The following is a 56,692-nucleotide window of genomic DNA, read 5'->3' on the forward strand; positions in this document are numbered from 1 at the left end:
AGTTCGCCGAACACCGTGGTGGCGCCGATCAGCAGCACCCCCAGGCCGATCAGCGTGGAGACGATGCCCTGGGCCGGCTTGTTGACGCTGGCCAGCAGCGTCTCCAGCGTCTTGGCCGCGTCCGCGCCCATCAGGCCGGCCAGCTGGCCGAACAGCTCGCCGCGCGCGGCCTCCTCGCCGAACACCAGGCCGGCCACCGAGATCACGATCAGCAGCAGCGGCGCCATCGAGAACACGCTGTAGTACGACAGGGCAGCGCCCATGCTGGGCGCGTAGTCGTCGGACCACGACTGCACGGCCTGCTTGCACAGGGCCAGCCATTGCTTGAAGGTGGGCAGGACGGGGCGGTCGGGCACCTGGCGGTGCGGGGCAGGGGAGGTGTCTGGCACGGTGCGCATGGGTCGTTCAAGGCTTGGATCGGGTGGTCGGGGCGGCCGCCTTGGCGGCGGGGCCGGCGGCGGCCAGCAGCTGCCGGCAATCGGTGTCTTCCCCGGGACCGGTCTCGATCAAGGGTATCAGGGCGGCCAGCGGGTTGACCAGCGCCAGCGCCAGGGCACCGCCGCCGCGCAGGGCCAGGCCGGCCTTGTCGAGTTCGAAACCGGGCGAGCGGAAGCTGCCGTACACGCGCACCGGCGTGCGCAGCGACAGGATGCCGGCCTTCTTGGGCTTGGGGGCGATGGTCAGGTCGAAGCGTTCGCGGTCCAGGTCGAACGTGCCCTCGCCCTCGATGCGCGTGTCCATGGTGTCGACGACGAACACCTCGGAGCGGCCCTGGCCGTCCTTCACATCGAACGAGACCGCGCCGCAGTTGATCGGGATCGCCTGGTCGCCGCCCATCAGCAGCGAGATGATCTTGCCGCCGTTCAGGCCCGAGACGGCGTCGAGCAGGTTGGACACCTGGCCCTGCGACAGCGCGGCCTGCACCTGGCCGTCGGCCTTGGCGGCGAGGTCGGCGATCGAGTTGCCGCTGGCGCTGAGCCTGGCGCGCGCGCCCATGGCACCGCTGGACGTCGCCAGCCGGGGCGAGGGCGGCACCAGCCGCGCCAGCTTGAGCCGGCGCGCCGTGAGGTCCAGGTCCGCGCGCAGGGTGGGCTGCTGCGCGTCGAGGCGCACCACGGAGCGGATCTCGCCGTCGGCCAGGTCCACGTCGAACGGGTCCAGGCGCAGCACCGCATCCTTGAGGTCCAGCTTCACGCGCAGGTTCTGCAGCGCGATGAAGTCGGGCGCGTCGATGCGGTCCACGCGCAGGTCGGCCTCGGCGTCGATGGCCTTGAAGCGCCCGCCTTCGAACTTGCCCGTGGGCAACAGGCGCTCGCCTTGCACCGTGCCGGTGGGCAGGGCGCGGTCGCCGCTGGTCTGCTTCTCCTTGGCCTGTGCACTGGCGCGCGTCTGCGTCTCGGCCTGCGTGAGCGGGCGCGCGTCGGTGGTGTCCTTGGTCGTCAGCCCCACCAGCGGGCCCAGGTCGGGCAGGTTCAACAGCTTGCTGTGCAGCGTGGTGGTGAGCAGCGGGCGCGGTTCGCGTTGCACATAGGCGGCTTCGCCCGTCACGTCGGTCTTGCCGATGCGGCCCCGGATGTCCTGCATGGCGTAGCGGTTGCCATCCAGCTTCAGGTGGCCCGACAGCTGGTAGGGCGGCGAGGCCGGCAGCGGCAGCAGCAGGAAGGGGTAGAGGTTGGCCAGCGTGCTGCCCGCGATGTTCAGGCGCACGTCGATGCCGCTGATGTGGGCCGCGTCGGCCACGGTGCCTTCCACGTCGAGCCGCGTGCTGCCGGCCACGAGCCGGCCCTGGATCGGGAACGGCACGTCGGAGCCCTGGAAGCTCAGCACGTCGCCGGTCTGGGCCTGGCCGCTGAATTTGGCGTCGTGGTAGGTGCCGGCGAAGCGGTAGCGCGTGGTGTAGCGCGCGTTGTCGGGGCGTGCTTTTGCATCGTCGGCCTTGGCCGCCGCCGCCGGGTCGAAGGTCTCGACATCGACGCCGATGTCCAATGGCGTGGTCCGGTCCACATAGCGCAGCCTGCCCTGGCGGACCGAGAGACTGGAGATGAGCAGCTTGCTCGGCTCCTTGGTCTCCGACGGCTCGCCCAGCACCCAGTTGCGGCGCTCGTCCTTGGCCTTCTCGAAGTTGAGCTCGGCCTGGTCCATCGCCACGCGTGGCACGAACACCTTGCCGTTCCACAGGTCGCGCAGCGAGACCGAGAACTCCAGCGTGCCGATGCGGGCCATGGGCTTGTCGCCCGTCCCGTCGGCCCAGTCGGCGTTGGCGAAGTACACGTCCTTGAGCCGGATCACCGGATTCCAGCCCAGTTCTACAGCCAGGTGGGAGCTGTCGAAGCGGCGCTGCGTCTTCTCGCTGATGGTGCGGTTGAGCGGGCCGCGCAGCCAGTCCCAGTCGAACAGCAAAAGGAACACGACGAGTGCGCCGAGCAGGGCCAACAGGATCTTCGTGCCGCGACCGGGAGAAAAAGCGCGCATGGTCTGCAGCCTATGCCGGTGCCGGTTGCCGTGGCGGCGGCCCGGGCAGCGTCTGCGCGGCGGCGCCGGGCGGGAATGGCTGTCGGACGGCGACTACATGCGGCTAAGCTCGGCGGCCTTCCCGTTCCCGATGGAGACCTTTGCATGTCCGCCCCCAAGGGCACCTGGCTCGGCGTGGCCTGCGGCGTGGCTGCTGGCGCGGCCTGGGGCCTGGTGTTCCTCGCGCCCGAGCTGGCGCCCGAATTCAATCCGCTGCAGCTGTCGGCGGCGCGCTACCTGGCCTATGGCCTGATCGCCGCGGCGCTGCTGCTGCCGCGCTGGCCGGCGCTGCGCCCGCATGTGGGCGCACGGGAATGGCGCGCGCTGTTCTGGCTCAGCCTGCTGGGCAACAGCCTGTACTACGTGCTGCTGGCCAGCGCCGTGCAGATCGGCGGCATGGCCATGACCTCGCTCGTGATCGGCTTCCTGCCCGTGGCCGTGACCTGGGTCGGCAGCCGCGGCGCCGACGCGGTGCCGCTGCGCAGGCTCGCGCCGTCCCTGGTGCTGGGCCTGGCCGGCGTGGCCTGCATCGCCTGGGAGTCGCTCGCGGGTGCCTCGGCGCAGCCGCCAGCGCAGCGCTGGCTGGGGTTCGCCTGCGCGGTCGGCGCGCTCGTCTCGTGGTCCAGCTACGCGGTGGGCAACAGCCGGCAGCTGGCACGGCTGCAGGGCGTGTCGGCGCACGACTGGAGCCTGCTCACGGGCGTGGTCACGGGCGCGCAGGCGCTGGTGCTGGCGGTGCCGGCCTTCATGCTGGCCGACCTCGCACTGCAGCCGGGCAGTGCCTGGTGGCGCTTCGTCGGCGTCTCGGCCGGCGTGGCGCTGCTGGCCTCGGTGCTGGGCAATGCGTTGTGGAACCAGGCCAGCCGCTTGCTGCCGCTCACGCTGGTCGGGCAGATGGTGGTGTTCGAGACGCTGTTCGCGCTGCTCTACGGCTTCCTGTGGGAGGCGCGCTGGCCCACGGCGCTGGAATGGCTTGCCATGGCACTGGTGACCAGCGCCGTGCTGTCGTGCATCTCGGCGCACCGCGCGCCGGCCGCGGTGGACGAGATGCATCCATGAAGAGGGCTGCATGAGCCTGGCCTTGCTGGCCGACGCCGTGCTGGTGCTGCACGTGGCCATCGTGCTGTTCGTGGTGGGCGGGCTGTTGCTCGTGGTCGGCGGCAACCTGGCGGGCTGGCGCTGGGTCAACCACTGGTGGCTGCGGCTGCTGCACCTGGGCGCCATCGCTTTCGTCGTGGGCGAGGCCTGGCTGGGCATCACCTGCCCGCTGACGACCTGGGAGATGGCGCTGCGCCTGGCGGCCGGGCAGCAGGCCTATGCTGGCGGCTTTCTGCAGCACTGGCTGCACCGGCTGCTGTACTGGGACGCGCCGGCCTGGGTCTTCACGCTGGCCTACACGCTGTTCGGCCTGGCCGTGGCGGCGGCCTGGTGGCGCTGGCCGCCGCGCCGTTCAGCCTGAGCAGGCGGGGCGGCCGGCCGGCGCGCCGCGCGTGCGGTTCAGGAACACCAGCTGCTGCCAGGCCACAGGGCTGCCTTGGGCAAAGGCCTGGCGCGCCCAGTGCAGAGCTTCGCAGCGGTCCGCCGTGACGGCCGGACCGTAGACGGCGGGCCCGACCAGCAAGGCCAGCCCCAGCATCTCCTGGGCCTCGACATGGCCGGCGCGCGCGGAGCGGCGCAGCAGCTCCAGCATCTGCGGGTAGGCGCGCTCGGATTGGGCTTCGAGCGCGAGCTGGTAGAGCTGTTCGGGCGTGGCGGCATGGGCCGAACCGAGCAGCAGGGCGGTGGACAGGGCCAGGGCGGAGGGGTGGATGGGCATGGCGGGTGCTGTGGGCAAGGCGTCTCCATGTTCCGGCCAGACCGGCTGCGCGCACCAGCGGGATCTGCCGCAGGGCGTCTCAGGCTGCGGCGAAGCCGGCAGCCTGGGGCTGGCTCGCCGGGTGGGGGCTACAGCTTCTGCCTGTGTCGGTCCGCCAACTTGCTGTGCTCGGATGCCAAGTCGGTCGAACTGCGCCCGCAGACCAGGTTCCGCGCCTGCATGCTTCGGCTCGACATGGACACAGCTTTCAGATGGTCGTGAACAGTGAGTTCGGGCGAACTTGGCCGGGGTTCGGCATCGGGATTAATGGCTGGAAAGCGCCCGTGGACTAAACCGCTCGCGCGGTAGGCGCTCCGCGCGACGCGTGGCCGCTTGATTCCCGCGTTGCTGCCACCGTCGATGTCGAGGCAATCCCGCCTCGCTCATCGACGGAGCTGCAACCATGGACACGATCATTCCGGCGGTCACGCCGCTGCGCCAGCGCATGCTCGAAGACATGCGCATCCGCAAGCTGGATCCACGCACGCAGGTGGCCTACATCCGGGCCGTGCGCAAGCTGGCCGCTTACCTGCACCGCTCGCCGGACACGGCCAGCGTGGAAGACCTGCGCAACTTCCAACTGCACCTGGTGGACTCGGGCACTTCGCCCATGACGCTGAACGCCACGCAGACCGGCCTGCGTTTCTTCTTCGACGTCACGCTGCAGCGCGTGGACCTGATGGCCCGCATGCATCCGGTCAAGCTGCCGCACAAGGTGCCCGTGGTGCTCAGCGTGCAGGAGACCACGCGCCTGATCGCCGCGGCCACCAACGTCAAGCACCAGGCCGCGCTGTCGGTTGCCTATGGCGCGGGCCTGCGCGCCAGCGAGGTCGTCCACCTGAAGGTCACCGACGTGGATGGCGAGCGCATGACGTTGAGGGTGGAGCAAGGCAAGGGCCGCAAGGACCGCTACGCGATGCTCAGCCCGGTGTTGCTGCAGCGTCTGCGCACCTGGTGGCGCGTCGCCAATGCGCAGGGCCGCATGCGGCCCGGTGGCTGGCTGTTCCCGGGCATGGACCCGACCGACCCACTGACGCCGCGCCAGCTCAACCGCGCCATTCATGCGGCCGCTGAAGCGGCCGGTATCGACAAGCGCGTCTCCACACACACGCTGCGCCACGGGTTCGCAACGCACCTGCTGGAGCGCAAGGTGGACATTCGCGTGATCCAGGTGCTGCTGGGCCACAAGCGGCTGGAGACGACGGCGATCTACACCCACGTGGCCACCGATCTGCTGCGCGAGGTGATCGGCCCGCTGGAGCCGCTGCCGCCGTCCTGAGGTGCAGCCATGGGACGGCCAGCCCTGGAGGTGGCCGATGTCTTCCACCAGCATGGCCCGGCCTGGCGTGCCGCCCAGCGCGGCCACCTGAGCCTGGGCCAGCTCAAGGTCATGTCGGCCATCGCACAGTGCCGCAGCGCGGCGCTGGGTGGCCACGTGCTGCGCTGCGAAGGCTGCGGTACCGACCAGGTCTCCTACAACTCCTGCCGCAACCGGCACTGCCCCAAGTGCCAGAGCGCGGCGGCACAGCGCTGGCTCGATGCGCGCCAGGCCGATCTGCTGCCGGTGGAGTATTACCACGTGGTGTTCACGCTGCCGGCGCCCGTGGCGGACATCGCGTACCAGAACAAGGCGGTGCTCTATGGGCTGCTGTTCGACCTGGCCGCCGAGGTGCTGCTGACCATCGCCGCCGATCCGAAGCACCTGGGCGCCAGGATCGGGGCGACACTGGTGCTGCACACCTGGGGCTCTGCGCTGACGCACCATCCGCACGTGCACGGCATCGTGCCCGGCGGTGGGCTGGCCCCCGATGGCAAGACCTGGGTGGCGTGCCGGCCTGGCTTCTTCCTGCCGGTGCGGGTGCTGTCGCGCCTGTTCCGAAGGCGCTTCCTTGAAGAGCTGTGGCGGCTGCACGCGGGCGGCAAGCTGCAGTTCTTCGGCGAGCAGGCCACCCTTGCCGGCGCACCGGCCTTCAAGCGCTGGCTGGCACCGCTGCGCCGGGTCGAGTGGGTGGTCTACGCTAAGCGTCCCTTCGCCGGGCCGCAGTCCGTGCTGGCCTATCTGTCGCGCTACACCCACCGGGTGGCGATCTCCAACAGCCGGCTGCTGGCGATGGACGAGCGCGGCGTGACGTTCCGCTGGAAGGACTACCGCGCCAAGGGCCGCACGCGCCACAAGGCCATGACGCTGGATCCGGCGGAGTTCATGCGCCGCTTCTTGCTACACGTACTGCCTGCAGGCCTGCACCGCATCCGTCACTACGGGTTGCTGGCCAACGGCTGCCGCACGGCCAGCCTGGCGTTGGCGCGCGAGCTGCTCCAGGCTCCGCCAGCGCCCCTCGCGGCGGACAGTGACGCTGCTGCGTCGGCCCCGCCAGCTGCCACCTTCATCTGCCGGCACTGCGGGCAGGCAATGAGCATCTTGCTGGTCTTCATGCGCGGCATGGCCATCCGCGCACCGCCGCCATGACCAGCGACGGCACGCACGGATCGCAACACGCGCTGATCGGCCAGTGGCCTGCACCGGCTGGGCAATCGTGCGCGTGGCAGCTGCGTCACCATCGTGGACCACAGTTGGCCGGCTGCTGCTGGTCCATCCGATCAGGCGGCGCCGTCATGGGCGGCGCCATCCGGCATGCGCGGACCCACAGCCTGGCCGCCAGGACCAGCATCGCGTTGCTCAAATCCCCATAGCCTGCCGCGGCAAACTGCCGCAGCGACGCAATCCGCGGTTTCCTCCCTCGAGGCTTGTGCGACACCTGCCCTCAGGTCGTGGCTCATCCACGACCTGCGGCTTGCCGGGCAGGTATCTCACAACCCTAAACATCTGCCGTCATCCGCCTAATCGACCTGACCGTCAGCAATTCAGGCGCTAGCGGTCATTCATGCAGCCAAGCCCACCGATGACGTCATGCTCAGACCTTGGCGAGGAAGGCCGCTGCATCACCTGCTTCGCACTTCCGGTCTGCGAAGGCCCCGACCAGGTTGCATTCCACGCAGCAGCAAGCAATGTAGTACCAGCCCACGTCATGCGTGCTTTCGTACATGGAGACGCCGAACAAGCGTCCGTGAGCTATTGACGGACGTCTCTACGGTCATTCGAATTTCCCAGCAATCCCCCAGGCCATAAGCAGGATGTAAAGGCAAGCGAAAGCGAGGCAGAAGCATCTGACCATACGACCATTCAATGGCCTGTCCTCTTCACCAGCGGATTTTCCGCTGCCTTGTCGAGGCCGAACGGAGCCCGTGGATGGGATGCCTAGTTGCTGTGTCGATGCGGCTTCGAACGTTTGTTGCACGGGCTTGTCTCCTCTCGGGTGTCATGCGTTTGCGAGATGCAAACCATCGAAGAATCAGTGCGAATCTCAGTAGCTCAGACAAACAGATAGCCCCACGAGCCAGTTGCGCCCTGGCGCGGGCTCGAAGAAACGGCTGTTGCCTTCGTTGACGATGACCGAGCCCGCGTAGCGCTTGTCCAGCAGGTTGTCCGCGCGCACGAAGCCTTCCAGCTGCCAGCCGCCCAGCCGCGCGGCATAGCCCGTGTACAGGCCCAGCACGCCGTAGCCGGCCGCCGCATCGCTGTTGGCGTCGTTCACCATCACACGGCTCAGTGCGCGCCAATCGGCACCGGCGCGCCAGCCCTGCGGCGGCACCCAGCCGGCGCTGGCGTACAGGCTGCTCTTGGCCAGGCCCGGCATGCGCGCGCCAGCGTTGGCACCGTCGCGGTAGCGCGCATCGAGGAAGGTGGCCGCCACCTGCGTGCGCAGGTGCTGCAGATAGCGCTGCTCCCAGGCCAGCTCCAGGCCGTTGCGCCGCGTCTTGCCGGCGTTCTGCGCGGTGGAGCGGCCGTTGACGGTGCTGGTCACGATCTCGTCTTCGGTGCCGGTGCGGAACACCGCGGCCGTCCATTCGCCGAGCGCCGCGCTGCGGTGCTTCAGGCCCGCCTCCACGCTCCTGCTGCGCGCCGGCTGCAGGCCGAAGTTCAGGCCGGGCTGCTGGTCAGGCCGGTAGGACAGCTCGTTGAGCGTGGGCGTCTCGAAGCCCTTGCCGGCCGAGGCGTACACCCGCAGGCTTTCCGTGACGGCGAAGCTGGCGCCGAACACGGGCAGCGTGGCGCCATAGCGTGCCTGCCCGCTGTCGTCCGGGTTGACACCGACGATGTAGCGGTCCTGCGAATCGAAGCGCACGCGGCTGTGGCGCAGGCCTGCGTTCAGCGTCCAGCGCTGGGTCAGGCGCCAGTCGGCCTGCAGGTACTGGTCGAAGTTGCTCACGCGGTTGCGCTCGTCGCGGCGCAGCGCGCCCTGCACGCCCAGGGTGCTGCCGACGAAGTTGGTGTAGCCGCGCCGGTCCTCGCGCAGGCCGTCGTAGGCCAGGCCCGCCACCACGGTCAGCGGCGCGTCGGCCAGCAGCGTGCGCCAGGTCCAGCGCAGGTCGGCGCCGGCGTAGTCGCGGTCCAGGTCGATCACGCCGCCAGGGTGGCGCGGGTTGTTCTGCACCGCGACCGGGATCGACTGGTACTGCGTGGTGCCGCGCTGCCCGCCGTACAGCGTGGCCTGCAGCGCATGGGCTTCGCTCAGGTGGTGCTCGTAGACCAGGCCGGCCTGGGTCTGGTCCATGTTCTTGCGCGTGTTGAAGTTCAGGGCCGCCGGATCGACGCCGCGCGGGTTGGCCTGCCACTGCGCGCGCGACAGACCCAGCGGATCGTCGGCCTTGGGCAACACCACCCGGTTCGCCACCAGCGTGAGCTTGCCGTCCTCGTGCGGGCGCAGCGTGAGCTTGGCATTGGCCAGGGGGCGGCGTGCCTCGCTGTGCTCGCGGTAGCCATCCGTGGCGAAGCGGCTGGCCGACAGCACATAGCCCACGCCACTGTCGTTCAGCCCGGTATTGCCGCTCACCTTGGCGCCGAAGCGCAGCAGCCCGTCGCTGCCCGCCGCCGTGTCCAGCCGCAGCTTCGGCGCACCGCGCCCCTCCTCGGTGAACACCTGCAGCACCCCGCCCGAGGAGTTGCCGTACAGCGCCGAGAACGGCCCGCGCAGCACCTCGATGCGCTCGGCCGAGGCCAGGTCCACGTGCGAGAGCTGGCCCTGGCCGTCGGGCTGGGTGGCGGGGATGCCGTCCACGTACAGGCGCAGGCCGCGGATGCCGAAGGTGGCGCGCGTGCCGAAGCCGCGCATGGAGATCTGCACGTCCTGGGCGTAGTTCTGGCGCTCGCGCGCCTGCAGGCCGGGCACGCTGCCCAGGGCTTCGGAGATGTTGACCTGGGCGCGGCCCTGGCGCAGCTCGTCGCCGTTCACGCTGCTGATCGAGGCCGGAACCTCCTGCGGGTCGGCCTCGGTGCGCGTGGCTGTGACGACGACGGACTGCAGGGGCGCGCCGGGCTGCGCACTGGCAGCGAGCGGCATGGCCCACGCCAGCGCGCAGGCTGGCAGGAAGCGCAATGGCATGTTGGTGGTGAGCAGTGGGGAAGGGAAACGGATGCGCCCGGTCGGGCGCATCCACGCACGCGGTGCTCAGCTCAGGCGGATGGCGGGCCAGCCGGCATCCAGCGCCGCCTGGCGGTACACCGCCAGATCCTTCCTCAGCTCCTCGGTCAGGAAAGCCGGCGTGAGGTTGCCACTGGCGAGCTGTGCATGGTCGGACCAGAAGGTGGTGTTCAGGCTCACGCTCTGGTTGTTCAATCCAGTCACGCTGTACTCGTACTGCGCCTCGGCCGGGCCGGTGTAGCCGCCCTGCAGCAGCAGCTGGAAGAACTCCCGCCACTGCACCATGCCCTGGCCGGCCGCCGTCCACGCCGAACTGACGGCGCCGGTGCCGGCATTGCGCTGCACCAGGCTGTCCTTCAGGCCCACGCTCTTGATGTCCGGCATCGCATAGCGCACATTGGTGCGCCAGGCCGACAGCGGGCTCTCCACCACCATGTGGCCGATGTCGAAGTTCAGCGCCAGTTCGCTGGCATCGAAGCGCTCGAGCATGTAGACCAGATCCCAGACCGAGCGCGCGTTGTTGCCGCCCGAGAAGGTGTGGTAGACCGCCGTCATGCCCAGGCGCCTGTTCAGAGCTGCCAGCGCCACCACGCGCTCGGCGAAAGCGTCCAGCTGTTGCTTGAGCTGTCTGCCGAAAGGCTGGGCTTGGCCGTCCCTGGCCGCCACGTCGTAGCTGAATCCGCCCCACCGGTACAGCGCGATGCCGTTGTCGTTGGCCACACGTAGGATGTCCTCGGCCATGACCGGCACGCCATTGCGGGTGTTGGCCGCTGTCGTCGTGTCCACGATGTTGCAGGTCATGTGGCGGCAGCGGGCGCCGGTGGAGCGGATGCCTTTCAACATCAGCGGCAGGTTCACGGCCGGGTCCACGCGGGTGGGATCGACATGGCCGGTACTGCGCACCGTCAGGTCCACCCAGCGGTAGCCGATCTCCTGCGCCTTCTCGCCGAGCTTGACGCCGACCTCGAAGGGCTTGGTATCGGCTTCGGCCTGCGTGCTGACCCACTGCAGGTGACGCGAGAACATCGTGAAGGCGAGGCCATCGGGCGCCACGTCCGGGCGCGGTCCGACCGTGTCGCCTGGATCGGTACCGGGGTCGGTACCCGGGTCGGTTCCCGGGTCGGGGCTCGGGCCAGGCCTTGCCGGTTCATCGCCACCACCGCAGCCTTGCATCAGCAGCAGTGCCGCCAGCGTGCCGCCCAGCCGGCTCCCATCTGCCAGGAAATTTCTTCTGTCCATCTCGGTCTCCTTGCGCGGTGGCATCAGCTCAGCCGCGCGGCGGGCCAGCCGGCGTCCAATGCGGCCTGGCGGTACACCGCCAGGTCCTTCTTCAGTTCTTCGGTCATGAAGGCCGGTGTGATGTTGCCGCTGGCAAACTGTGCGTGGTCGGACCAGAACGTGGTATTCAGGCTCACGCTCTGGTTGTTCAGGCCGGTCACGTTGTATTCGTACTGGGCCTCGGCCGGGCCGGTGTAGCCGCCCTCGAGCAGCAACTGGAAGAACTCCTTCCACTGCACCATGCCCTGGCCTGCGGCCGCCCAGGAGGAAGCGACCGCGCCGGTGCTTGCATTGCGCTGCACCAGACCGTCCTTCAGGCCAACGCTCTTGATGTACGGCAGCGCATGGCGCACGTTTGAGCGCCAGGCGGACAGGGCGCTCTCGGTCACCATGTGGCCGATGTCGAAGTTCAGCGCCAGATCGGCCGGATCGAAGCGCTCGAGCATGTGCATCAGGTCCCACACGGAGCGGCCGTTGTTGCCGCCCGAGAACGTGTGGTAGAGGGCTGTCGCGCCGTAGCTGCGGTTCAGCGTCGCCAGCGCGGCCACGCGTTCGGCGAAGGCATCGAGCTGCCGCAGCAACTGCTTGCCGAAGGTGTCCTCGGACGTGGTGTACGAGAACCCGCCCCAGCGGTACAGCGCGATGCCGTTGTCGTTGGCGACGCGGAGGATGTCCTCGGCCATGACCGGCACACCGCCGCGCGTGTTGGCGGCCGTCGTCGTGTCCACGATGTTGCAGGTCATGTGCCGGCACTTGGCGCCGGTGGAACGAATGCCGTTCAGCATCAGCGGAAGGTTGACCGCCACATCGACGCGCGAAGGGTCGACGTGCCCGGTGCTGCGCACCGTCAGATCGATCCACTGGTAGCCGATCTCCTGCGCCTTCTCGCCGATCCTCACGCCCACGTCGTAAGGCAGGGACTCGGCCTCGCCCTGCGTGCTGACCCACTGCAGGTGGCGCGAGAACATCGTGAAGGCGATGCCATCGGGCGCGGCGTCGGGCCGCGGCCCCACGGCGGCCGCGGCCTGGTTGGCGGCCTGCGCGAGCAGCAGCCCGGCCAGCGCACCGCCCAGCCGGCGCCCGTCCGTCAGGAAGCTTCTTCTGTTGTCCATGTCTGTCTCCTTGGCCGCCGCCGCGCGTCTTGTGGCACGGTGGCGGCACGGTTGCTCACTGCACGATGATCTTGCCGGTCTGGCGCGGGTACACGCAGTCGTTGAAGAAGTACTCGCCCGGCGTGGTGAAGGTGTGCGTCGCCGACTGGCCGGGGCGCAGCACGCCCGTGTCCAGGCCGCCGTCGTAGAAGGTCGTCGCGCAGTGGTTGCTGGCGTTGGCCGAGGGGTTGGTGAAGGTCACCGTCTGCCCGGCGCGGATGCTCAGAACCCGGGGCGCGAAGGACGCGTCGCCGGTGACGACCTCGGTTGGGGACGGGGCATTGTTGGTCCAGGTGCGGCCCAGCGTCACCACCGTGCCGACGGCGTCGCCCGACACCGCGGCGGTCGTGATCGGTTGGCGCACCGGCGGTGCGGTGGGCGTCGCGGCCTGCGTCGTGATAGCGCCGTTGATCTTGAACGACCAGAGGAAGTCACCCTGCGGCGAGTTGTACGGCAGGCCGTTGCCGCCGGCGAACACCGCGACGTACTGCTCGCCATCGATCTCGTAGGTGATCGGCGTGGTGTGCACACCCGCGCCGGTCTGGAAGCGCCACAGCTCCGCGCCGGTCTTCACGTCCAGCCCCAGCAGGTTGCCATCGGGCTGGCCGATGAACATCACGCCGCCCTTGGTGCTCAGGATACCGTTGCCGTGCGCGAGCGACCAGGGCATGTCGCGCTCCCAGGCGATGCGGTTGGTGCGCGGGTCCATGGCCACGATGCGGCCGTTGCGGACCTCGCCCGCGGGACGGAAGAAGCCGGTGTTCGTGAAGCCGGAGTTGATGTTGCCGGCACCGATGTACAGCAGGCCGGTGTCGCGGTTGAATGAGTAGGCGTTCCAGTCCGCCGCGCCGCCCGTGCCAGGGGCGCTGGTGACCGGCGTGTCCCAGAACGGCGTGTAGACGCAGCCATAGTCGTAGTTGGGCACTGGCCGGTGCGCCAGGTTCTCGGCCTCGGGGTTCACGCACATGATGGAGAACGGATCGCCCTTGGGGATCGGCTGCGTGGGCCAGGTCTTTTGCCGTGCTTCCTGTGGCACCGGCTGCTCTTCCACGCCGATGATGGGCTCGCCTGTGAGGCGGTCCAGCACGAACAGCAGGCCGCCCTTGGAGCCGTAGAACACGGCTTTGCGGAGCTTGCCCGCCACGGTGATGTCGGCCAGCACCGGCGCGTGCACGTTGTCCAGGTCCCAGATGTCGTGGTGGATGGACTGGAAATGCCACTTGCGCTTGCCCGTGGTCGCGTCGATGGCCACGATGGAGTTGGCATACAGGTTGCTGCCGCCGCGGGCCGATCCGTTGGTCGCCGACATCGCACCGCCCTGGCGCGCGTTGCCGAAGGTGTAGTAGACGAGGTTCGCACCGGGGTCCACGGCCGGGTGCATCCAGGGCGAGGCACCGCCCTGCAGGCCGGACTCGCCCTCCCAGGTCTTGGCGTCGTCGCCTTCCTGCGCCACGCCGGCGAACTTCCAGGCAACGTCGCCGGTCTCCGCGTTGAGCGCATAGGCCGAACCCAGTGCACCGTCGGTGGTGCCGAAGTGGATGAAGCCGTTGTAGTAGATGACGGCCGTCTTCAGGCCGCTGACGCCTGCGTCGACGATGGTCTTCTTCCAGACCAGGTTGCCATTGGCCTTGTCGATGGCGTAGACGTTCTTGCCCGCGCCGGTGGCGTAGATGTGCTTGGGGCCGATGGCCACGCCACGCTGCAGTGCGTTGCCGTCGCCGCTCGTGAAGGTCCAGATCTTCGCGCCGGTCTTGCCGTTGACGGCGTGGACGTTGCCCTGCGACGTCTTCACGTAGAGCACACCGTTCTCGGCCACCACGGTGGACTGCTGGCTCTGGTTGGTCGCACCGCCTTCGACGTTGTTCACCCAGGCTCCGCGCACCAGGTTCAGGTTGGCCGGCGTGATGCGGGCGAGCGAGGAATAGCTCTGCTGGCCGTAGTTCCCCCCGACCATGGGCGAGTCGGCGCCCGTCGCCGAGCAGCAGTCGTCCGGCTGGGTCGGCTCGGCCTTCTCCTTGCCCAAGTACTTCTTGGGCTTGGTCCAGCCCGCGAACCAATGGCCAGGCTCGTCGTCCTCGCCCCAGGTGCGCTGGAACAGCCAGTGGTCGGCCTGCTTCTGGATGCCGGCCGGCACCACCTCATCGGCGGTCAGCCGCGTTTCCTTCTTGTCATCGCCGCCGCAGGCGGCCAGCAGCGCCAGCACAGCGGCGCCGGCCACGGACAGTCGCAGCGCGTGGGCTGCCTTTGCTCTGGTGTCGTTCATCTCAGGGTCTCCTCGGTGATCTTTGGTTGGAAAAGGGTGGTGCTCAGGGCGCCAGCGGAACGTTGAACAGCTGGCCGCCCACACGCTCGACCTTGTGCAGGCGCACGTCCTGCACGACTTCGCGCGTGGCCGGGTCGATGGCGAACTTGCCGCGCGGGCTCTCGAAGGACACGGCCTTCATCGCGTCGAGCAGGGCCTGACCGCCTTCGCCCTTGGTCTTCTTGAGGCCTTCGTAGATCAGGTGCATGCCGTCGTAGGCGCCGACGCCATGGAAGTTGGGGCGCGCGCTAGCGTAGGCCTTCGTGTAGTCGGCCACGTACTTCCTGTTGACCGCCGATGGCAGCGCGGCCGAGTAGTGGAAGGACGAGATCACGCCAAGGGCCGCGTCGCCCATGTCGTTGAGCAGGTCGTCGTCGACGACGTCGCCGGTCGCCAGCACGCGGATGCCGGCCTGCGCCAGGCCACGCTCGGTGAATTGCTTCATGAAGCCCGCGCCCATGCCAGAGGGAACGAACACAAACACCACTTCGGGCTTGGCATCGCGCACGCGCTGCAGGAAGGGGGCGAAGTCCGGGTTGGCCATGGGCACGCGCAGGCTTTCCACGATCTCGCCGCCGCCAGCCTTGTAGGTCTCCACGAAGGTTTTCTCGGCGTCCAGCCCCGGGCCGTAGTCGGCCACCAGCGTGACCACGCGCTTGACGCCGTTCTTCAGCGCCCATTGCGCAGCCGGCGCCGTGACCTGCGGCAGTGTGAAGCCGCTGCGCACGATGAAGGGCGAGCGCTCGGTGATCGCGGCCGTGGCTGCGTTCATGACCACCATGGGCGTCTTGCTCTGCGTGGCGATGGGCGCCGTGGCGAAGGCCAGCGGAGTGAGTCCGAAGCCGGCCAGCACGCTGACCTTGTCCTTGAGCACCAGCTCCTGCGCGAGCCGGCGCGTGGTGTCGGCCACGCCGCCGTCGTCTTTCAGGATGACCTCGACCTTGCGCCCCGCCACGCTGTCGCCGTGTAGCGACTGGTAGAGCTTGACGTTGTTCTCGACCTGGCGTCCGGTCGAGGCGAAAGGACCGGTCATCGGCACCACCAGGCCGATCTTGATGCTCTCCTGCGCCTGGATCGCGGCGGCGCTGGCCAGCGCGACGGCGGCCAGCAGGAATCGACGTTTGTGCATGTTCATCTCCTTCGTAGAAATCGGGAATCTCGGTGTGTGCGGTCTCAGTCGCGCGCCACGGACAGCCAGCGCTCCAGCTGCTGCGGCTCGGCCAGCAGCGACGCGCTGCGCGCATGCAGCACCACTGCGCCGCGGTCCAGCACGACGGCGTGGTCGGTGATCGGCAGGATGGTCCGGGGGTTCTGCTCGACGATCAGGGCCGACATGCCCTCTTCGCGCACGACGCGGGCGATGGCGCGCAGCAGTTCCTCGACGATGATTGGCGCCAGGCCTTCCAGCGGCTCGTCGAGCAGCAGCACGCGAGGGTTCAACACAAGCGCGCGGGCCACGGCCAGCATCTGCTGCTCGCCGCCGGACAGCTGGTTGCCCAGGTTGCCGCGGCGCTCGGCCAGCCGCGGGAACATGGCGTAGGCGCGTGCCACCGTCCAAGGTCCGGGGCGCGCCACGGCCGTCAGGTTCTCGTGCACGGTCAGCGACTTGAAGGTGTTGCGTTCCTGCGGCACCCAGCCGATGCCGGCGCGCGCGCGCTGGTGCGGTGCCAGCGCCGTGATGTCAGTGCCGTCCAGGAAAATGCTGCCGGCGTGGCGGCGGGTCACGCCGATCAGCGAGTTCATCAGCGTGGTCTTGCCGGTTCCGTTGCGGCCCAGCAGTGCCAGCGAGCGGCCCTGCTTGAGTTCCAGGTCGATGCCCTGGATCACCACGGCCTGGCCATAGCCGGCCTTCAGCCCTTGCAGGCGCAGCAGCTCATCCATGCCCTTCTCCCAGATAGACGGCCTTCACGCGCGGATCGCACGAGATGTCGGCCACGCTGCCTTCGGCGAACAAGGCGCCGTTGACGAGCACGGACACCGTGCGCGCGAAGTCGAAGACGAGGTCCATGTCGTGCTCGATCAGCAGCACCGACACATCGGCGGGCAGGGCCTTGAGCGTCTCGAAGATCTCCTGGCGCTCGCCCTCGGGCACGCCGGCGACGGGCTCGTCGAGCAGCAGCACGCGCGGCTTGCAGGCGATCGCCATGGCGATCTCCAGCAGACGGCGCTTGCCGTAGGGCAGCAGTGCGACCGGCTGGTCCATCACGTCGTCGAGCTTGAACTCGTACAGCAGACGGGCGCATTCCTGCGCCACCGCGCTGCGGGCACCCAGCGGACGCCACCATTGGGCACTGCCGCCCTGCTGTGCCGATGCTGTAAGCGCCAGAGACTTCAGCGGGGTCAGCGTGTTGAACAGCTGGTTGATCTGGAAGGTGCGCACGATGCCCTGGCGCACCCGCCGGAACGGGGCGAGGTCCGTGATGTCGCACCCGTCCAGAACGATGCGGCCCGCGGTCGGTTCCAGCACGCCGGTGAGCAGGTTGACCAGCGTGGTCTTGCCGGCCCCGTTGGGGCCGATCAGCGCATGGCGCGCGCCACGCGCGACGCGCAGCGAGACGTCGTTGGTCGGCACGATGCCGCCGAAGCGCTTGACCAGGCCATGGGTCAGCAGCACGGTGTCGTCCACCATCGGCTTCTCGGGCGTAGCGGCGGCGCTCATGCCCGTCCTCTCCGGAACCAGGTCCACGGTCGCACCAGACGGTCACGCCCGACCAGCATCAGCACGACCAGGAACAGGCCGAGCCAGAAGGTCCAGTACTGCGGCGTCCAGGTCGAGAACAGGTGGTGCAGTCCCTTGAAGGCGATGGCGCCGAAGATGCCGCCATACAGGTAGCCGGCGCCGCCGATCACCACCATCAGCATCAGGTCCGCGCTAGTGTGGAAGGCCAGCACATCCAGCGAGGCGAAGGCCGTGGTCTGCGCCTGCAACGCACCGGCTGCGCCGGCCATGGCGGCGGCCACCGTGTAGACGGCGACGATGCGGGCATTGACCGACAGGCCGATGGACGAAGCGCGTAGCGCGTTGTCGCGAAGCGCCTGCAGCGACATGCCGTAGTCCGATTGCACGAGCCGGCGTGAGAGCAGCAGCGATGCGAACAGCACCACCAGCGTGTAGGCGTAGCCGGTACGGCCGACGAAGTCGAATTCGAAGCGGCCCAGCAGCGGCGCCACCGTTCCCACCTGCAGGCCGTCGGCGCCGCCGGTCAGGCCGGCGAAGCGGTTGGCCAGCTCGTACAGCACCGAGCACACGCCGATCGTGACCATGAGCCGCGTCAGATCGGTTCCGCGCAAAACCAGGAAGCTGGTGGCCAGCCCCAGCAGCGCTGCCATCGCCGTGGCCGCGGCCAGGCCCAGCAGCGGGTCGGGGAACACATGCATGCCCAGCAGCGCGGCACCGTAGGCACCCAGCCCGAAGAAGGCCGCATGACCCAGCGACACCACGCCGGCATAACCCAGCACCAGGTCCAGAGAGACGGCGAACAGCGCCGTGATGGCAATCTGGTTGAGCAGCGCCACGTGCGCGTCGGGCGCCCACCAGGAGGCGGCGAGCGCCGCGAGCAGCGCGATCTCCCACCACTTCCAACGGGCATCGGCGCGCAGGCTGGCGGCCACGCGGGTGGCCAAGTTCACGTCGGCGCTCATCGTGCACCCGCCCGCGAGAACAGGCCGTTCGGACGCACCACGAGGATGGCGATCATCAGGCTGTAGACGATGAAGGAGCCGAATGCCGGCACGTAGTACTTGCCCATGACGTCGGCAAGGCCGAGCAGCAGGGCGGCCAGCAGCGGGCCGGTGATGGTGGCGGTGCCGCCGACCGACACCACGATCAGGAAATAGACCATGAACTTCAGTGGAAAACTGGGATCCAGGCCCAGCACGTCGGCGCCGAGCGCACCGCCCAGGCCGGCCAGGCCGGAGCCCACGGAGAAGGTGAGCAGGAAGATGGCGTTGACGTTGAGGCCCATGCCGCTGGCCACGCGGGCGTCATCGACGGAAGCGCGCAGGCGGCTGCCGAAGCGGGTGCGCGCCAGCGTGAACTGCAGCGCCAGCGTCAGCACTGCACACAGCAAGATGATGAACAGCCGGTACTTGCCGATGCCGACGCCGGCCAGGTCGTAGCGCCCCTGCAGCCAGCCGGGCAGCTGCACGATCTGCTGCTGCGAGCCGACGAAGTAGTCGATGCCGGCCATGGCCATGAAGACCAGGCCGATGGAGAACAACACCTGGTCCAGGTGGGGCCTGCCGTACATCGGGCGGTACAACACCCGCTCGAGCACGGCGCCGAGCGCCGCGGTTGCGAGGAACGCCGCCGGCAGGCACCACAGGAACGGCACGCCCGCGCGCCCCATGAGCAGCACCGCCACATAGCCGCCGGCCATGGCGAAGGCGCCGTGCGCGAGGTTGACGAAATTCATCAGACCCAACGTGACGGCCAGCCCCACGGCAAGCACGAACAGCAGCATGCCGTAGGCAATGCCATCGAAAACGAGCGTCAGCATGCCGCTTCACGCGGTGCAGACCCACTCTTCATCCCCCCCATCGCGCCTCCCTGTTAAGTGAACGGCGGAATTTTTCCGGGCGGGGTGCGCTGCGTCGCCTAACCAGGGTTAACTTCCGGGCTGCGGGTATTCCCCAGAGTACGGTGGCCGGCGGTGCTAACCAAGGTTAGTAGCGCAGGGTCGGATGCGGAATCAAGACTCGGCCAGCTGCTCGATGGCGGCGACCAGTCCTGAACAACGAATCCAAAGGGGAAACACCATGGCCCATCGGCCGAAAATCTATGTGCGTGCGCTGGCAACGTTGCTGGGCTCAGGCCTGCTCCTGGCGGCCTGCGGCGGCAGCGGCAGCGAGGACGCGCAGCCCGAAACGCCGACGCCCTCGGACCCGCGCACGCCGCTGGCCGTGACCAAGGCCGGCGACGACGGCAGCGAAGGCACGCTGCGCTGGGCCATCCAGCGCAGCAATGCGAATCCCGGCACCTACCGCATAGTGCTGACGCCACCGGCCGGCGGGCTGGAGATCAAGCCCACGACCGAGCTGCCGGTCCTGGTCGGCCCGGCGCGCATCGAAGGTCCCTGGACCGGCGAAGGCACGCCGACGGTGGCGCTCGATGGTTCGGCGCTGTACGACACCGGCATCCTGAACGAGGCCGGCAATCCGGTCGCCTGCCCGGGCCAGACCTCGGGCTTCGGCGCCAACGTGCGCTCGTTGCGCAACCCGGGCCTGGCCGTGGTCGATACGGGCAACGTGGAGATCACCGGCTTCGAGGTCCGCAACTTCTGTTCCGGCATCATGCTGTTGCGCAGCAAGGCCAACCATGTGCACCACATGAAGCTGGTCAACAACCGCGGCGCGGCCGGCGTGCTCGTGACGGGCGACGCGGGCGATACGGCCGGCAGCGCCACCAGCGGCCTGAGCGTGGACAACATCGTCGAATACAACGTCTTCCTCAACAACAGCGACTCCATGGACGTGGCGCGGGGCAGCGAGAACACGCTGATCCAGTTCAACAAGTTCGTCATCGATGCGCAGGGCATCGTGCCCTCGCAGGCCATCGAGATCCTGAGTTCGAGCAACAACAAGGTGTTCGACAACGAGGCCTCGGGCTTCGCCGAGGCCTTGCAGATCGGCGGCAACAACCACGAGATCGCGCGCAACACGCTGTACGGCAATTCGATCGCCTTCACCATGAGCGGCAGCGGCAACAAGGTCTACGACAATGTGGTGCACAGCAACCGGCTCGGCATCTCTACGCGGGGCGGTGCCATCACGCTGAGCCGCAACCTGGTGTGGGACCAGGGCAAGGACATCTCGCTGTGCAATGCCGGTGGCATCTGCAGCACCAACGCCAACTGGTTGAACGCGCGTCTGGGCATCAGTCTGAACGGCTCCACAGGCCATGTCGCGAACGACCTGGTCGCGAACTGCACGGACGGCTACGCCGACTGCGACACGCGCCAGAACTACCCGGTGCTGACAGCCTCGACCTGGCAGCCCTCCGGCTTCACGGTCAATGGCACGCTGGCCTCGCGGCCCAGCACGGCCTTCGTGATCGAGTTCTTTGCCAGCCACAAGCCCGGCGTGGTCGACGGCTGGGGCGAGGGTGAGGTCTACCTCGGCAAGCTGGAGGTCAGCACCGATGCCAACGGCACGCTGACGTTCAGCTTCCCCACCGGAACAAGCGACCCTCTGAAGGATGGCACCAAGTCGGTCTACTTCACCGCCACTGCGACGAGGGTCAGCAACGGCCAGACATCGGAGTTCAGCCAGGCGATCCTGGTGGCCGCGCCCTGAAGCCAGCCGTACGCGCCTGCAAGCGCGTACATGCACCCTCGAAGCATGAAGAAGGCGCCAGACAATTCCAAGGTCGGCGCCTGTTCAACCATTGCTGACCCCGAATAGGAGACACATCGTGAAAGAGTTCCCCGCCAAGCGGCGCACCGCTTTGTTCAATCTGTCGGCGATGGCAGTCGCCCTGGTCGCATCTTCTTTCAGCGCTCCAGGGCAAGCCCAGGACGCCGCCAAATGGCCGACACGCACGGTGCGGCTGATCACGCCGTATCCCACCGGAGGTGCGCCGGACACCATCGCCCGCGTGCTGGCCGAGAAGCTCTCGCGTAAGTGGGGGCAGTCGGTCATCGTGGAGAACCGGCCTGGCGGCAACGGCTTCATCGCCATCGACGCGTTCAAGCGCGGCGCCAAGGATGGGCATGACCTGATCCAGCTGGACAGCGTGCACGTCGCCGCCTACCCCTACCTGTTCAAGAAGCTGCCGTACGACCCGGCGAAAGACTTCGATGTGCAGGCCACGCTGTGGAAGGCCTACATGATGTTCGTCGTTCCCAGCACCAGCAAGTACAAGACCGTGGGCGATGTGGTCGCCGATGCGAAGGCGAACCCCGGCAAGATCGACTACGGCTCCTGGTCCATCGGCAACCCGGTGCACCTGGGCATGGAGGAGTTCCAGCACCTCACCGGCACGTCGATGCAGCATGTGGTCTACAAGGAGACCTCGCAGCTCTACACGGCCGTGGCCACGGGCGAACTGCCGGTCACCCAGGGCACAGCAGGCACGACCAGCCCGATGTACAAGGCGGGCAAGGTGCGGTATCTGGCGGTGAGCGCGCCGCAGCGCCTGTCGGCCTATCCCGACGTGCCCACCGTGGCCGAGGCCGGTGGCCCGAAGGACTACGAAGTCAGCGGCTGGAACGTGATCGCTGCGCCTAAGGGGCTGCCAGCGGCAGTCAGCGAAAAGATCCGCCAGGACATCGCGGAGGCTGTGGCCAGCAAGGACGTGCAGGACCGCTACGCGCTGCTGGGGTATGTGGAGCTGTCGCTAGACCGCGCGCAGACCGAGACCTTCATCCAGGCAGAAACGAAGCGGCATGAAGCCATCATCAAGCGCGCGAAGATCGAACTGGAGTAGCGCGGCCGGCCTGCGCTGCGAGAGCCCCGGCGCGTCAGCCGGGGCCGCGGCTAGCGCAACAGCAGCATCTTGCGCCCGATCGACACGGCCTCCACCCGGTTTCGTACGCCAAGCTTGGCAAACAGCCGGTTCACGTACTGTTTAGTCGTTCCGATGGTGAGCTCCAGTTCTTCCGCAATTTCCTGGTTGCGGTAGCCCCGGTCGAGAAGAGACAGGACTTCGACGTCCCGTTTCGTCAAGGGGTCCAGCAGCGCCGGCGGTAGGCCTGCGTTCGAATCGGAGCCAGCGGGCCGCGCAGCGCTGCCCGTCGGCAGCATCGCGACCACTTCCGCGGGGATGCCGCTCAATGTGGCCATCGTCGCGGACAACGGCTCGCCCTCTTCCAGCAATGCCCTTCGCGCGCCGTTGAACGATGCCAGGACCAGGGCCCGTTCAAGGGCACGACGCTCTGACGATCTGTTGCCAATCAGCTGCCAGCAGCGTGCTTGCAACACCTCGATCAAGATGCGCGTGCCGTCGAAACCGAACTTGCGCGCGGTGTCGTCCAGTCGACCAAGGAAGTGAAGAGCGTCCTGTGGCTTGTGCTGCAGCAGCATCACTTTCGCGCGCAGCAGGCAGATGCCGCTGCCGGCCCGCCCGACGGCGAAGCCCGGGTAGCTCAGCGCCTGCAACGCTGGCAGAACCTGTCCAGCGGCGACGTGCAGCTCTGCCGCAAGCAACTCGATGACGCCGGCTCGCCGGGGGCTATGGGCCACGAGCAGCCGTTCGCGGGAGCGTGCGAGTGCACCCCACGCCAGCTCGCGCTCTCCCTGCGCCCATTGGATTTTTGCCAGCACCCTGTGCGCGTGCAGTTCGTAGTAGACAACGCCACGCGCACGGCACAGCGCCAAGCCCGACTCCGCGGCCTCACGCGCGGCCTTCAGTTCGTGCAGTTCGTGCAGAACCAGGGCATGCACCACGTGTGCAGGGCCTGAAAGCGCGTCGGGCAGGCCGCGGGGACCACAGTGCTGCTGCACGGCATCCTCGCAGAGCACCCGTGCTTCACGGAGCTGGCCCTGCTCCACAAGCAGCGGGACCAGATGGAACAAAACATCGATGGCTTTGGTCGGGCGACCCATCGGGCCGTATCCGAGTTGCAGTGCGGAACGCCAGGCGGGAATGGCCTCGGTGGGTCGACCGGTCATGACCAGCGCTTGTCCTAGGAAACTGCCTGCGAGGATGCGCAACGAGACGCTTTCGGGCGCGAGATGCGCCAGCGCAGTCTGCGCAGCATCGCAAGCAGCGCGCGCATCGCCCCAGTTCAGCTCGTAGTAGGCACGGAAGACGTCCAGCACCGCTCCGTGATCGCCGTCGGCAGGGCGACGCTTCTGCTTCATCGCCAGCTCTGCGTACTGGTGGGCCTCTTCGTTGCGGCCAACCAGGCACAGGAGCCAGGCCTTACAGCCGGCCAGGTCGACATTCTCCAGAACGACGTGATCCGGAAGGGTGTCGAGCCGCGCCAGGAAAGCGTGAACGTCCCCAGATTGCAACGCATGGTCCAGCGTCCCGCTCAGCAGGCGCACGCATGCGTCGATGTCACTGGCGGCAAGCGCATGGTCCAGTGCGCAGATCGGGTTCCCTTGCTGTTCATGCCAGGCGGCGGCTCGCGCATGAAATTGCTTTGCAGACGAGATGGGAATGGCTGTGCTGAGCGCGTCACGGAGGACCCGAGGCACCCGATAGCTGCCGGGCGCCCGGCCATCTGCTGCTTCGAGAAGGTGATGCTGTAGCAGCAGGTCGATGAGCGCGCTGACGCAGCTGTCGCCTGTCACCGTTGCGCACAGGGATTCGTTGACCTGGCCCAGAAGTCCGCAGGCTTGCAGAAACGTCATCAGGCGTGGCGGCAGACTGCGCAGGATCTCCACTTCGACGAACTCGACCACGTAGGGGTGCCGTCCAGAGATTGCCGTTGCGCCCTCCTTTGATCCTGGGAACTCACCGGGATCGCCGCGATGGCGTGCGGACGAAATGGCAAGCTGCAGCATCGCTGGCCAGCCATCGGTGCTGTCCTGGAGGGCCTGCGCCTCGTCTTCACCGATCGACATTCCGGACGCGCTGCATAGCCTCTGCGCCTCGGCCGCATCGAAACGGAGGTCGCGCAGACCGATTTCCGACAGCCAGCCTTTGGCGCGCCAGCTGGCCAACGGCAAGCACGGGCGCTGGCGGGTGATCAACACAAGACGCACCGTCTCGGGAAGATGTGGGACCGCGAACTGCAGAGCACGCGCGATGGCGCGGCCATCGACGAACTGAAAGTCGTCGAGGACGATGATGACCGGCGTGTTCCATTCGCGCAGGTCCTCCAGAAGGTAGCTCAGGAGGTCCAATGGGTCGGCGTCCTGGCCACGCGCAAGCATGCCGGTGACGTCCGCAGACACGCCGGGGTGATGGCGCCTCAGAGCCGCAAGAATGTGGTGAAGCAACCGCGGACCGTTTCGATCCTTGGCATCCAGCGATACCCAGGCGACCAGGGGTGTGGCTTCTCCGTGGGAGCTCCAGTCTGCGACCAGTGTGGTCTTGCCGAAGCCGGCGGGTGCCGAGATCACCGTCACGGGACGCTCGGTGCACGCATCCATCAAACCGTGCAAACGGGCGCGTGGCTGTGCGCGCATGCCTGCCGAAGGGATCGTCGTTTTCAGTTTCTCGAGGCGGCTCATGTCTTCCTCCTTTGGTCCCCTACCTTTGGGGGCTCGACCGTTCTTGGTTCGGCGCATTCGCCTTCCATAATGCGGCTTCGGCAGCGCTGCCCCACAGGAACTGTTCTCGCCGAATCAGCTCGCGGAACTTCTCAGGCGTTCCGCCTTCAACACGCAGACCGAGGTTGCCAAAAGCGGCTCTCACCTTCTCGTCACCCAAGGCTTCGTTCAGGGCCGCATTGATCTTGTCGATGTCGGCTCGGGGAGTGCCTGCTGGAGCCAGCAACCCGGACCAGAACTGGACCTGAAGACCAGGGAGGCCCGCTTGTGCTGCGGTCGGCACGTCGGGCGGGTAACCCGGCGCTCTCGGGCCCAGGATGGCAAGGATTCGCACGGCTCCGGACTGGAGGTACGCTGCTGGCACTGCGCTGAGCTGGTCGAAGAGCACATGTATGCGGCCCGCCGCCAGGTCCGGCAACAGCTTGGTCACGCTGTTGTACGGTACATGCGCCAGGTCCACCCCTGTGGCGGCCATGAACATTTGCCCGGTCAGATGAACAACGCTGCCATCCCCAACCGAACCGAAGTTGAATGTGCCCGGCTGGGCCCGTGCCACTGCAATGAGTTCGTCGAGCGTCTCGACGCCCATCCTCGCCGATACCAAGACAGCTGCCGGAGCACTGGCAATGAGGCCGACCGGCTCAAACGAGGCAGCGGAATAGGGAACGGCCCCGCGCGCGGCAGGCAGCACAGCCAGAGTGGAAACTGTTCCCATCCCCACGACTTTGCCGTCTGCAGGAGACCGAGCCAGCGCAGCCATCCCGATGGCGCCTGCCGCGCCGGCCTTGTTCAGAACGACCACGGGCCGTTGCAGCTCTTCCGACATCGCGCTGGCCATCGTTCGGCCAACGATATCGATAGAACCCCCAGGTCCATAGGGCACGACCAACGTAAGCGGATCTGAAGCGCGAAATCCTAGGAGCTGTCCTGCTGGAGAGCCCCAAGCGAAAAGTGCGGCAACAACGAGGAGTGTTCGAACAATGCGGCTCCGAACGACCGCGCCTCTGCCGGACTTGTTGTCTCCATGGTCCGTCATGTCACGAAGTGTCATGGAACCGAAACGTTGGGCCAAGAGACCGCTGTGGCTAGCAGGTATGCCCGATTGATATATCGCGCGCCGTGAAATACGAGTTCAAGAAGGTTGTGCAGATTCTTTTCTATGGGCGAGGAGACATGCTGGAGCGCGGGCGCAGCTATCTGGCCTCAATCGGACCCCTGCAAGCGGGGTCTGTCTCTCTGAGGGGTTTATGCACACACGTGTCTTGAACTGAAATACGGTGCCTTGCCGAAGGCGGTGCATCGGCAGCCTGGCCGTAAACGACCGCTATGGGCAGGAACAGTCATTCAAGGCTCTGCGGCGGACGACTGCAGTTGTTTAGGGTTGTGAGATACCTGCCCGGCAAGCCGCAGGTCGTGGATGAGCCACGACCTGAGGGCAGGTGTCGCACAAGCCTCGAGGGAGGAAACCGCGGATTGCGTCGCTGCGGCAGTTTGCCGCGGCAGGCTATGGGGATTTGAGCAACGCGATGCTGGTCCTGGCGGCCAGGCTGTGGGTCCGCGCATGCCGGATGGCGCCGCCCATGACGGCGCCGCCTGATCGGATGGACCAGCAGCAGCCGGCCAACTGTGGTCCACGATGGTGACGCAGCTGCCACGCGCACGATTGCCCAGCCGGTGCAGGCCACTGGCCGATCAGCGCGTGTTGCGATCCGTGCGTGCCGTCGCTGGTCATGGCGGCGGTGCGCGGATGGCCATGCCGCGCATGAAGACCAGCAAGATGCTCATTGCCTGCCCGCAGTGCCGGCAGATGAAGGTGGCAGCTGGCGGGGCCGACGCAGCAGCGTCACTGTCCGCCGCGAGGGGCGCTGGCGGAGCCTGGAGCAGCTCGCGCGCCAACGCCAGGCTGGCCGTGCGGCAGCCGTTGGCCAGCAACCCGTAGTGACGGATGCGGTGCAGGCCTGCAGGCAGTACGTGTAGCAAGAAGCGGCGCATGAACTCCGCCGGATCCAGCGTCATGGCCTTGTGGCGCGTGCGGCCCTTGGCGCGGTAGTCCTTCCAGCGGAACGTCACGCCGCGCTCGTCCATCGCCAGCAGCCGGCTGTTGGAGATCGCCACCCGGTGGGTGTAGCGCGACAGATAGGCCAGCACGGACTGCGGCCCGGCGAAGGGACGCTTAGCGTAGACCACCCACTCGACCCGGCGCAGCGGTGCCAGCCAGCGCTTGAAGGCCGGTGCGCCGGCAAGGGTGGCCTGCTCGCCGAAGAACTGCAGCTTGCCGCCCGCGTGCAGCCGCCACAGCTCTTCAAGGAAGCGCCTTCGGAACAGGCGCGACAGCACCCGCACCGGCAGGAAGAAGCCAGGCCGGCACGCCACCCAGGTCTTGCCATCGGGGGCCAGCCCACCGCCGGGCACGATGCCGTGCACGTGCGGATGGTGCGTCAGCGCAGAGCCCCAGGTGTGCAGCACCAGTGTCGCCCCGATCCTGGCGCCCAGGTGCTTCGGATCGGCGGCGATGGTCAGCAGCACCTCGGCGGCCAGGTCGAACAGCAGCCCATAGAGCACCGCCTTGTTCTGGTACGCGATGTCCGCCACGGGCGCCGGCAGCGTGAACACCACGTGGTAATACTCCACCGGCAGCAGATCGGCCTGGCGCGCATCGAGCCAGCGCTGTGCCGCCGCGCTCTGGCACTTGGGGCAGTGCCGGTTGCGGCAGGAGTTGTAGGAGACCTGGTCGGTACCGCAGCCTTCGCAGCGCAGCACGTGGCCACCCAGCGCCGCGCTGCGGCACTGTGCGATGGCCGACATGACCTTGAGCTGGCCCAGGCTCAGGTGGCCGCGCTGGGCGGCACGCCAGGCCGGGCCATGCTGGTGGAAGACATCGGCCACCTCCAGGGCTGGCCGTCCCATGGCTGCACCTCAGGACGGCGGCAGCGGCTCCAGCGGGCCGATCACCTCGCGCAGCAGATCGGTGGCCACGTGGGTGTAGATCGCCGTCGTCTCCAGCCGCTTGTGGCCCAGCAGCACCTGGATCACGCGAATGTCCACCTTGCGCTCCAGCAGGTGCGTTGCGAACCCGTGGCGCAGCGTGTGTGTGGAGACGCGCTTGTCGATACCGGCCGCTTCAGCGGCCGCATGAATGGCGCGGTTGAGCTGGCGCGGCGTCAGTGGGTCGGTCGGGTCCATGCCCGGGAACAGCCAGCCACCGGGCCGCATGCGGCCCTGCGCATTGGCGACGCGCCACCAGGTGCGCAGACGCTGCAGCAACACCGGGCTGAGCATCGCGTAGCGGTCCTTGCGGCCCTTGCCTTGCTCCACCCTCAACGTCATGCGCTCGCCATCCACGTCGGTGACCTTCAGGTGGACGACCTCGCTGGCGCGCAGGCCCGCGCCATAGGCAACCGACAGCGCGGCCTGGTGCTTGACGTTGGTGGCCGCGGCGATCAGGCGCGTGGTCTCCTGCACGCTGAGCACCACGGGCACCTTGTGCGGCAGCTTGACCGGATGCATGCGGGCCATCAGGTCCACGCGCTGCAGCGTGACGTCGAAGAAGAAACGCAGGCCGGTCTGCGTGGCGTTCAGCGTCATGGGCGAAGTGCCCGAGTCCACCAGGTGCAGTTGGAAGTTGCGCAGGTCTTCCACGCTGGCCGTGTCCGGCGAGCGGTGCAGGTAAGCGGCCAGCTTGCGCACGGCCCGGATGTAGGCCACCTGCGTGCGTGGATCCAGCTTGCGGATGCGCATGTCTTCGAGCATGCGCTGGCGCAGCGGCGTGACCGCCGGAATGATCGTGTCCATGGTTGCAGCTCCGTCGATGAGCGAGGCGGGATTGCCTCGACATCGACGGTGGCAGCAACGCGGGAATCAAGCGGCCACGCGTCGCGCGGAGCGCCTACCGCGCGAGCGGTTTAGTCCGATGGCCGATTGCCGGTACCGAGGATCCCACGCAACTGCTCGCTGGACGGAGCACGCCCAGACAGGTCGGTGTCCGTCGGTGTCCATAAGCGCCGAACTGCGCGTTCACGTCGCCGAAACCACTGTGCACATCCACCGGAATCCGCAGTACCGGCATCAGGCAACTGCCCGCAATGCCGGACAAGCGCTCCCGCTTACACCCCGGCGTGGAGTCGGCCGACAAGCGCAAGACGGCGATCACGCGCCTGCAATACGACCCGAACCACCGCACGACCGTCTACGGCGGCATCGGCTACAGCGGTGCAGCGAGCAACCAGAATGTTCCCACCGCGGTGAAGGGAGCGGACACAGGCCGCTGGCGCGGCGTGGTCCGCCGCGCCTACACGCCCAACAGGCGGGAACCCTCGGCGAAGGCTTGCTCCACCGTGCAAACCGTGCGCATCGGCACGCCGAAGGCCTTCTCGGCGAGCATCGACTGGGCCAGCAGCGCCGCCCGCCTGACGGCATCCGGTTCCACGCTGATCACTGCCTTGCACAGCGCCGCCAGCGCCTGCTTGTTGTGCTTGAGCCAGATGCCGCGTTGCTTGCGGTCTTCATGGGATTCCTCGGCTCTCGCATGTGCGAGCACCACCACGAACGGCCGTCCGTGCGCGATCAGTGCCTGCAGCTCCGCTGCCCACCGTGCCGCGTAGCCAGGGGGTGTCTCGGCGCTCGCCAGAACCAGCGGGAAGCGGGAGACGTCGTGGATGCTGAAGTCGGTCGTTTTCAAGGTCACAGCGTTGTCCATTCGAATGAAGGTGCGCCTCAAGCCCGTGGCGTGAGACGCAGGGAGATCAACCCGCACAGCAGTGCGAGCCCCGAGGCGGCCAGGAACGCCGCATGGCTGCCCGCCAGCAGTGCGGCCTGCGGTCCAGCGGACTCCGGCTGGGCCTGCACGACGGAATGCAGCAGGGTGGCGAGCGCCGCCACGCCCAGGGCCCCGCCCAGTTGCCGCGCCGTGTTGGCCAGGCCCGAGGCCATGCCGGCATCGTGGACCGGGACGCCGGCGCTCACCGCGTGCGTGGCTGCCAGGATCACCATGCCGAGGCCGGCACCCGTGGCCAGCGTGGGGCCGAGCACGTCCACCCAGAACGCCGGCTGCGGTGGCATCTGTGCCAGCCATGCCAGACCTGCCGCGGCCACCAACGCACCCCACAGCGGCAGCCGCCGGGATGCACCAGCACCGATGGAGCGCGTGAACAGCAGGCGCACTGCCGCCAATGCGACGCCCATGGGCAGCATCGCCAGGCCGGTCTCGCGGGGGCTGTAGCCGGCGCCCTGCTGCAGGGTGCTGGAGATCAGGTAGATCGACGCCGCCAGCAACCCGCCCAGGCACAGCATCAGCAGGTTGCCGGCGGCCAGGCCGGGTACCTGGAAGATGGCCAGCCGCACCAGCGGCTGTTCGCTGCGGCGTTCCGCGCGCAAGAACAGCAGGAAGGCGCCAAGTGCCAGCACCAGGGCGCCCAGCACCGCAGGCGAGCCCCAGCCCTGGGTCGTGGACTGCGTGATGCCGTAGACCAGCGCCGCGCTGCCCAGCGTGGACAGCAGCGCACCGGGCAGGTCCAGCGCCGGGCGCGTGGCCTGGGCGCGCGGCGGCAGCAGGCTGCAGGCGACGCCTGCGCTCAGCAACAGGCCGATCGGCACGTTCACGAACATCACCCAGCGCCAGCCCGCGCCTTCGGTCAGCATGCCGCCGATCACCACGCCCAGCGCGAAACCGGCCGAGTTCAGCGCGGCCCACCAGGACAGCGCGCTGGCGCGCGCCTGCTTGTCGTGGTGCGTGGCGGCCATGACCAGTGTCATGGAGGAGGTGGCCAGGACGGCGGCACCCAGGCCCTGCGCCGCACGGGCGGCCAGCAGCAGGCCGGCATCGCGGGCCAGGCCGCCTGCCAGGCTGGCGATGGTGAACAGGACCAGCCCGGCCTGCAGCACCGGCCGCCGGCCGTAGAGATCGCCCGCCCGGGCCGCCAGCAGCATGCAGCCGCCGAAGCTCAGCAGGTAGGCGTCGATGACCCACTGCTGGGCCTCGGGCGACAAGTGCAGGTCGCGCTGCATGGCGGGCAGGGCCACGTTCACGATGGATCCGTCCATGACGACCATGAACGAGGCGAGGCAGGCGATGGCAACGACCAGCCAGGGTGGCAGGTTTGCGCGCAGCAGGGGCGCGGGTGGGGACAGTGCGGCGGTACGCATGGGGACTCCAGTGGTTCGGAGTGGCCAGTGTGGTGCCCCGGGCACGTAAGCTGATAACGTTGTTTGGACATTCAACAATGAAATCCAGCCATGTCCGCCGTGCCACCCGATGTCGCCTCTGCCGCCCCTGCCGTGTCGCCCAACATGGCGCTGCTCGAGATCAGCGAGCGGGCCGACGGCCCGCCGCTGGTCGCGGTCCGGGGCAGCGCGCAGACCGGCAGCGAGTTCGAGCTGGGCACACGCGAGACTGGCTGGCACCAGCATCTGCGCGGCCAGGTCTTCTGCATCGAGAACGGCCTGGTGCATGTGCGCACGCCGCAGGGGTCCTGGTTGCTGCCGCCGCACCGGGCGGGCTGGGTGCCGCCCGGCGTACCGCACATGGCCAGCATCAGCGGGGTGATGAGCGGCTGGAATGTGCTCGTGGCGCCTTCGGCCGCGCGTTCGCTGCCGAAGGCGCCTTGCGTGGTGGGGGTCAGCGAGCTGATGCGCTGCCTGGTGCGCCGCGCGGTGCAATGGGGCGGCCAGGACAGGCTGTCGCCGGCGCAGCGGCGCCTGGGTGCCGTGCTGCTGGACGAGCTGCGCACGGCGCCGCACGAGCCCTTGCACTTGCCCATGCCGCAGGACCGGCGCCTGGTCCGCATCGCCCACGCCGTGCTGCAGGCGCCGGGCGACGCGCGCACGCTCGACGAATGGGGCGCCTGGGCAGGGCTGTCGCCGCGCAGCCTGTCGCGGCTGTGCCAGGCCGAACTGGGCATGGGCTTCGCACAGTGGCGCCAGCAGGCGGGCCTGGTCCATGCGCTGGAAGCCCTGGCCCGGGGCGAGCCGGTCGCGCAGGTCTCCGATGCGCTGGGCTATGCCACGCCGAGCAACTTCATCGCCATGTTCCGGCGGGCCTTCGGGGAATCGCCGGGGCGCTACTTCGCCAGGCGCGGCTCGCCAGCCTGATGCACGCCTCGCCTCAGGAGGCCTGTGGGCACTGCGTTCGGCATTGCGCCGTGTCGGCGGTCGCGTGCCGTCCTCTCAGCGCCCTTCCGCGGCCACCCGCCACACGGCGTTGCCCACGTCATCGGCCACGAGCAACCCCCCGCGCTGGTCCAACGCCACCCCCACGGGCCGCCCCAGCGCCTTGCCGTCCTCGCTCAGGAAGCCGGTCAGCACGTCGCGCGGCAGCCCCTGCGGCTTGCCATCCACGAAGGACACGAACACCACCTTGTAGCCGCTGGGCGGCTTGCGGTTCCACGAGCCGTGGTTGCCGATGAAGGCGCCGGTGCCGAACTTGCCGCCCAGCGCCTGGCTGTCGCCGATCGCCAGCCCCAGCGGCGCCACGTGCGCGCCCAGCGCGTAGTCGGGCACGCGGGCCTTGGCCACCATGTCGGGCCGCGGCGGCTGCACGCGGTCGTCCACGTGCTGGCCGAAGTAGCTCCAGGGCCAGCCGTAGAAGGCGCCGTCCTCGACCGCTGTCAGGTAGTCGGGCACGAGGTCGTTGCCGAGTTCGTCGCGCTCGTTGACCACGGTCCACAGCCTGCCGCCGTGCCAGGCCAGGCCGTTCGGGTTGCGCAGGCCCGAGGCGTAGACGCGGTGCTGGCCGGTCTGCGCGTCGACTTCCCAGATGGCGGCCCGGCCTTGCTCGTTCTCCAGGCCGTTCTCGCCGATGTTGCTGTTGGAGCCCACCGTCACGTACAGCTTGCTGCCGTCGGCACTGGCGATCAGGTTCTTGGTCCAGTGGTGGTTGATCTTCGACGGCAGATCCACGAGCTTGGTCGGCTGCGCCGTGATCTGCGTCTGGCCGCTCTGGTAGGGCACGCTCACCACCGCATCCGCATTGGCGATGAACAGCGTCTGGCCCACCAGCACCATGCCGAACGGTGAGGTCAGGCCCTGCAGCAGCACGCTGCGCACCTCGGCCACGCCGTCGCCGTCGGCATCGCGCAGCAGCGTGATGCGGTCGGCGCTCGGCACGGCGGCGCCGGCACGCTTCATGAACAGGCCCTGCACCCAGCCGCGGATGGATGGCTTCTTGCCTTCGCCAGCGTTGGCCGGCTTGTTGCTCTCGGCCACCAGCACGTCGCCGTTGGGCAAGGTGGTGATCCAGCGTGGATGGTCCAGGCCGCGCGCGAAGGCGGTGACCGACATGCCCGGTGCCGGCTTGGGCATGGCGTCGGCGGGCCAGCCCTGCACGGGCGCGACCTTCACGGTGGGGAACAGGCTGGTGCTGGGCGCGGGCAGCTGCGGCGCCGAGCCGGCCACGCCGGTCTCCGGCAGCCGCGAGGTCTCGCCACAACCGGCGAGCAAGGCCAGGGCGGTGATCGCACAGAAGGCGGGAAGGCGAGGGCGCGGATGCGGGGCGGGCATGGGGGAGATCCTGTCGAGAAGAGTGGCACTCCCGCCAGCTTGACACCGGCGGGCCCGCAACGGCTGCCGGTGTGCAGGCCCGCGCCATGTAGTCCGCGACGCGGACTGGCGGTTCAGCCCAGCAGGCGGCGGATGGTGTTGAGCAGCAGCTGCGGCTCGAACGGCTTGGCCACGTGCGCGTCGAAGCCGGCGTCCAGCGCCATGGCGCGGTCGTCGGGCCGGCCGAAAGCGGTCAGCGCGATGGCCGGCAGCCGCGTCAGCCCATCGTCCTGCTCCTGCGCGCGCCAATGGCGGATCAGCGCGTAGCCGTCCTTGCCGGGCAGGCCGATGTCGCTGAGCAGCAGGTCGGGCCGCTGGGCCTGCAGCGCCGCCAGGCCCATGTCGTGGTCGCCCGCGATGCGCACCTGGGCACCGCGGTCCTCCAGGATGTGGCCCAGCATCTCGGCCGCGTCGCGGTCGTCCTCCACCACCAGCACCTGGCGGCCGCTCAGGCCGGCCAGTGCGGCATCGTCCAGCACGCCGGGCTGGGTGTCGGGCGTGGGACTGCCATCGGCCCCGCCGGGCTGCAACGGCAGCCACACGCGCGCCGTGGTGCCGGCGTCCAGGCCCGGGCTGCTCAGTTCCACGCCGCCCCCGTGCAGCTCGGCCAGGTGCTTGACGATGGACAGGCCCAGCCCCAGGCCGCCGCTGGCACGCTTGCCGGGTGCCTCGCTCTGCGTGAACTTCTCGAACACGCGGTCGAGGAAGGCCGGGGCGATGCCCTTGCCGTGGTCCGTCACCGTGAGTTCCAGCAGTCCCGCATCGCTGGTCAGCCCCACGCGCACGGTGCCGCCCGGGTGGGAGAACTTGATCGCGTTGTTGAAGATGTTCCAGAAGATCTGCTGGAAGCGCGCGGGGTCCAGCAGCATCGGGCCGGTCGGCCGCAGGTCCAGCTCCAGGCGCAGTTCGCGGCTGCTCAGCTGCTGGTGCATCGCATCGATGGAGGACCGCACCAGCGCGACCGGATCGGCCGTTTCGCGCTGCAGCGTGAGCTTGCCGGAGTTGATGCGCGACACGTCCAGGATGTCCGAGATGATGCGTGCCTGGGTCTGCGCGTTGCGGCGGATGGCGTCCAGGCCCTTGGCGATGTCCGGCGCCTGCGGCTTGCGCAGCAGCACGTGCACGTTCATGAGGATGGCATTGAGCGGGTTGCGCAGCTCGTGCGAGAGCACGGCGACGAAATCGTCCTTGGTGCGGCTGTGGCGCTCGGCATTGGCGCGCGCGGCCTGCTCGCGTTCCAGCAGCAGCTGCTTGTAGCGCTGCTCGCTCACGCGCAGCTGCTCCTCGGCGATGCGCGCGCGGATCAACGCCTGCAGCGTGGCCACCAGGATGGGGGGCTCGACCGGGTGCTCCAGGTAGGCGTCGGCGCCGGAGTTCAGGCCGGCCACCTTGTCCGAACTCTCGATGTAGGTGGCCGACAGGTGCAGCACGGGCAATACCACGGTCTCGGGCAGTTCGCGCAGCATGCGGCAGACCGTGAAGCCGTCCATGTCGGGCAGATGCACGTCCAGCACCACGGCCGAGATGCCGCCGGCGCGGGCGCGGTCCAGCCCTTCGGCACCGGTCACGGCCTCCAGCGTCTGGAAGCCGGCCGCATGCAGGATGCGGCAGGTGGAATAGCGGGTGGCGGGGCTGTCGTCCACCACCAGCACGGTGTGCTGCGAGCGGTCGATGGTGGTGCTGACCTTGTGCATGCCGCGGCTCCTTCAGGAAGAGGTGGCGTCACCCACGGGCGCACCGCGCAGAGGGATGCGCACATGGAAGGTGGAGCCCTGGTCCGGCACGCTGTGCATGCCCACGCTGCCGCCCAGCAGCTCGGCCAGCCGCTTGGACAGCGACAAGCCGAGGCCGGTGCCGCGCAGGCTCTTCTGGATCGGCGAGTCGATCTGCGAGAAGTCCTGGAAGATCGCGCCGTGGTATTCGCTCGCAATGCCGATGCCGGTGTCGGCCACGGCGAAGCGCACCCAGTCCTCCCCGTCCTCGGACACGCGCAGCGCCGACACGCGCACCTCGCCGCGCTGCGTGAACTTGAGCGCGTTGCTGATGTAGTTGCGCAGGATCTGCGCGAGCTTGCGGTCGTCGCTGAAGACCTGGGGCACGTCGATCGGGTCCTCGAAGATCAGCGACACCTGCGGGTTGGTCAGCACCGGCTTGAACATGCCGCGCAGTGCCGCGAACAGGTCCACCATGTCGAACCAGCCCGGCGACACGTCGATGCGGCCGGCCTCCACCTTGGCCAGGTCCAGCAGGTCGTTGACGATCTCGGAGAACTCCAGCGCGTTCTGGTGGATGAACTGCACCTGGCGTTCCTGCTCGGCCGTGAGCGGGCCGTCCAGCCGGTCCAGCAGCAGCCGCGTCATGCTCTGGATGGCACCCAGCGGCGTGCGGAACTCGTGGCTCATGTAGGCCAGGAAGCGGCTCTTGAGTTCGTTCGCGTGGCGCAGCTCGGCGGCCTGGGTGTCCAGCTCGGCGTACAGCGCCAGCACGCCGCGGTTGGTCTCTTCGAGTTCCTCGGACAGCTGCGCCACCTGCGCCTGCGCGGCGGCCAGCTGCTCGGCCAGTGCGGGCTCATCCATGGATGCTCCTTTGCAGCACGAAGACGGTGGCGTCGTCGCGGCCGCGCAGGTTGCCGCGCACCAGCCAGGCGGCCAGCAGGGCGGGGTCGCGTGCCACCAGGGGCGCCAGCGGCTCGGCCTGCCAGCGGCTCTGCAGCCCGTCGCTGTGCAGCACGGCCACCGCATGCGGCGGCCACGCGGTCTGCACCGGCTCGAAGCGGCGCACCTGCACACCCAGCGTGCCGTGCTGCGGTGCCAGGCTCTTGCTGTGCGTGCCCGAGACCAGCCGCGTGGCGATGTTGCCGGCCCCGGCCAGCCGCAGGCTGGCCGGCTCCAGCAGGGCCAGCGAGCCGGCGGCACCGCGCGTGATGCGCAGCGCCGCATGCATGCGGTCCAGCTGTTCTGCCAACGGCGCGAACGGCGCCCGCGTGAATTGCGCCACCGCGGCCTGCGAAGCCGCGGCCGCCTGCGGGCCATGCCCCAGCCCGTCGGCCACCAGCACGGCCGCACGGGCGCCGTCCAGTGCCAGCGCCCAGGCATCGCCACAGGCCTGCTCGCCCGGCGCGCAAAGCATCACCGCACCCCAGCGGAAGGCCGCGGGCGGGCGCCTGTGCCCCTCGGGCCGCACGCGCGCCAGCACCACCGTGCCCACGCCCGACTCCGAATGCAGGTCGAAGTCGCTGGCCAGCCGGCGCACGGCGCCCAGGCCTGTGCCCGGCGTGCCGCCGGTGGAATAGCCATCGACCAGCGCACGCGCCGGGTCGGCAATGCCGGGGCCGTCGTCCAGGGCCAGCACCTCGACCTCGGGCTGGCCGTGCTGGCGCTGGGCGATCAGCAGCCGGCCGGCGCGCGTGTGGCGCACCAGGTTGCTGCCCAGCTCGGTGACGACCAGCGCGAGCCGGCCTGCCGTGGTGGCATCGAGCGCGAGCCGCTCCGCGAGCGCCGCGGCATGCCGGCGCGCCTCGCCGACCCGGCTGGCGTCGCCCATGGGGAACAGCACATGCGGCGTGCCGGGCAGGATCACTTCCATCGCGTCACGCTCACGCAGGTGCCCTCGCCGACCGTGGACTGGATGTCGAAATCGTGCACCAGCCGCCGGCTGCCTGACAGGCCCAGGCCCATGCCCTTGCCCGAGGTCCAGCCGTCGGTCAGCGCCTGGGCGATGTCGGGGATGCCGGGGCCCTGGTCGCGAAAACGCAGGCGCAGGCCGCGCCGCACGCCTTGCTCGACCACGTCCCAGGCCATCTCGCCGCCGCCGCCGTAGGTCACGGTGTTGCGCGAGAGTTCACTCGCGGCCGTGATCATCTTGGTCTGGTCGACCAGCGAGAAGCCCAACTGCTGCGTCAGCTTGCGCACCAGCTGGCGGCTGGCCACGATGTCGGGTTCGCTGCGCAGCGGCAGCTGTCCGCTGGGCTCAGTCGCGCTCAAGGGATTCTCCGCGCTGGCCCTGCGCGAGCAGCTGCATGCCGCGCTTCACGTTGAGTGCCGTCTTCACGCCTTCCAGCGACAGGCCCAGCTCGACCAGCGTGATGGCCACGGCCGGCTGCATGCCGACGACCACCGTGGTGGCGTCCAGCACGCGCGCAATTCCCGAGATCGAGGCCAGCATGCGGCCGACGAAGGAGTCGACGATCTCCAGGGCGGAGATGTCGATCAGCACACCGTTGGCGCCGGTGGCCTCGATGCGGCTCGCCAGGTCGTCCTGCAGCTGCACGGCCGTCTGGTCCTCCATGTCGACCTGGATGGTGACGAGCAGCGCGCTGCCCATCTGCAGGATCGGGATGCGGTACATGGCGAGGGCCGCTCAGGCGGTGCGCGCGACGGTCCAGCCGCCACGCTTGAGCGCCAGCGCCAAGGCCGCTGCCAGGCTGGCCTTGGTGGTCACGCCCTGCAGGTCCACGCCCAGGTGCACGATGGTCTGGGCGATCTGCGGCCGCACGCCGCTGATGATGCAGTCCGCACCCATCAGGCGGATGGCCGTCACCGTCTTGATCAGGTGCTGCGCGACCAGCGTGTCCACGGTCGGCACGCCGGTGATGTCGATGATGGCCAGCTCCGATTCGGTCTCGACGATCTTTTGCAGCAGGGCCTCCATGACCATCTGCGTGCGGCTGGAATCCAGCGTGCCGATCATGGGCACGGCCAGCACACCCTCCCAGAGCTTGATGACGGGCGTGGACAGCTCCAGCAGCTCCTGCTGCTGGCGCGCGATGAGCTCCTCGCGTGTGCGCTGGAATGCCGTGGCCGTCCACTGCGCCATCGCGTCGAGCTTGGTGGTCACGCTGACCACGGCCTGCAGCAATGTCTGGCTGTCCTGGCCCAGGCGCTGTTGCAGAGCGGCAAAGATCGGCAGCTTGAGCGCCAGCAGGAAGGCGCTGGTGTCGCCCGCGCTCTGGCCCTGGGCCGCGCGCGAGGCCGACAGGGCTTCGAGCAGCCGGCGCGCGTCGGACCAGCCATCGGACCGCAGGTCGTCGGGCGCATCGCTCTGCAGGGCGTGCGCCAGCGCGTCGAACAGTTCTTCCGCCTCCTCGCGGGTGGCGGCACTGGCGCGGTTGCCGTGCGTGGCGGTGGTCCACGTCTTGAGCAGGGCGGCGCGCTCGTCCTTCAGCAGCGCGATCAGGGTGTGGTCATGGGAAGCCATGGAATCCTCGGGGGTGCTTGTCGGTCCGGCTGGGCACGGTGCGGCGCCGCCGGTGTTTTTTTCGCACATAAATTCTAGAAGTCGCAGGCGGCGTTCGGCGGTGGCGCGCGCAAGTCGCGGCGTTGTCCTGCAAACAGGCTGCGCGCCCACCCTCAACGCCGGCTGCGGCGGGCCTGCAGCATCGGTGCGCTTCGCGGGCCCACGCGCAGCGCCGAGCACAACGACACAAGAGGTAGCGTCCATGGATGCACGACAGGAGGAGGCCCCGGAGCCGGTCGCCGCGGCGCCCGCCCCAGAGGGCGGGCACGCGCTGCCCGACGCCGCGGTGGACATGCGCAGCGCCGCACTGGCCGTGATCGCCGTGCTGGCCTGCGTGTTCGCGCTGCGCTGGGCGGCGCAGGTGTTCATCCCGCTGATGATGAGCCTGCTGCTCACCTACGCGCTGTCTCCGGCGGTGGAGCGGCTCGCGCGCTGGCATGTCTCGCGCTGGATCGGTGCGGCGCTGGTGCTGCTGGCGCTGCAAGGCGCCATCGCCTTCACGGGCTACCGGCTGGCGGGCAGCGCCGGCGCGCTGCTCGACGCGCTGCCCGTGGCGGCGCAGAAGCTGCGCCTGCACGTCCAGGCCAGCCAGCGGCCCGGCGACGTGAGCGCGCTGAGCACGGTGCAGAAGGCCGCGGCCCACCTGGAACAGGCGGCCGAGGGCGCGGCCGAGCCGCCGCGCCGCGGCGTCCAGCGCGTGACCATCGAGCGGCCGCGCTTCAATGTGCGCGACTATCTCTGGACCGGCACCATGGGGATCATCAGCATGGCGCTGCAGCTCACGCTCGTGACCTTCATGACCTATTTCGCGCTGGCCTCGGGCAGCATGTTCCGGCGCAAGCTCGTGCGCATCAGCGGGGCCGGCTTCAGCCGCAAGAAGATCACGGTGCAGGTGCTGGACGACATCGTCGGCCATGTGGAACGCTACCTGCTGGTGCAGATCCTCACCAGCGCCATCGTCGGCCTGGCCACGGGGCTGGTGTTCTGGGCCTTCGGGCTGGAGAACGCGGCGGTCTGGGGCATCGTGGCCGGCGTCACCAACCTGATTCCCTACCTGGGCTCGCTGCTGGTCATGGTGGGCGCCGGCCTGCTGGCGCTGCTGCAGTTCGACAGCTACGAGATGGCGTTGCTGATCGCCGGCAGCTCGCTGGCCATCCACACGCTGGTGGGCCAGTTGCTGGTGCCCTGGCTCACCAGCCGCACCAGCCGCATGAACCCGGTGGCGGTGTTCGTGGGCGTGATCTTCTGGGGCTGGCTCTGGGGCGTGCCGGGCCTGCTGCTGGGCATCCCGATCATGATGGTCATCAAGGCCATCTGCGACCACGTGGAGGACCTGCAGCCGGTCGGCGAGCTGCTCAGCGATTGAAGCCGTCGAGCAGTGCGATCAGCTGGTCGGGGTCCAGCGGCTTGACCAGGTGGTGGTCGAAGCCCGCCTCGGCCGTGGCCTCGCGGTCGCGCTGCTGGCCCCAACCGGTCAGCGCCACCAGCAAGGTGCGCTGGCCCGCTGGATGCCGGCGCAGGCGGCGCGCGAGCTCGTAGCCGTCCATGCCCGGCATGCCGATGTCCAGGATGGCCAGGTCGGGCCGCAGCCGCGTCAGCAGCTCCAGCGCCTGGGCGCCGCTGTAGGCCACGGCCGTGGCCATGCCGACAGCCTGCAGGAACTCGGCCAGGCTGTCGGCGGCGTCGTGGTTGTCGTCGACCACGAGCGCGGTCAGCGCCGCCGTGCTCGCCGCTGGCACATCGACGGGCGTCTGCACCGCTGGCGCCGCCTGCAGCGGCAGGCGCACCGTGAATGCGCTGCCCTGGCCCAGCCCTGCGCTGTGCGCCACGATGCGGCCGCCGTGCAGTTCGACGAGGCTGCGCGCCAGCGTGAGCCCGATGCCCAGCCCGCCCTGCGCGGCCTTGGACGCGCCGCTGGCCTGCACGAACATGTCGAACACCGTGCCCAGCAGCTCCGGCGCGATGCCGATGCCATCGTCCTGCACGCAGACGACGGCCTGGCCGTCCTGCGCCTGCGCGCTCAGCACGACATGGCCGCCCGCGGGCGTGTACTTGGCGGCGTTGTTGAGCAGGTTGGAGAACACCTGCGTGAGCCGCACGCTGTCGCCTTCGACCGGCAGCGGGCCGTCGGGCAGCTGCAGCGCGAGCTGGTGCTGCGCGGCGTCGAGCAGCGGGCGGCTCAGATCCAGCGCGTCGCGCAGCACCTGGCGCAGGTCGATCGCGCCCATGTCCAGCTCGATCCTGCCGCGCGTGATGCGCGAGATCTCCATGAGGTCGTTGACCAGTCGCACCATGTGGTCGATCTGGCGCCGCATCATGTCGTAGTGGCGCAATGCCTCGTCGGGGCCGGGCCGCTTGCGCTTGAGCAGCGTCAGTGCGGTCTGCAGCGGCGCCAGCGGGTTGCGCAGTTCGTGTGCCAGCGTGGCCAGGAATTCGGTCTTGCGCTGGTCGGCCAGGCGCAGGCCCTCCAGCGTGGCGCGCAGGTCGTACTGGCGCGTGCGCGCGCGCAGGGCCGAGCGCACCGAACTCACGAACGCCGCGACCCGCATCGGCCGCTCGATCACGGTGACGTTGGCCACGCTGTCCATGGCTTCGGCCACGGCGCGCGAATCGGCGCCCTGGCGCGCCAGCACCAGCACCGGCAGGTCGGACCATGGCGGTTGGCGTTGCAGAACGTAGGCGAGCCCTGCCGCGGCCGGATCGGCCAGGGCCTCTTCGGCCAGCACCAGCGCACCGACGCCCCGCGCCAGTTCGTCCACGAGTTCGGCCAGCGTGCTGCAGGTCTGCACCTGCACGTCGGCGCGTTCGAGCACGGCCCGCGTCATCAGTGCGTCCTTGGCCGTCGCGGCGCGCATCAGGACACGGCGCTCGAGCGCGTCGGTACCTTCGCTCATGGAGGGCTGCTGGGTGGCACATCGACGGGGACCGGAACGCCGGTCAGGATGCCGCGGAAATGGCGCAGGGGCTCGCCGATGCGGATGCCGGTCGCGGTCAGCGAGAAGTCGCGGATGCTGCGCTCATGCTGGCCGCTGCGCTTCTTGACGACCGAGATTGCCTGGCGGACCTCGCCGGCCATCTCGAAGTAGCGCAGCAGCACCACGGCGTCGGCCAGGTAACTGGCGTCCACGGCCGAGGTCATGTTGGAGCCGATCAGCCCGTGGTGGGCCGCGATCATCAGGGTGGCCACGCCGCGCTGGCCCAGGTAGGTCAGCAGCTCGTGCAGCTGCACGATCAGGAAGCGCTCGTCCGGCATGGCGTTCAGGTAGCCGTTCAGGCTGTCGATGAGCACCACCTGCGCCTGGTGCGCATGGACGGCCTCGCGCACGAGGTGCACGAACTCCCCGGGCGACAGCTCGGCCGGATCGATCTGGCGCACGCGGATCAGGCCCGCATCGATGTAGGGCTCCAGGTCCATGCCCATGCCGGCGCAGCGGGTGCGCAGCGTGTGGATGCTCTCGTCGAAGATGAACAGTGCCGCGCATTCACCGCGTTGTGCCGCCGCCAGCGCCAACTGCACGGCCAGCGTCGACTTGCCGGTGCCGGGCGCGCCGACGAACAGCGTGCTGGTGCCGCGCTCCAGCCCCCCGCCGAACAATGCGTCCAGGCCGGGCAAGCCGCTGGGCATGCGCAGCTGCTCCAGCGGCATGAGGTGTTCGGACGCCACCAGACGCGGAAACACCTGCAGCCCGCCGCGTTCGATCTTGTAGTCGTGGTAGCCGGTGCGAAAGCTCTGGCCGCGGTACTTGGTGACGATCAGGCGCCGGCGCGTGGCGCCGTAGTCCGAGTTCAACTGGTCGAGCCGGATCACGGCGTGCGAGATGCTCTGCACCTGCAGGTCGTGCTCCATCGCCGTCATGTCGTCGAGCAGCAGCACGGTGCAGTTGCGGCCCGCGAAGAACTGCTTGAGCGCCAGGATCTGGCGCCGATAGCGCAGCGAGTTGCCGGCCAGCAGCCGCAGTTCGGACAGCGAGTCGAACACCACGCGCTGCGGCCGCAGCTGCTCCACGTCGGCCAGGATCTTGAGCGTGGTCTCGCTGAGTTCCACCTCGGAGGGATGGAACATGGTGTATTGCTCCTCGGGCTCCAGCGCATCGTGGCTGGGCAGCATCTCGCGCACGCGCACACCGCTCAGGTCCCAGCCGTGCGAGCGCGCCACGCCGGCCAGTTCGTGCGCGGTCTCCGACAGCGTGACGTAGAGCACCGATTCGCCGAGCCGCGCGCCCTCGATCAGGAACTGCATCGCGATGGTGGTCTTGCCCGCGCCCGGCGAGCCCTCCAGCAGGTACAGCCGGTTGGAAGTGAGGCCGCCGCCCAGCACGTCGTCCAGGCCGGGCACGCCGATCTGCAACAGGGGGTCGGTGGTCGGGGCGGCGGTGGCAGGGGCGGTCTGGGAAGGATCGGGCACGGCTTCTCCGAGCGTGGCGCGGTGGTGATGGCCGGGGTTATAACCGCGCGCGCCGTGCATCGCAGTCGGTCGGCGCCGCTGATGCGGGGCTGCAATACGCTTCGCGCGGTCGTCCTACAAGGGCGCCTGCAAATGGTGACAATGGCCGCCTCGTTCAGGCCCCCCCGGAGACAAGCCGCATGATTCCTGCCTCGCGACTGCTGCCCCTGCTGGCATGTTCCGCCGCCGCGTTGCCCCTGGCCGCGCAGACCCAGTCGCCTGCGGCGCTCGGCGCCGTGGTGGTCACGGCCACGCGCACCGAGGCCGACCCGCAGGGCGTGCCGGCCTCGATCAGCAGCGTGGCCGGCGAGGACCTGCGCCAGGGCCGCGCCCAGGTCAACATCTCCGAGGCCCTGGGCAGCGTGCCCGGGCTGCAGGCGCGCGAGCGCCAGAACTACGCCCAGGACGTGCAGATTTCGATGCGCGGCTTCGGCACGCGTGCCACCTTCGGCATCCGCGGCCTGCGCCTGTACGTGGACGGCATCCCGGCCACCCAGCCCGACGGCCAGGGCCAGCTCTCGCACGTGGACCTGGCCTCGGCCGAGCGCATCGAGGTGCTGCGCGGGCCGTTCTCGGCCCTGTACGGCAACTCCTCGGGCGGGGTACTGCAGGTGTTCACCGAGGAAGGCCGGGGCGCGCCACGGCTGCGGCTGGACACGGCCGCCGGCAGCGACGGGCTGCTGCGCTTCGGCGCCAAGGTCAGCGGCAACACCGGGCCGAACGACAGCGGCGTGGGCTATGTGGTCTCCGCCAGCCGCTTCAGCACGGACGGCTACCGCGAGCACAGCGAGGCAAGGCGCACGCTGGCCAATGCCAAGCTCACGCTGCGGCCGCACGAGGATGGCAAGCTGACGCTGGTGGCGAACCGGGTGGTGCTGCCGAAGGCGCAGGATCCGCTGGGCCTGTCGCGCGCGCAGTGGGAAGCCAACCCGCGCAGTGTGGCGTCTGCGGCGAACCTCTTCAACACACGCAAGACCATGGACCAGACTCAGGCCGGCCTGGTTTACGAGCATTACCTCAGCGAAGCGCATGCGCTGCAGGCCGCGCTGTATGGCGGGCAGCGCGGCACCACGCAGTTCCAGGCCATTCCCACAGCCACGCAGGCCAATCCGCGCCACCCAGGCGGTGTGATTGACTTGGATCGTGACTACGCCGGTGCCGACTTGCGCTGGACTTGGCGCACGGAACTAGCGAATGCGCCGCTCACGGTGGTGGCCGGTCTGACATACGACGGCCTGCGCGAAGACCGGCGTGGATACGAAAACTTTTTGGGCTCTGCTGCCGCCCCGACCCAGCAAGGTGTGCAGGGCGCACTGCGCCGCAACGAGCGCAACCGCGTCAACAACTTCGACCAGTACCTGCAGGCCGACTGGCGCGTGACCCAGCGCTGGACCGTGAACGCCGGCCTGCGCCACAGCCGCGTGCGCTTCGATTCGCAGGACCGCTACATCGTGGGCGTCAATCCTGACGACAGTGGCCAGGCGCGCTACGGCGCCACGCTGCCCGTAGTCGGTGCCAGCTTCGCCATCACGGAAAGCCTGCGCGTGTACGCCTCAGCAGGCAAGGGTTTCGAGACGCCGACGCTCAACGAGCTGTCGTACAGGCCCGACCAGCAGCCCGGCTTGAACTTTGCGCTGAACCCAGCGCGCAGCAAGAGCATAGAAGCCGGCGTGAAACACCGTAGCGCAGCCTTTGGTGAGTGGACGGCGGCCGTGTTCCGTACCGGCACCGAGGACGAGATCGTGACCAGTACTCGGGATGGGCGTGCCACGGCGAGCAATGCCGGTCATACGCGGCGCAATGGGTTGGAGTTCTCGTGGGAGCAGCGTCACCTGCAGCACCTGCGCACGCAGGTCGCGGCCACCTTCCTCGATGCGCGCTACCGCGACGGCGCCAACGCCGGCGCGCGCATGCCGGGCCTGGCCAAAAGCAGCTTGTACGCCAGCGCCGGCTGGGCGCCGCCGCAGGGCTGGCGCGCAGGCGCCGATTGGCGCGCGCTGAGCCGGATCTACGTGAACGATGCCAACACCGATGCGGCCGCGGGCTACGGCGTGCTGGGCCTGTACACGGGCTATGCAGCGCGCTTGGGCAGTTGGCAGCTGGAGGGCTTTGTGCGCGCCGACAACCTGTTAGACAAGCGCTATGCAGGCTCAGTGATCGTCAATGAAACAACAGCTGCCCCATTCGGTCCGCGATTCTTCGAGCCTGCGCCGGGTCGTACATGGCTCGTGGGCCTCTCGGCCACCTTGCCGCTGTAGAACGGAAAAGGGCGCCGCATGGCGCCCCCGTTGCCTGCGGCCCCGGCCGCATCATTTGGTGCCGCTGGCCTTCCCGGTGTCGCCCGTGCTGCCGGGCAGGTCGTTCTTCTGCGCGGCCCCCTGGCGGTTCTTGCGCCAGCTGTCGAACTCGTCGGAGAACTTCTTGTAGCGCTCGCCACGCCAGGATTGGTAGTCCTCGTCCAGGTTGCGCAGCTGCTGTTCACGCCATTGCTGGTAGTCGGGGTCGGGGTGCTGCTGCTGGCGGCCGCCCTGGTAGGAGCCGTAGCCCAGCTGGTCGCCGTAGCCGCCGTAGGTCTGGCTGCCGGCGTAGGGGCCGGCATTGGAGCGGTAGCCGCCGCCACCGCCCTGGAAGCGCCCGTGGCCGTAGCGGTCTTCGTCGCTGCCGTTGGCGCTGTCGTACCGGCGCCAGTCCCGGCCCTCGTCGTAGCCGTGCTCGCCCTGGCGGTAGCTCTGGTTGCGGTAGCCCTGGTCTGCGCCGCCGTAGCCACCGTAGCCGCTGCTGTGGCGCTCGTCGCGGCTGCCGTAGCCCTGGGGGCCCGGGTTGCGCATGTAGCCGGGCCGGTTGTAGCCGGGGTCGGCTCGCCAGTCATGCTGGTAGCCGCCGCTGGGGCCGCCATGCACGTCGGGCGCGCCGGCGCGCCCGTAGCTGGCCTGGGCCGGATCGTGGCGGCCCAGGTCGCTGCCTTCGCGGCGGGCGCCCCAGTTGCGCGCATCGTGCCGGCTGTCCCCATCGCGTTCGCCGCCGTGCTGGCGCTGCTGGTCGGCGTACTGCCCCATCTGGTGGCGGTCGTTCTGTTGCCACGTGTCCTGCTGGTCGTAGCCTTGGTTGCGGTGTGCCATCGTTGCTTCGCTCCTGTGGATGTGCGGTTGCGGGAATCGGCAGTGCCTGCCGTGCTGTGTCTGTAGATTGCGACGCCGGCCGGTCCCTCGGGGCGGGGATCGGCGCCAAGCTCCGGTAGGACGCTTCCGACCGGTGTCAGCCGCCGGGCGTCGATGCGGCCGGCGCCGGTACCGAGGTGCCTGGCGCGCTGGCCGGTGGAATGGCCGGTGGGGCAGATGCCGGGTTGCCGGCCGGATCCGGCGTCGGCGCCGGCATGGTGCCGCCGGTGCCGCTGCTGCCTGCCGGCGTGTCGGTGCCAGGGCTCTTGCCGGTGCCGCCCGTGCTGTCGGGCGCGCTGGGCACCGTGGTGGGCGTACTGGCGCTGGTCGCTGGCGGATCGGCGCTGCTGCCGGCCACGCCTGGCGTTGGCGCTTCGTTGCGTTGGCATGCCGCGAGCAGCGTGAGCAGGGCGATCGCGCCTGCAGCGCGCAGCGCGCCGGCCTGAGGGAATCGGGTCATGGTGGGTCTCCGGCAGTGTGGCGTCACACCATGCTCGGGCCGACCGGGGCCGCGTGATGTAGGACATCCGCGCCGCGTTCTCCCGGCACGGGGCCGGCAGCGGCGGCCTACGGCAGCGTGCCCAGGCCGGGCGCCGCCGCCGTGGCCTGCGGCGCGCGCGGCAATGTGACGCCGAAGCGCGTGCGCCCTGCCGCTGACTCCACCTGCAGCTGCCCGCCATGCGCGCGCACGATCTCGCGCACGATGTACAGGCCCAGGCCCAGGCCTTCGTTGCGGCTGGCAGTGCGCCGCGAAGGCGCCTCCTCGGCGCGCGCGCGGCCGCTGCGGAAGGGGTCGAAGATGTGCGGCAGCACGTCGGCCGGGATCTCGCCACCGTTGTGCACCGACAGGCGCACTTCGGCGGCATGGCTGCCGTCCAGCTCCACCTGGACGGGAGCCTCGTCGCCGTGGCGCAGGGCATTGCCGACCAGGTTGGACAGCACCTGCGTGAGTCGGTCCTCGTCCCAGTCGCCCTGCAGGTTGCCGTGTCGCTCCAGCAGCACCTGCTTGTCGGGCCGCGTGCTCTGGCGCTCCTGCACCACGCGCTCGGCCAGCGCGCCGAGGTCGAAGCGCTCGCTGGCCATGGACATGCCACCGCCCTGGCGCGTGCGCGCGAGGTCCAGCATGTCCTCGATCATGCGGCCCATCCACTGGCCGCTGCGCAACAGGCGCTGGGCCACGGTGCGCGTGGTCTCGTCGGGCCGGCGCAGCAGCAGTTCGGCGGCCGTGGTGATGGCCGACAGCGGGCCCCGCAGGTCATGGCCCAGCACGGCAGTGAAGAGTTCGTGCAGGCGCAGCGTCTCGGTGCGTTCCTGCAGGTTGCGCGCCAGCTGCTGCTTTTGCCGGTAGAGCTGGAAGAACACGCCGGCCTTGCCGCACAGCACGTGCGGCTCGACCGGCTTGTAGAGGAAGTCCACCGCGCCGGCCTCGTAGCCGCGGAACATGCGCTGCGCATCGCGCGTGCCGGCGGTCACGAAGATGATGGGCACATGGCGCGTGCGCTCCATGCCACGCATCATCTCGGCCAGCTCGAAGCCGTCCATCTCGGGCATCTGCACGTCCACCAGCGCCAGCGCCACCTCGTGGCGCAGCAGCAACTCCAGTGCCTCGGTGCCCGAGCGCGCCTGCAGCACCTCGACCTCCTCGCTCTGCAGCAAGGCGGCCAGCGCGAGCAGGTTCTCGTCGAGGTCGTCGACGATCAGGCACTTGATGGGCTCCGGGTGCTCGGCCGGCTGCGCGTCGCGTGCGGCGAAGGGGCGGGGCGGGTTCATGCGGCGCTCCGTGTCTTGGACGCCGCATCCAGCGTGCCCAGCAGCGTGGCCAGCGCGCGCAGCGGCAGCACGAAATCGGCCGGGCCGGTGGCCAGCGCGCATTCGGGCATCAGCGGCATCTGGGCATCGGCCGGGTCCTGCACGGCCGTGAGGCCGCCGGCCGCACGGATGCTGGCCAGGCCCTCTGCACCGTCCTGGTTGCCACCGGTCAGGACCCTGCCCAGCAGGCGCGGGCCGTAGAGCTCGGCGGCGGACTGGAACAGCACGTCGATGGCCGGGCGCGAGTAGTGCACGGGCGCATCCACCGACAGCGCCAGCCGCGGACCGGCGTCCAGCAGCAGGTGGTAGTCGGGCGGCGCGAAGTAGACGTTGCCAGGTTCAATGGGATGCTTGTCCTGTGCCTCCTGCAACGGCACGGCACAGCGCGGCGCGAAGATCTCCACCAGCAGGCTGTCGCGGTCGCGCGGCAGGTGCTGCACCACGAACACCGGCGCGCGCAGGCCGGCGGGCAGGGCGGGCAGCAGGATCGACAGCGCCTCGACACCGCCGGCCGAGGCACCGATCACGACGGCGTCCACACGTTGGGCCAGAGAGTCCATCGTCAATTGCTCTTCTGGTAGATGCGCTCTTCGCGCACGAATTCCGTGAACGCGTTGGCCGCTGCCGAGAAGCGCAGCGATTCCTTGCTGCCCAGCCCGAGGAAGCCCTTGCGGCACAGCGCGTCGCGGAACAGACCGAGCGCACGGTCCTGCAGCGGCCGGTCGAAGTAGATCAGCACATTGCGGCAGGAGACCAGCTGCATCTCGGCGAACACCGAATCGGTGGCCAGGCTGTGGTCGGAGAACACCACGTTGCGGCGCAGGCTCTTGTCGAACACCGCGCGGCCGTAGGCGGCCGTGTAGTAGTCCGACAGCGAGCTCTTGCCGCCGGCGCGCTGGTGGTTGAGCGTGAAGCCGGCGATGCGGTCCAGCTCGTACACGCCAGCCTCGGCCTGCTGCAGCGCCTGCGGGTTGATGTCGGTGGCGTAGATCAGCGTGCGCTCCAGCAGGCCTTCCTCGCGCAACAGGATGGCCAGCGAATAGACCTCCTCGCCAGTGCTGCAGCCGGCCACCCAGACCTTGAGCGAGGGGTAGGTGCGCAGCAGCGGCACCACCTCGCGCCTGAGCGCGAGGAAGTAGTCCGGGTCGCGGAACATTTCGCTGACCTGCACCGTGAGGTAGTCCAGCAGCGCCGGAAAGAAGTCGGTCTGGTGCAGCACCTTGTCCTGCAGCTGCGACAGCGAGGTGCACGAGAAGCGCCCCATCGCGGCCTTGAGCCGGCGCCGCAGCGAAGCCTGCGCGTAGCCGCGGAAGTCGAAGTGCCAGCGCAGGTAGATGGCGTCCACGAGCAGGCCCATCTCGATGTCGAATGTGCGGTCGGACATCGGGCATGTCACCGTTGCGTTGCACGGCACAAGGCCTGCAACGTACAGAGCCGCGTCGCCCGCAGCGGTTCGAAAGGCCGCGGAGCAGGCCATGCAAGGGCAGCCGCGGAACTGGCTCTGCCAGGCCGCCGGGGAGGTCTTGCAGACCGCGCCGTGCCAGTGGCCCGGCTCCTCGCCAGGCACAAAAGGTCCACTGGACCTTTTGTGTCCGGGCTCGGCCCCCGCCGCGCAGCAGAGGGGGGAGCGGCGAAGCCGCTTGGGGGGTGTTTCATTTCGGCATCCAGACGCGGAGCAGGGAGAGCAGCCGCTCCACGTCCAGCGGCTTGGCGATGTAGTCGTTGGCACCGGCGGCCAGGCATTTCTCCTGGTCGTCGCGCATGGCCTTGGCGGTGAGCGCGATGATCGGCAGCTTCTTCCATTGCGGCTGCTTGCGGATCTCGCGCATGGCGGTCAGCCCGTCCATCTCGGGCATCATGATGTCCATCAGCACCAGGTCGATTTGGGCCTCGGCGTCGGCCTTGTCGGCGCGCGTGCGTTCCAGCGCGGCCAGGGCTTCCAGGCCGTTGCGCGCCAGCGTGATCTGCGCACCCTTGGGCTCCAGCACGCTGGTCAGCGCGAAGATGTTGCGCACATCGTCCTCCACCACGAGGATGCGGCGGCCCTCCAGCGTGGCATCGCGGTCGCGCGCCAGGCGCAAGAGGCGCTGGGCTTCGGCCGGCAGCTGCGACTCCACCTGGTGCAGGAACAGCGTGACCTCGTCGAGCAGCCGCTCGGGCGAGCGCGCGTCCTTGATGATGATGGACTTGGAGAAGCGGCGCAGCTGCTGCTCCTCCGTATGGGTCAGCGAGCGGCCGGTGTAGACGATCACGGGCGGGAAGGCCGTGCCCTCCTGCGCCGCCATCTGTTCCAGCAGCTCGTAGCCGGACAGATCGGGCAGGTTCAGGTCCATGATCATGCAGTCGAAGGTCTGCTCGGCCAGCGCGCGCAGCGCGGCGGCGGCGTCGGCCGCCGCGCGGATCTCCACGTCGGGTCCGGCCAGCAGCTGGCCGATGCTCTCGCGCTGGCGCGCATCGTCCTCGACCACCAGCACGCGGCGGATGCCTTGCGAGATCTTGGCCTCCAGCCGCTGCAGCGCCTCCACCAGCTGGCTGCGCTTGACGGGCTTCAAGTCGTAGCCGATGGCGCCGCGCTCCAGCGCCTCCTGCGTGTAGTCGGCCACCGAGACCACGTGCACCGGGATGTGGCGCGTGCGCGCGTCGTGCTTGAGCTGGTCCAGCACCCCGAGGCCCGAATGGTCGGGCAGGTTCATGTCCAGCAGCACGGCGCTGGGGCGGTACTGCAGCGCGGCGGCCAGGCCGTCGGCGGCACTGTGCGTGAGCACGCACTGGAAGTGCATCTCGTGCGCCAGGTCGCGCAGGATGGCGGCGAAGCGCTGGTCGTCCTCGATCACGAGGATCAACCGCGCGCCGGGACGCAGCGCGTCGCGGTCGTCCTGCAGCACCTGGGGCGCGGTGACGGCGGCCTGTGGGGGAACCGACGCGGGCGATGGTGCGATGCTGCGCTGCACGCGTTGCGGTGCCACGGCCGGCACGGGGGCGGGCAGGGCCGCGGACTCGTCGGCCTGGCGCGGCACGTAGCGCGCCGGCAGCGCCAGCGTGAAGGTGCTGCCTGCGCCGGCCTGGCTCTGCACCGTCAGCGTGCCGCCCAGCAGATGGGCCAGGTCGCGCGAGATCGACAGGCCCAGGCCGGTGCCGCCGTAGCGCCGGTGCGTGCTGCCGTCGGCCTGGCGGAAGGCCTCGAAGATGAGCCCCTGCTGCTCCGGCGCGATGCCGATGCCGGTGTCGCGCACCGCCAGCTGCACACCGCCGTCCGGGCCGGCGGCCAGCAGCAGTTCGACCGTGCCGCTGGGTGTGAACTTGATGGCGTTGGACAGCAGGTTCTTGAGGATCTGGCCCAGGCGCTGCGCGTCGGTCACGATCTGGCGCGGCGCATCGGGGGCGATGTCGACCGACAGGCGCAGGCCCTTCTGCCCGGCGGCGGGCTGCAGGCTCTTGGCCAGGCCTTCGAGCAGGCCGGCCAGGCGCACGGTCTCGGCATGCACCTCGACCTTGCCGGCCTCGATCTTGGACAGGTCCAGGATGTCGTTGATCAGGGTCAGCAGGTCGTTGCCGGCCGAGGAGATGGTCTGCGCGTACTTGATCTGCTCGTCCGTGAGGTTGCCGCTCTTGTTGTCGGCCAGCAGCTTGGCCAGGATCAGCGTGGAGTTCAGCGGCGTGCGCAGCTCGTGGCTCATGTTGGCCAGGAACTCGCTCTTGTACTGGTTGGAGCGCTCCAGCTCGGCCGCCTTGGTGCTCAGCACGTCCTGCGACTGCTGCAACTCGTCCTTCTGCACCTGCAGTTGCTGGGCCTGTTCTTCCAGCTGGGCGTTGCTCTGCTCCAGCTCGCTTTGCTGCACCTCCAGCTGAGCCTGGGATTCGCGCAGCGCGCGGCCCTGTTCCTCCAGCTCCTCGTTGGACACGCGCAGTTCTTCCTGCTGGGCCTGCAGTTCCTCGGCCTGGCGCTGGGTTTCCTCCAGCAGCTCCTCCAGCCGCGTGCGGTCGTGCGAGGTGCGCACGGCGATCGCGAGCGTCTCGGACATGCGCTCGAGCAACTGCTCGTCGACCGGCTCCAGCTTGCGCGTGAACCCCAGCTCGAGCACGGCGCGCACGCGCCCGTCCACCTGGGCCGGTGCCACCAGCAACTCGCGCGGATCGGCGCTGCCCAGCGTGGAGTTGATCGGCAGGTAGCCGGCCGGGACGTCGGCCACGCGCAGCGTGCGACGCTCCTTGGCGGCCTGGCCCAGCAGGCCGTCGCCGGGCCGCACCTGGGCACTGCCGGGCGGCGCGGCGAAGCCGGCGAGCCGGCGGAAGCTGCCATCGCGCTCGGCCAGGTACAGTGCCCCGACCTGTGCGTCCAGGTAGCTGGCCAGGTAGCTGAGCACGCTGTCGCCCAGCGTCTCCAGCCGGTGTTCGCCCTGCACGCGTTCGGCGATCCCGGCCTGGCCGGCGCGCAGCCAGACCAGGTCTTCGCGCAGGCGGTGTTCGCGCACCGCGATGCCGGCCGACACCAGGATCAGCACCAGCAGCGTGACCGCGCCACCGCCCTGCACGCGCGAGGAATAGTCCACCGCCTGCTGCCAGTCGGCCTGGCGTTCGGCGCGCCGGGCCACTTCCTCGCGCAGCGCTTCGTCGGCCAGTGTGCGCAGGCCGTCCATGGCGTCCTTGCCGCGGTCGCTGACCACGATGGCCAGTGCTCCTGGCCCGTCGCCCGCGCGGCGCAGCGAGACGGTCTGCGCGAGCTCCTCCAGCTTGAGGTCCGCGTAGCGCTGCAGCCGCTGCACGCGGTCGAGCTGCTGCGGGTTGTCGGCCAGCAACTGCCTGAGCTGCTGGAAGGTGGTGGTCAGGTTCACCCGCGCGTCCGTGTAGGGCCGCAGGTAGGGCTCTTCGCCGGTGATGAGGAAGCCGCGCTGGCCGGTCTCGGCGTCCTTCATGTGCGAGAGCAGCGCGTTGATCTGCTCGATCACGCGCGTGGCCTGCGTCACGCGGTCGGCCGTCGTGGCCCGGTTCTCCATGGCCACGAACGAGAACCAGGCAATGGCGGCGACGGCGGCGATCGCGATGCCGAAGCCGGCCAGACTGGCCAGCGGCAGGGGCCAGCGCGAGCGCTTGCGGGCCGCGGAAGAGGTGGGGGGCGTGTTCACAGCCGTTGCCGGGTGCGGCCGCAGGGGGCGCGCGTGGCGTGGCGTGGCGGGGCAGGGGCGTGGAACATGGGCATGAGGAGCGGGATTCTAGAAACCGAGACGCCGCCTTCTTGTAGGACCAGTCCTATGCGCTTGTCGGAAAGCAGCGGGGCAGGGTCTTCGGGCCTGCCGAATGGGCCTGCAATGCGCCCTCTATACTGCGCCGCCGCCCCATTGCCCGTTGCAAGGACCACCCGCCATGACCTCAGCAGAACAACACCCCGCGCTGGCCGCCGTGCTGGCGGTGCTGGCGCGTGAAACCCAGGCGCCGGTGGCGCCTGCGGTACAGGCGGAGCTCGCCACCATCCTGGCGGCGCGCCGCGATGTGCCGGCCGAACTGGCGGTCGACCAGCGCGAAGTCACCATCCTCGTGGCCGACCTGCGCGGCTTCACGGCGCTGACGGCCACGCAGCCGGCCGGCACCATCGTGACCATGCTGAACCTGTGCCTGTCCAAGCTCTCGGAGGTGGTGTTCCGCTACGAGGGCGTGATCGACAAGTTCAACGGCGATTCGCTGACCGTGCTGTTCGGCGCGCCCACTGCGCGCGAGGACGACGTGTTGCGCGCGCTGTGCTGCGCGGTGGAGATGCAGCTGGCCATGCGCGACTTGAACAACCACTACCTGCGCCGCCAGATGCCCGAGCTGCACCTGGGCATCGGCGTGAACACGGGCATGGTCATGGCCGGGCGCTTCGGCAGCCAGGCCTACTCGGAATACGCCGTGATCGGCAACCAGGTCAGCCTGGCCTCGCGCATCGAATCCTTCAGCCTGCGCGGCCAGGTGCTGATCAGCGAGAACACCTACGCGCGCTGCAACGGCGTGGCCTCGGCCACCGAGCCCAAGGAAGTGTTCGTGGCCGGCAAGAGCCTGCCCGTCAAGGTGCGCGAGCTGATCGCCATCGCCTCGCGGCGCCTGAAGGTGCCGCGCCAGGAATTCCGCCGCAGCCACCGCGTGGAGGTGCGCGTGCCCTGCAGCCTGCGCCGGCTCGACAACGAGCAGCCCGTGGGCGAGCCGCAGCGCGCGTTGATCCGCGACGTGGGCTACCACGGCCTGCTGCTCGAGCTGGAGCGCCCGCTGGCCGTGCAGGACGAGGTGGCGCTGGCCTTCGACCTGACACTGGTGGACTACCAGGTGAACGACGTGCGCGCCCGCGTGGCCAAGGTCAAGCGCGAGGAAGGCCGGCTGCTGGCCGGCCTGGAGTTCACGCACATCGGCGTGGAGACCAACGCCAAGATCCAGATGTTCGTGCAGCTGCTGGTGGGGGCGGGCTGACTGGAACCACCCCCGTTTGGACTTCTCACTGCGTGTAGAAGTCCGATACCCCCTCCAGGGGGCGCCGCCAGCGCCCGGGCAAAGCCCGTTCGCGGCGTCTGCTGGCATGGCCTGCTCCGCGGCCTCCTGAGCCGTGGATGACGCGCCGGTCCCGTGTCCTGAGGGCGGCGCGCGGCGCGTGAGGCCTACAGGCGTGCCTCGCGCAGGTCCGCCGGTGCGCCGCCCAGCAGCTTGGCCTTGAGCGCAGGGTCGGTCGGCTTTTCGCCGAGCCAGACCATCAGCAGCGCGTCGTAGACGGCCCGGTTGCGCATCGGCGCTGCCAGCGGCTTGCGGTTGAGCGCGACCACGGCGCCCACGCCTGGCACCCAGTCCAGTGTCAGCGTGTCGCCGCGGCGCAGGCCACCGGGCCGCCGGCCGATCGTGTTGGCCAGGCTCAGCAGCTGCCCGCGCAGCTCGGCGCTGGCGAAGCGCTCGGACGACAGGTCGCTCATGACGGCTTCGGAGAAGTCGTCGCCGCTGATGTCGCGCAGCGGCACGATGGTCATGCGGCGTGGCCCGTCGGTGGCCAGCACTGCGTCGGTATGCTGCGCGCGGTCGGGCAGGTACAGGCCCATGGCGTAGACCTTGAACACCAGCCGCCGGGCGATGCCCGCGCCGTTGAGTTGCAGATTCTGGCCGCCGACCAGGGCAGATTCCTCCAGCGTCACCTCGCCCAGGTCGACCGCCGGCAGCGCCGGCAGGCAGGCGATGGCGCCGGCCGTGGCGCAGGCGGTGGCCAGGAGCTTGCGGATGCGTCGCAGGGTCATGCTGTGCTCCTCGGGCCGCCTACCAGACCGACAGCGTGCTGGTCAGCACGCGCTGCAGCCAGCTGCGCGAGGCGGCCTCCGAGATGTCGCCCTTGCCGCCGACCTCCACGCGCGCCTGCGCCACGTCGACCGAGGCCACGACGTTGCCGTCGCGCAGGTCCTTGGGGTCGACGATGCCCGAGAAGCGCAGCATGGTGTAGTCGCCGCGCACCAGCACGCTGCGCTCGCCGGCCACCAGCAGGTTGCCATTGGGCAGCACGTTGATGACCGAGGCCGCCAGCTGGCCCGAGAAGCTGCTGGTGTTCTCGGCGCTGCCGCTGCCCTTGTACGAATCGCTGCCCGAGGCCGTGACGTCCAGGTTCAGGATGCCCTTCAGGACGCTCCAGGTGTCCTCGCCGGTGCCAGGGCCCTTGCTCGCCACGGCGTTCTCGCGGCTGGTGCTGTTGGCGATCTTGTTGCTGCTGGCCAGGTTCTCGGCGATGTCGACCTTGAGCGTGTCGCCGATGCGGCGCGGCTTGGCGCGGCCCGCGTACGAGAACACCATGGGCTGGCCGAGCTGGTAGATGGCGCCGTTGTTGACGCGCTCCACGTTCGGCGGCTTGGGGATGGGTGGCGCGTAGCTGGGCTGTACCGGCACCGCGGGCGGAGTCTGGAACAGCGCGCAGCCGGGCAGGGCCAGCGCGACACAGAGCAGGGCGGTCCAGGCCGTGCGGCGTGCCGGCTCAGCAGTTGTTCGGGTCATACGGGAGCTCCTCTTTCGCGCGCTGCGCGACGTTCAGGCATTTGTAGAAGCCGACGTTCTCGGCGCCAGTGACCAGGGCCGTCACGACGGGCGCGATCTTCTGGCGCGTCGTGGCCCATTTGTCGGTGCGCAGGCCGTCGGCCATCACGTAGTGGCTGGACGAGAGCACCTGGCCCTCGCTGGTGCGCAGCGTGAGCGCGGCGGCGCTGATGTAGGGGCGCGGCAGCGGCGTCAGCGGCTGCGTGTCCCATTCGATCCAGGCAGCGTAGTGCAGCCAGACCTTGCAGCCGGGCACCTGCTGCAGTTCCTCGTAGACACGGCTGTCCACGCGGTGGCTGCGCAGCGACTGCTGCAGCGCGGGCACCATATCGGCGACCTCGGCCTGCGGATTGAACGCGATGCACAGCTCGCGCACCGGCGCGTGCGGGTGGTAGACGGTGTGGCTGGCCTCGCTGTCGGCGCGCTCCAGCGCCAGGCTGGCCACGGCACCCGCACCCTTGACGACCTCCCACGCCGGCCAGGGGCTGATGATGCTGCAGCCGCCCGACAGGGCCGCCGCCACGGCGCCGAGCGCCAGCACCATGCGTCGCAGCCGTGGTTCAGATGATTTCATCGATGCCCCGGCTCACGACGTTGGCTGCCATGGCCGCGTACAGGCCGATCTGGCCGGCGGTGGAGGTGATGCCGTCGACCACGCTGGAGGCCGCATCGCCGACGGTATCGGCCGCGTCGGATGCGGCGTCGCCCACGGCATCGACGGCATCGCCGATGGCCGAACCCACCCCGCCGACGA

The 56,692-nt window shown here is 69.2% G+C and carries 47 protein-coding genes (2 of these 47 cut by a window edge); 10 read left to right on the top strand and 37 right to left on the bottom strand.

Going from position 1 to position 56,692, the window contains the following annotated elements:
- Together ACSQ4M_RS14840 and ACSQ4M_RS14845 are read right to left on the bottom strand one after the other, a co-directional pair.
- A protein-coding gene (locus ACSQ4M_RS14840; RefSeq protein ID WP_436194015.1) for a YihY/virulence factor BrkB family protein crosses the window boundary here: on the bottom strand, positions 1-389 show its 5' portion. It extends 562 nt beyond the left edge of the window; the window shows 389 of its 951 coding nt (coding positions 1-389); its start codon is at positions 387-389; its stop codon lies beyond the left edge, outside the window.
- A gap of 16 nt (positions 390-405) precedes the next feature.
- Positions 406-2,472 carry an AsmA family protein gene (locus tag ACSQ4M_RS14845; RefSeq protein ID WP_436190222.1) on the bottom strand — a complete coding sequence of 689 codons (2,067 nt, stop codon included), beginning with the start codon at positions 2,470-2,472 and terminating at the stop codon, positions 406-408.
- A 144-nt stretch (positions 2,473-2,616) separates the two neighbouring features.
- On the opposite strand from ACSQ4M_RS14845, the gene ACSQ4M_RS14850 reads away from it, so the two are divergent.
- Both ACSQ4M_RS14850 and ACSQ4M_RS14855 read left to right on the top strand, forming a co-directional pair.
- A complete protein-coding gene (locus tag ACSQ4M_RS14850) occupies positions 2,617-3,570 on the top strand; it encodes a DMT family transporter (protein WP_436190223.1) in 954 nt (317 codons plus the stop codon).
- Between the two features lie 10 nt (positions 3,571-3,580).
- Positions 3,581-3,970: a DUF2784 domain-containing protein gene (locus tag ACSQ4M_RS14855; RefSeq protein WP_436190224.1), complete on the top strand. Its 390-nt coding sequence runs from the start codon at positions 3,581-3,583 to the stop codon at positions 3,968-3,970.
- On the opposite strand, the gene ACSQ4M_RS14860 is transcribed toward ACSQ4M_RS14855, so the two are convergent.
- The gene (locus ACSQ4M_RS14860; RefSeq protein WP_436190225.1) at positions 3,962-4,345 is read right to left on the bottom strand and encodes a sel1 repeat family protein; all 384 of its coding nucleotides are present in this window, start codon (positions 4,343-4,345) and stop codon (positions 3,962-3,964) included. The two genes, ACSQ4M_RS14855 and ACSQ4M_RS14860, sit on opposite strands and share 9 nt — an antisense overlap.
- 424 nt (positions 4,346-4,769) lie before the next feature.
- Between ACSQ4M_RS14860 and ACSQ4M_RS14865 the strand changes: the two genes are divergently transcribed.
- Together ACSQ4M_RS14865 and ACSQ4M_RS14870 are read left to right on the top strand one after the other, a co-directional pair.
- Entirely contained in the window at positions 4,770-5,645 is an 876-nt protein-coding gene (locus ACSQ4M_RS14865; RefSeq protein WP_436190226.1) for a tyrosine-type recombinase/integrase, read from the top strand.
- Between the two features lie 9 nt (positions 5,646-5,654).
- Positions 5,655-6,833 carry an IS91 family transposase gene (locus tag ACSQ4M_RS14870; protein WP_436190227.1) on the top strand — a complete coding sequence of 393 codons (1,179 nt, stop codon included), beginning with the start codon at positions 5,655-5,657 and terminating at the stop codon, positions 6,831-6,833.
- 895 nt (positions 6,834-7,728) lie between these two features.
- On the opposite strand, the gene ACSQ4M_RS14875 is transcribed toward ACSQ4M_RS14870, so the two are convergent.
- The 9 genes from ACSQ4M_RS14875 to ACSQ4M_RS14915 form a co-directional block, all read right to left on the bottom strand.
- Positions 7,729-9,807: a TonB-dependent receptor family protein gene (locus ACSQ4M_RS14875; RefSeq protein ID WP_436190228.1), complete on the bottom strand. Its 2,079-nt coding sequence runs from the start codon at positions 9,805-9,807 to the stop codon at positions 7,729-7,731.
- A gap of 66 nt (positions 9,808-9,873) precedes the next feature.
- Positions 9,874-11,085 carry a sugar phosphate isomerase/epimerase family protein gene (locus tag ACSQ4M_RS14880; RefSeq protein ID WP_436190229.1) on the bottom strand — a complete coding sequence of 404 codons (1,212 nt, stop codon included), beginning with the start codon at positions 11,083-11,085 and terminating at the stop codon, positions 9,874-9,876.
- A 23-nt stretch (positions 11,086-11,108) separates the two neighbouring features.
- A complete protein-coding gene (locus ACSQ4M_RS14885) occupies positions 11,109-12,236 on the bottom strand; it encodes a sugar phosphate isomerase/epimerase family protein (RefSeq protein ID WP_436190230.1) in 1,128 nt (375 codons plus the stop codon).
- A 55-nt stretch (positions 12,237-12,291) separates the two neighbouring features.
- Positions 12,292-14,538, bottom strand: coding sequence for an outer membrane protein assembly factor BamB family protein (locus ACSQ4M_RS14890; RefSeq protein WP_436190231.1), 2,247 nt, complete (start codon positions 14,536-14,538; stop codon positions 12,292-12,294).
- 43 nt (positions 14,539-14,581) lie between these two features.
- Positions 14,582-15,706, bottom strand: a complete 1,125-nt coding sequence (locus ACSQ4M_RS14895; RefSeq protein WP_436190232.1) for an ABC transporter substrate-binding protein — start codon at positions 15,704-15,706, stop codon at positions 14,582-14,584.
- A 44-nt stretch (positions 15,707-15,750) separates the two neighbouring features.
- Positions 15,751-16,458: an ABC transporter ATP-binding protein gene (locus ACSQ4M_RS14900; protein ID WP_436190233.1), complete on the bottom strand. Its 708-nt coding sequence runs from the start codon at positions 16,456-16,458 to the stop codon at positions 15,751-15,753.
- Positions 16,451-17,236 carry an ABC transporter ATP-binding protein gene (locus ACSQ4M_RS14905; protein ID WP_436190234.1) on the bottom strand — a complete coding sequence of 262 codons (786 nt, stop codon included), beginning with the start codon at positions 17,234-17,236 and terminating at the stop codon, positions 16,451-16,453. The genes ACSQ4M_RS14900 and ACSQ4M_RS14905 overlap by 8 nt, the downstream gene beginning before the upstream one ends.
- On the bottom strand, positions 17,233-18,219 hold the full coding sequence (locus ACSQ4M_RS14910; RefSeq protein WP_436190235.1) for a branched-chain amino acid ABC transporter permease: 987 nt from the start codon (positions 18,217-18,219) through the stop codon (positions 17,233-17,235). The genes ACSQ4M_RS14905 and ACSQ4M_RS14910 overlap by 4 nt, the downstream gene beginning before the upstream one ends.
- Complete coding sequence (locus tag ACSQ4M_RS14915; protein WP_436190236.1) at positions 18,216-19,076, bottom strand: branched-chain amino acid ABC transporter permease; 861 nt, start codon at positions 19,074-19,076, stop codon at positions 18,216-18,218. Before ACSQ4M_RS14915 ends, ACSQ4M_RS14910 begins: the two co-directional genes overlap by 4 nt.
- A 259-nt stretch (positions 19,077-19,335) precedes the next feature.
- On the opposite strand from ACSQ4M_RS14915, the gene ACSQ4M_RS14920 reads away from it, so the two are divergent.
- Positions 19,336-20,871: a NosD domain-containing protein gene (locus ACSQ4M_RS14920; protein WP_436190237.1), complete on the top strand. Its 1,536-nt coding sequence runs from the start codon at positions 19,336-19,338 to the stop codon at positions 20,869-20,871.
- Between the two features lie 118 nt (positions 20,872-20,989).
- A complete protein-coding gene (locus ACSQ4M_RS14925) occupies positions 20,990-22,003 on the top strand; it encodes a Bug family tripartite tricarboxylate transporter substrate binding protein (protein ID WP_436190238.1) in 1,014 nt (337 codons plus the stop codon).
- Between the two features lie 50 nt (positions 22,004-22,053).
- Here ACSQ4M_RS14925 and ACSQ4M_RS14930 read toward each other — a convergent pair whose 3' ends face one another.
- The 6 genes from ACSQ4M_RS14930 to ACSQ4M_RS14955 form a co-directional block, all read right to left on the bottom strand.
- Positions 22,054-24,699: a LuxR C-terminal-related transcriptional regulator gene (locus tag ACSQ4M_RS14930; protein ID WP_436190239.1), complete on the bottom strand. Its 2,646-nt coding sequence runs from the start codon at positions 24,697-24,699 to the stop codon at positions 22,054-22,056.
- A gap of 19 nt (positions 24,700-24,718) precedes the next feature.
- Complete coding sequence (locus ACSQ4M_RS14935) at positions 24,719-25,789, bottom strand: Bug family tripartite tricarboxylate transporter substrate binding protein (RefSeq protein ID WP_436190240.1); 1,071 nt, start codon at positions 25,787-25,789, stop codon at positions 24,719-24,721.
- Positions 25,790-26,466: 677 nt separating this feature from the next.
- Positions 26,467-27,645 (bottom strand): IS91 family transposase, encoded by a 1,179-nt coding sequence (locus ACSQ4M_RS14940; protein ID WP_436190227.1) that lies wholly within the window; start codon positions 27,643-27,645, stop codon positions 26,467-26,469.
- A 9-nt stretch (positions 27,646-27,654) separates the two neighbouring features.
- On the bottom strand, positions 27,655-28,530 hold the full coding sequence (locus ACSQ4M_RS14945; protein ID WP_436190226.1) for a tyrosine-type recombinase/integrase: 876 nt from the start codon (positions 28,528-28,530) through the stop codon (positions 27,655-27,657).
- A 496-nt stretch (positions 28,531-29,026) separates the two neighbouring features.
- Positions 29,027-29,422: a hypothetical protein gene (locus tag ACSQ4M_RS14950; protein ID WP_436190241.1), complete on the bottom strand. Its 396-nt coding sequence runs from the start codon at positions 29,420-29,422 to the stop codon at positions 29,027-29,029.
- A 29-nt stretch (positions 29,423-29,451) separates the two neighbouring features.
- A complete protein-coding gene (locus ACSQ4M_RS14955; RefSeq protein WP_436190242.1) occupies positions 29,452-30,879 on the bottom strand; it encodes an MFS transporter in 1,428 nt (475 codons plus the stop codon).
- 144 nt (positions 30,880-31,023) lie between these two features.
- Between ACSQ4M_RS14955 and ACSQ4M_RS14960 the strand changes: the two genes are divergently transcribed.
- Entirely contained in the window at positions 31,024-31,824 is an 801-nt protein-coding gene (locus ACSQ4M_RS14960; RefSeq protein WP_436194016.1) for an AraC family transcriptional regulator, read from the top strand.
- 75 nt (positions 31,825-31,899) lie between these two features.
- On the opposite strand, the gene ACSQ4M_RS14965 is transcribed toward ACSQ4M_RS14960, so the two are convergent.
- From ACSQ4M_RS14965 to ACSQ4M_RS14995, 7 genes are all read right to left on the bottom strand, one after another.
- Positions 31,900-33,231, bottom strand: coding sequence for a PQQ-dependent sugar dehydrogenase (locus ACSQ4M_RS14965; protein WP_436190243.1), 1,332 nt, complete (start codon positions 33,229-33,231; stop codon positions 31,900-31,902).
- A 113-nt stretch (positions 33,232-33,344) separates the two neighbouring features.
- Complete coding sequence (locus tag ACSQ4M_RS14970; RefSeq protein ID WP_436190244.1) at positions 33,345-34,964, bottom strand: ATP-binding response regulator; 1,620 nt, start codon at positions 34,962-34,964, stop codon at positions 33,345-33,347.
- A 12-nt stretch (positions 34,965-34,976) separates the two neighbouring features.
- The gene (locus ACSQ4M_RS14975) at positions 34,977-35,846 is read right to left on the bottom strand and encodes a sensor histidine kinase (RefSeq protein WP_436190245.1); all 870 of its coding nucleotides are present in this window, start codon (positions 35,844-35,846) and stop codon (positions 34,977-34,979) included.
- Complete coding sequence (locus tag ACSQ4M_RS14980) at positions 35,839-36,855, bottom strand: ATP-binding protein (RefSeq protein ID WP_436190246.1); 1,017 nt, start codon at positions 36,853-36,855, stop codon at positions 35,839-35,841. Before ACSQ4M_RS14980 ends, ACSQ4M_RS14975 begins: the two co-directional genes overlap by 8 nt.
- A complete protein-coding gene (locus tag ACSQ4M_RS14985; RefSeq protein ID WP_436190247.1) occupies positions 36,846-37,253 on the bottom strand; it encodes an anti-sigma regulatory factor in 408 nt (135 codons plus the stop codon). The genes ACSQ4M_RS14980 and ACSQ4M_RS14985 overlap by 10 nt, the downstream gene beginning before the upstream one ends.
- Positions 37,240-37,617, bottom strand: coding sequence for an STAS domain-containing protein (locus ACSQ4M_RS14990; RefSeq protein ID WP_436190248.1), 378 nt, complete (start codon positions 37,615-37,617; stop codon positions 37,240-37,242). The genes ACSQ4M_RS14985 and ACSQ4M_RS14990 overlap by 14 nt, the downstream gene beginning before the upstream one ends.
- Before the next feature lie 12 nt (positions 37,618-37,629).
- Positions 37,630-38,466 carry an STAS domain-containing protein gene (locus tag ACSQ4M_RS14995; protein WP_436190249.1) on the bottom strand — a complete coding sequence of 279 codons (837 nt, stop codon included), beginning with the start codon at positions 38,464-38,466 and terminating at the stop codon, positions 37,630-37,632.
- 241 nt (positions 38,467-38,707) lie between these two features.
- On the opposite strand from ACSQ4M_RS14995, the gene ACSQ4M_RS15000 reads away from it, so the two are divergent.
- Positions 38,708-39,871, top strand: a complete 1,164-nt coding sequence (locus tag ACSQ4M_RS15000; protein WP_436190250.1) for an AI-2E family transporter — start codon at positions 38,708-38,710, stop codon at positions 39,869-39,871.
- Here ACSQ4M_RS15000 and ACSQ4M_RS15005 read toward each other — a convergent pair.
- Entirely contained in the window at positions 39,861-41,399 is a 1,539-nt protein-coding gene (locus ACSQ4M_RS15005; protein ID WP_436190251.1) for a hybrid sensor histidine kinase/response regulator, read from the bottom strand. The genes ACSQ4M_RS15000 and ACSQ4M_RS15005 overlap by 11 nt on opposite strands.
- Entirely contained in the window at positions 41,396-42,910 is a 1,515-nt protein-coding gene (locus ACSQ4M_RS15010; RefSeq protein WP_436190252.1) for an ATPase domain-containing protein, read from the bottom strand. Before ACSQ4M_RS15010 ends, ACSQ4M_RS15005 begins: the two co-directional genes overlap by 4 nt.
- Before the next feature lie 179 nt (positions 42,911-43,089).
- On the opposite strand from ACSQ4M_RS15010, the gene ACSQ4M_RS15015 reads away from it, so the two are divergent.
- A complete protein-coding gene (locus ACSQ4M_RS15015; RefSeq protein WP_436190253.1) occupies positions 43,090-45,207 on the top strand; it encodes a TonB-dependent receptor family protein in 2,118 nt (705 codons plus the stop codon).
- Positions 45,208-45,258: 51 nt separating this feature from the next.
- Here ACSQ4M_RS15015 and ACSQ4M_RS15020 read toward each other — a convergent pair whose 3' ends face one another.
- The 6 genes from ACSQ4M_RS15020 to ACSQ4M_RS15045 form a co-directional block, all read right to left on the bottom strand.
- On the bottom strand, positions 45,259-46,068 hold the full coding sequence (locus ACSQ4M_RS15020) for a hypothetical protein (protein ID WP_436190254.1): 810 nt from the start codon (positions 46,066-46,068) through the stop codon (positions 45,259-45,261).
- Positions 46,069-46,204: 136 nt separating this feature from the next.
- Entirely contained in the window at positions 46,205-46,567 is a 363-nt protein-coding gene (locus ACSQ4M_RS15025) for a hypothetical protein (protein WP_436190255.1), read from the bottom strand.
- A gap of 107 nt (positions 46,568-46,674) precedes the next feature.
- On the bottom strand, positions 46,675-47,877 hold the full coding sequence (locus tag ACSQ4M_RS15030) for a hybrid sensor histidine kinase/response regulator (protein WP_436190256.1): 1,203 nt from the start codon (positions 47,875-47,877) through the stop codon (positions 46,675-46,677).
- The gene (locus ACSQ4M_RS15035; protein WP_436190257.1) at positions 47,874-48,476 is read right to left on the bottom strand and encodes a chemotaxis protein CheB; all 603 of its coding nucleotides are present in this window, start codon (positions 48,474-48,476) and stop codon (positions 47,874-47,876) included. Before ACSQ4M_RS15035 ends, ACSQ4M_RS15030 begins: the two co-directional genes overlap by 4 nt.
- 2 nt (positions 48,477-48,478) lie before the next feature.
- The gene (locus ACSQ4M_RS15040; RefSeq protein ID WP_436190258.1) at positions 48,479-49,300 is read right to left on the bottom strand and encodes a CheR family methyltransferase; all 822 of its coding nucleotides are present in this window, start codon (positions 49,298-49,300) and stop codon (positions 48,479-48,481) included.
- Between the two features lie 268 nt (positions 49,301-49,568).
- Complete coding sequence (locus ACSQ4M_RS15045) at positions 49,569-53,039, bottom strand: response regulator (RefSeq protein ID WP_436190259.1); 3,471 nt, start codon at positions 53,037-53,039, stop codon at positions 49,569-49,571.
- Positions 53,040-53,277: 238 nt separating this feature from the next.
- On the opposite strand from ACSQ4M_RS15045, the gene ACSQ4M_RS15050 reads away from it, so the two are divergent.
- The gene (locus ACSQ4M_RS15050; RefSeq protein WP_436190260.1) at positions 53,278-54,351 is read left to right on the top strand and encodes an adenylate/guanylate cyclase domain-containing protein; all 1,074 of its coding nucleotides are present in this window, start codon (positions 53,278-53,280) and stop codon (positions 54,349-54,351) included.
- A gap of 185 nt (positions 54,352-54,536) precedes the next feature.
- Here the strand turns inward: ACSQ4M_RS15050 and ACSQ4M_RS15055 are convergent, their stop codons facing one another.
- The 4 genes in view from ACSQ4M_RS15055 to ACSQ4M_RS15070 are tightly spaced (at most 19 nt apart) and all read right to left on the bottom strand, a layout consistent with a single transcriptional unit that may run on beyond the window.
- Positions 54,537-55,157, bottom strand: coding sequence for a chalcone isomerase family protein (locus tag ACSQ4M_RS15055; protein ID WP_436190261.1), 621 nt, complete (start codon positions 55,155-55,157; stop codon positions 54,537-54,539).
- A 19-nt stretch (positions 55,158-55,176) separates the two neighbouring features.
- Positions 55,177-55,899 carry a flagellar basal body L-ring protein FlgH gene (locus ACSQ4M_RS15060; protein ID WP_436190262.1) on the bottom strand — a complete coding sequence of 241 codons (723 nt, stop codon included), beginning with the start codon at positions 55,897-55,899 and terminating at the stop codon, positions 55,177-55,179.
- Positions 55,880-56,512, bottom strand: a complete 633-nt coding sequence (locus tag ACSQ4M_RS15065; RefSeq protein WP_436190263.1) for a cell division protein FtsI — start codon at positions 56,510-56,512, stop codon at positions 55,880-55,882. The genes ACSQ4M_RS15060 and ACSQ4M_RS15065 overlap by 20 nt, the downstream gene beginning before the upstream one ends.
- On the bottom strand, positions 56,499-56,692 hold the 3' portion of the coding sequence (locus tag ACSQ4M_RS15070; RefSeq protein WP_436190264.1) for a hypothetical protein. The gene runs 352 nt beyond the window's last position; 194 of the gene's 546 nt are visible here — the last part of the coding sequence; the start codon falls outside the window, past its right edge; its stop codon occupies positions 56,499-56,501. The genes ACSQ4M_RS15065 and ACSQ4M_RS15070 overlap by 14 nt, the downstream gene beginning before the upstream one ends.

The sequence above is a fragment of the Pseudorhodoferax sp. LjRoot39 genome (assembly GCF_964253035.1).
Lineage (GTDB): Bacteria > Pseudomonadota > Gammaproteobacteria > Burkholderiales > Burkholderiaceae_C > Pseudorhodoferax.

Bases quoted from the DNA above. Each gene is read 5' to 3' on its own strand.
- ACSQ4M_RS14850 (WP_436190223.1), top strand. From the start codon at position 2,617: ATGTCCGCCCCCAAGGGCACCTGGCTCGGCGTGGCCTGCGGCGTGGCT.
- ACSQ4M_RS14965 (WP_436190243.1), bottom strand. From the start codon at position 33,231: ATGCCCGCCCCGCATCCGCGCCCTCGCCTTCCCGCCTTCTGTGCGATC.
- ACSQ4M_RS14970 (WP_436190244.1), bottom strand. From the start codon at position 34,964: ATGCACAAGGTCAGCACCACCATCGACCGCTCGCAGCACACCGTGCTG.
- ACSQ4M_RS14960 (WP_436194016.1), top strand. From the start codon at position 31,024: ATGGCGCTGCTCGAGATCAGCGAGCGGGCCGACGGCCCGCCGCTGGTC.
- ACSQ4M_RS15060 (WP_436190262.1), bottom strand. From the start codon at position 55,899: ATGACCCGAACAACTGCTGAGCCGGCACGCCGCACGGCCTGGACCGCC.
- ACSQ4M_RS14945 (WP_436190226.1), bottom strand. From the start codon at position 28,530: ATGGACACGATCATTCCGGCGGTCACGCCGCTGCGCCAGCGCATGCTC.
- ACSQ4M_RS14865 (WP_436190226.1), top strand. From the start codon at position 4,770: ATGGACACGATCATTCCGGCGGTCACGCCGCTGCGCCAGCGCATGCTC.
- ACSQ4M_RS15025 (WP_436190255.1), bottom strand. From the start codon at position 46,567: ATGACCCGATTCCCTCAGGCCGGCGCGCTGCGCGCTGCAGGCGCGATC.
- ACSQ4M_RS15035 (WP_436190257.1), bottom strand. From the start codon at position 48,476: ATGGACTCTCTGGCCCAACGTGTGGACGCCGTCGTGATCGGTGCCTCG.
- ACSQ4M_RS15015 (WP_436190253.1), top strand. From the start codon at position 43,090: ATGATTCCTGCCTCGCGACTGCTGCCCCTGCTGGCATGTTCCGCCGCC.
- ACSQ4M_RS14930 (WP_436190239.1), bottom strand. From the start codon at position 24,699: ATGAGCCGCCTCGAGAAACTGAAAACGACGATCCCTTCGGCAGGCATG.
- ACSQ4M_RS14990 (WP_436190248.1), bottom strand. From the start codon at position 37,617: ATGTACCGCATCCCGATCCTGCAGATGGGCAGCGCGCTGCTCGTCACC.
- ACSQ4M_RS14995 (WP_436190249.1), bottom strand. From the start codon at position 38,466: ATGGCTTCCCATGACCACACCCTGATCGCGCTGCTGAAGGACGAGCGC.
- ACSQ4M_RS14890 (WP_436190231.1), bottom strand. From the start codon at position 14,538: ATGAACGACACCAGAGCAAAGGCAGCCCACGCGCTGCGACTGTCCGTG.
- ACSQ4M_RS14935 (WP_436190240.1), bottom strand. From the start codon at position 25,789: ATGACACTTCGTGACATGACGGACCATGGAGACAACAAGTCCGGCAGA.
- ACSQ4M_RS15055 (WP_436190261.1), bottom strand. From the start codon at position 55,157: ATGACCCTGCGACGCATCCGCAAGCTCCTGGCCACCGCCTGCGCCACG.
- ACSQ4M_RS14940 (WP_436190227.1), bottom strand. From the start codon at position 27,645: ATGGGACGGCCAGCCCTGGAGGTGGCCGATGTCTTCCACCAGCATGGC.
- ACSQ4M_RS14895 (WP_436190232.1), bottom strand. From the start codon at position 15,706: ATGCACAAACGTCGATTCCTGCTGGCCGCCGTCGCGCTGGCCAGCGCC.
- ACSQ4M_RS14880 (WP_436190229.1), bottom strand. From the start codon at position 11,085: ATGGACAGAAGAAATTTCCTGGCAGATGGGAGCCGGCTGGGCGGCACG.
- ACSQ4M_RS14845 (WP_436190222.1), bottom strand. From the start codon at position 2,472: ATGCGCGCTTTTTCTCCCGGTCGCGGCACGAAGATCCTGTTGGCCCTG.
- ACSQ4M_RS14900 (WP_436190233.1), bottom strand. From the start codon at position 16,458: ATGGATGAGCTGCTGCGCCTGCAAGGGCTGAAGGCCGGCTATGGCCAG.
- ACSQ4M_RS14975 (WP_436190245.1), bottom strand. From the start codon at position 35,846: ATGGATGAGCCCGCACTGGCCGAGCAGCTGGCCGCCGCGCAGGCGCAG.
- ACSQ4M_RS14905 (WP_436190234.1), bottom strand. From the start codon at position 17,236: ATGAGCGCCGCCGCTACGCCCGAGAAGCCGATGGTGGACGACACCGTG.
- ACSQ4M_RS15040 (WP_436190258.1), bottom strand. From the start codon at position 49,300: ATGTCCGACCGCACATTCGACATCGAGATGGGCCTGCTCGTGGACGCC.
- ACSQ4M_RS14875 (WP_436190228.1), bottom strand. From the start codon at position 9,807: ATGCCATTGCGCTTCCTGCCAGCCTGCGCGCTGGCGTGGGCCATGCCG.
- ACSQ4M_RS14910 (WP_436190235.1), bottom strand. From the start codon at position 18,219: ATGAGCGCCGACGTGAACTTGGCCACCCGCGTGGCCGCCAGCCTGCGC.
- ACSQ4M_RS14885 (WP_436190230.1), bottom strand. From the start codon at position 12,236: ATGGACAACAGAAGAAGCTTCCTGACGGACGGGCGCCGGCTGGGCGGT.
- ACSQ4M_RS14870 (WP_436190227.1), top strand. From the start codon at position 5,655: ATGGGACGGCCAGCCCTGGAGGTGGCCGATGTCTTCCACCAGCATGGC.
- ACSQ4M_RS14915 (WP_436190236.1), bottom strand. From the start codon at position 19,076: ATGCTGACGCTCGTTTTCGATGGCATTGCCTACGGCATGCTGCTGTTC.
- ACSQ4M_RS15050 (WP_436190260.1), top strand. From the start codon at position 53,278: ATGACCTCAGCAGAACAACACCCCGCGCTGGCCGCCGTGCTGGCGGTG.
- ACSQ4M_RS15005 (WP_436190251.1), bottom strand. From the start codon at position 41,399: ATGAGCGAAGGTACCGACGCGCTCGAGCGCCGTGTCCTGATGCGCGCC.
- ACSQ4M_RS15065 (WP_436190263.1), bottom strand. From the start codon at position 56,512: ATGAAATCATCTGAACCACGGCTGCGACGCATGGTGCTGGCGCTCGGC.
- ACSQ4M_RS15030 (WP_436190256.1), bottom strand. From the start codon at position 47,877: ATGAACCCGCCCCGCCCCTTCGCCGCACGCGACGCGCAGCCGGCCGAG.
- ACSQ4M_RS14955 (WP_436190242.1), bottom strand. From the start codon at position 30,879: ATGCGTACCGCCGCACTGTCCCCACCCGCGCCCCTGCTGCGCGCAAAC.
- ACSQ4M_RS14855 (WP_436190224.1), top strand. From the start codon at position 3,581: ATGAGCCTGGCCTTGCTGGCCGACGCCGTGCTGGTGCTGCACGTGGCC.
- ACSQ4M_RS14920 (WP_436190237.1), top strand. From the start codon at position 19,336: ATGGCCCATCGGCCGAAAATCTATGTGCGTGCGCTGGCAACGTTGCTG.
- ACSQ4M_RS14980 (WP_436190246.1), bottom strand. From the start codon at position 36,855: ATGGAAGTGATCCTGCCCGGCACGCCGCATGTGCTGTTCCCCATGGGC.
- ACSQ4M_RS15020 (WP_436190254.1), bottom strand. From the start codon at position 46,068: ATGGCACACCGCAACCAAGGCTACGACCAGCAGGACACGTGGCAACAG.
- ACSQ4M_RS15000 (WP_436190250.1), top strand. From the start codon at position 38,708: ATGGATGCACGACAGGAGGAGGCCCCGGAGCCGGTCGCCGCGGCGCCC.